The following is a 52,053-nucleotide window of genomic DNA, read 5'->3' as shown; positions in this document are numbered from 1 at the left end:
GACCTCAAGGGCCGGGTCGCCGGGCACCGCCTCGACCTGGTCGTCACCAGCCGCGAGGCCTACCTCCGGCTGGCTGGCCGATCCGGAGCTGCGCGCCCGGCTCGGCGGGGCGGGCCGGGCGCGGGTGCTGGCCAACTTCACCTGGGCCCGGGCGGCCGCCGGAACGGCCGAGCTGTACCGTCAGGCGATCGCCGTCCGCGGAGCCCGCAGGTGACTGCGCCGTACCCGCAGGTGCACGTGACCGCGAATCCGCTTCTCTGAACCCGTACCTCCGACCTCGAAGGCAGGCCCTCGTGCTGACCGTCGACTTCACCCGCTTCCCGCTCGCCGCAGGCGACCGAGTGCTCGACCTGGGCTGCGGTGCCGGCCGGCATGCCTTCGAGTGCTACCGGCGCGGCGCACAGGTGGTGGCCCTCGACCAGAACGGCGAGGAGATCCGCGAGGTCGCCAAGTGGTTCGCCGCGATGAAGGAGGCCGGGGAGGCCCCCGAGGGCGCCACCGCCACCGCGATGGAGGGCGACGCCCTCAACCTGCCCTTCCCCGACGACTCCTTCGACGTCGTGATCATCTCCGAGGTCATGGAGCACATCCCGGACGACAAGGGCGTCCTCGCCGAGATGGTCCGGGTCCTCAAGCCGGGTGGCCGCATCGCCATCACCGTCCCGCGCTACGGCCCCGAGAAGATCTGCTGGACCCTCTCCGACGCCTACCACGAGGTCGAGGGCGGCCACATCCGCATCTACAAGGCCGACCAGCTCCTCGCCCGCATCCGCGAGGCCGGACTCAAGCCGTACGGCACCCACCACGCCCACGCCCTGCACTCGCCGTACTGGTGGCTCAAGTGCGCCTTCGGCGTCGACAACGACAAGGCGCTGCCCGTGCGGGCGTACCACAAGCTGCTGGTCTGGGACATCATGAAGAAGCCGCTCGCCACCCGGGTCGCCGAGCAGCTGCTCAACCCGGTCGTCGGCAAGAGCTTCGTCGCGTACGCCACCAAGCCGCACCTTCCGAAGGCGCAGGCGTGAGCACTCCCGAACAGACCGAGCACCTGGTCCTTCCCGGGGTCCTGACCGCCGCCGAGGCCGCCGAGACCGTCGCCGCACTCGCCGCCGTACAGCGCGAGGACGGGGCGCTGCCCTGGTTCCGGGGCCACCACCTCGACCCGTGGGACCACACCGAGGCAGCGATGGCGCTGGACGCGGCCGGCGAGCACGAGGCGGCGGAGCGCGCCTACGAGTGGCTGGCCCGCCACCAGAACCCGGACGGCTCCTGGTACGCCGCCTACCACGACGGGGATCCGCAGCGGCCGACCGACCGCAGCCGCGAGACCAACTTCTGTGCGTACGTGGCCGTCGGAGTCTGGCACCACTACCTGGCCACCGGGGACGACGCGTTCGTCGACCGGATGTGGCCCACGGTCTTCGCGGCGATCGAGTTCGTCCTCCAACTCCAGCAGCCCGGCGGGCAGATCGGGTGGAAGCGGGAGGCCGACGGGACGCCGGTGAACGACGCGCTGCTGACCGGGTCGTCCTCCGTCCACCAGGCGCTGCGCTGTGCGCTCGCCATCGCCGAGCGGCGCGAAGAGCCGCAGCCCGACTGGGAGTTGGCGACCGGGGCGCTCGCCCACGCGATCCGCAACCACCCCGAGCGCTTCCTCGACAAGAACCGCTACTCGATGGACTGGTACTACCCGGTGCTCGGCGGCGCCGTCAGCGGGGCCGAGGCCACCGCCCGCATCCAGCAGGGCTGGGACCGCTTCGTCGTTCCCGGCCTCGGGGTGCGCTGCGTGCTGCCCAACCCCTGGGTGACCGGCGGCGAGAGCTGCGAACTCGCCCTCGCCCTCTGGGTGACGGGGGAGTCGGACCGGGCCCTGGAGGTCCTCCAGTCGATCCAGCACCTGCGGGCCGAGGGCGGGCTGTACTGGACGGGGTACGTCTTCGAGGGCAACAAGGCCTTCTGGCCCGAGGAGCTCACCACCTGGACGGCGGGCTCCCTGCTGCTGGCGGTGGCCGCACTCGGGGGGGACGAGGCGACCACCGCGGTCTTCTCCGGCGAACGGCTGCCGGTCGGCCTGGAGCCGGACTGCTGCCGCTGAGCGTGGTCCCGGTGCGGCCGGCCCGTCGTCAGCGGCGGATCCGGCCCGCCACCGCGTGCCCGATGAACAGGTAGACCACGGCCGCGAGACCGTAACCGGCCACGACCCGCGCCCACGCCGCGTCGAACGTGAACAGGTCGTACGACCAGCCGGCCAGCCAGGTGGCGGCGTCGTGCACCCACTGCACGAAGTCGTTGCTCCGGTTGGCGTCCAGCAGGTACATCAGGATCCAGAGAATGATGATGAAGGCCAGGATGTCGGCCACGGCGGCGATGATCCGGGCGGCTGGACTGCTGCCTGTACGGGTTCTGGGAGACATGGAATCCTCGTTACCGCTTTACCCAGCGTGAAACCCGAATGGCGGTACCGGGTGGCGGGCCCTGCGGGGCCGGGGGAGCCCGGCCGGGAGTGCCGAGGTTCGTCACTCACCGTGAGGCGCACAGCCCGGGAGGCCGCCGTGACCCGTTCCGCACCGCTCCGCCGGCTGCTGATCACACGCGGTCGGATATCCAGATGATCAACTTCCGCGGCGCGGCTAGGGTCCCCGGCATGACACTTCTTTCTTACGACCGTTACTGCGGCGAGATCCTTGCTCAGACCGACGCCCTGCGTGCGACGCTCCAGGGCGCGGACCTGACCGAGAACGTCCCCTCCTGCCCCGACTGGAACCTGCGGCAGCTCGCCGTGCATGTCGGCGGCGCCCACCGCTGGGTCGGGGCGATCGTGCGAGGGCGGGCCACCGAGGACGTGCCGGAGGAGAAGGTGCCGGGCGCCGCGGGGCCCGGGAGCGACGACCCGGCCGCGCTGGACGCCTGGCTGGCCGAGGGGGCGGCCGCCACCGTCGCCGCGCTGCGGGAGGCGGGACCGGACGCCGAGGTGTGGACCTGGGCGTGGGAGCGGCGTCCGGCGTTCTGGGCGCGGCGCATGACGCACGAGACGGTGGTGCACCGGGCGGACGCGGCGCTCGCCGCGCGGGTCCCGTACACGGTCGACCCCGAGGTGGCCGCCGACACCATCGAGGAGTGGCTGCGGATCGTCTCCTTCGCCCAGGAGGGCGGTGACCCGGAGGCGGACGAACTGCGTGGCGGCGGGCGCTCGTTGCACCTGCACGCCACCGACGTACCCGGGGCGGAGTGGCTGATCGAGTTCGGCGAGGACCGCTTCACCTGGCGGCACGACCACGGGAAGGCGACGGTAGCCCTGCGCGGTCCGCTCACCGATCTGATGCTCGTCTTCAACCGCCGCCTGGAGCCGACGAGCGAGCGGGTCGAGGTGCTCGGCGACGCGGAGCTGCTGGACTTCTGGCTGGACCGGTCGTCGTTCGGGTGAGCGGCCAGCGGTCGCTCAAGCGCTGAGCTCCGCCATGACCCGCAGCGTGTGCGCGTCCGGGGCGGTGACCAGCAGGTCGGTCACGGGGCCCTTGCGCCACTCCGCGAGCTTCTCCGCGATCCGGGCGCGCGGGCCCACCAGGGAGACCTCGTCGGCGAAGGCGTCCGGGACCGCGTGTACCGCCTCCTCCCTGCGGCCCTGGAGGAACAGGTCCTGGATCCGCCGCGCCTCCTCCTCGAACCCCATCCGCGCCAGCAGATCCGCGTGGAAGTTGCGGGCCGCGTGCCCCATCCCGCCGATGTAGAAGCCGAGCATCGCCTTCACCGGCAGCAGCCCCTCCGCCACGTCGTCGCAGACGTGCGCGCGGGCCATCGGCGCGATCATGAAGCCCTCACGGAGTCCGGTGAGCGAGGCCGCGTACACGTGCGTGCGGTGCGGTGACCAGTAGAGGGGGAGCCAGCCGTCGGCGATCGCCACCGTCTGGGCGATGTTCTTCGGGCCCTCCGCGCCCAGCAGGACGGGGAGCGACGAGCGCAGCGGGTGCGTGATGGCTTTGAGCGGTCTGCCGAGGCCGGTGCCGTCCGGGCCGGTGTACGGGTGGGAGTGGAAGCGGCCCGCCATCTCCACCGGAGCCTGCCGGGCCAGCACCTGGCGGATCACCTCGACGTATTCGCGGGTCGCGGTCAGCGGGCTCTTCGGGAACGGCCGCCCGTACCACCCCTCCACCACCTGCGGCCCGGACAGACCGAGGCCGAGCAGCAGCCGGCCGCCCGAGAGGTGGTCCAGGGTCAGTGCGTGCATGGCCGTCGAGGTCGGTGTGCGGGCCGCCATCTGCGCGATGCCCGTCCCCAGCCGGATCCGCGAGGTGTGGGCGGCGATCCACGTCAGCGGCGTGAAGGCGTCCGAGCCCCACGCCTCCGCCGTCCACACCGAGTCGTAGCCGAGCCGCTCCGCCTCCTTCGCGAGGGCGAGATGGCCGGGGTCCGGGCCGCGGCCCCAGTATCCGAGTGCGAGTCCGAGCCGCATTCCGTTGCCTCCGGCCGTAAATGACGTTCCGTCAGGTGATGGCGGTGCGGGACGGACTGTACGACAGCGGCCCCCCGCCCGGAAGGGCAGGGGGCCGCTGGCGTTAGGCGTACGGGATCAGCCGCGCTGGATGCCCGTCGTGTCCTGGAGCACACCGCGACGGCCGTCCTGGGTCTGGGCGATGAGGCCCTGACCGCGCTGCTCGACCGCGAGGTACCAGGTGCCCGGCGCCAGCTCGGCGATAGGGTTCGGCGCGCCGTCCTCGCCGTACAGCGGGCGGGCCACCGGAACGGCGAACCAGAACGGGGTGAAGTCGCCCGCCGGAGCCGCGCCGCCCTGCGGGGCGGCCTGCTGGGCCTGGGCGGCCTGCGCCTGCGCCGGGTCGCCCTGACCCGGGTCGCCCTGACCCGGCTGACCCTGCTGGCCACCGGGCTGGGCGCCGGGGTAGCCGTACCCCTGGCTCGGCTGCGCGCCGTAAGGCTGCTGCTGGGCGCCCGGGTAGCCGTAGCCCTGGCCCGGCTGGCCACCGTACGGCGGCTGCACGGCCTGCGGCGGCTTCGGGGCGCCGACGATCGGCGCCTTGAGTGCGGGGACCAGCGGACCGGCGATCGCGCCCGCGGCGAGCACGATGGTCGCCAGCAGGCCGAGGATCAGGCCGGCGCCGGCGTCGCTGACGTCGATGGTCGTCCAGAAGGCGGTCCACAGTGCGAAGACGGTGAACGCGGCCCCGAACTGGCCGAGGTCGAACCCCACGACCTTGCGGCCGGGCGTCAGGCGGCCCACCACCACCAGTGCCGCGCCGATGATGCCGGCGAGGAAGACGCTCATCAGGAGCCCGAGCGAGTCCCAGGCGTTCGGGCTGCTGAAGCGGGAGCAGTCCACGCCTGTGGGGCAGTCGTAGCCGGAGAGGTCGAGGAAGGAGGCGATGAACAGCACGACCGCTGCTCCGATCACCACGCCGTCGCCTCGAGTGAGGGAGCGGATATTCACGTGAAGGTCCTTAGTCGGTCGTCTCGTCGGGGCGGTCGTCGCTGCCGCCTCTGCGGCGGGCACGGCATGAAGCTCGGGGGTGGCTCCCCATCGTACGGATGAATCTATCGTCTGACCGGGCGGGTTGCGCCCGTGCCCGCTTCTTGAACCGTTATCCCCCCAATATCCCCGCAGACCCACCCCTTGCCGGCTGGGCCGACCCACCCCCTCAGGTGGTCAGGGCCTACCCCTTCAGGTGGGCGGCGATGCCGTCCGCCATTCCCTGGGCCGCCTTCTGGCGCCAACTGGCGTCGGTGAGCAGGGCCGCGTCCTTCGGGTCACGCATGTTGCCGCATTCCACGAAGACTTTGGGCACGGTCGACAGATTCAGTCCGCCGAGATCGTCACGGGTGTCCAGTCCGGTACCCCCGCCGATGTAATTGGAAGGTGCGCTTCCGGTCGTGCGGACGAAATGGCCGGCGATACGGGCCCCGAGATCGGCCGAACTCTGCACGATCTTCGAGGTGTCCGCCCCGCCGCCCTTCACCGCGGCCGGCAGGATCACATGGAAGCCCCGGTTGCCCACCGCCGAGCCGTCCGCGTGCACCGAGACCACCGCGTCGGCCTTCGCCTCGTTGCCGATCCTGGCCCGTTCGTCGATGCAGGGCCCGAACGGCCGGTCGTCGTCGTGCGTCAGCAGGACCCTGGCCCCCTGCGCCTGGAGCAACTCCCGCAGCCGGTGCGACACATCGAGGGTGAACCGGGCCTCCGCGTAACCGGCGTCCGTGGACGTGCCGGTCGTATCGCACTCCTTGCGCCCGGTGCCGATGTCGACCTGCTCGTTGATCTCCCTGGTGTGCTCGCGGTTACGGGGGTTGTGGCCCGGGTCGATCACCACGGTCCGGCCGGTCAGGGGGCCCTGGGGCAGTGGCTCGGTGGGAGAGGCCTTCGTGGTGGGCGTCGCGTCGGGTTCCCCGGTGGCGGAAGGGGAAGCGGCCGCTCCCGTCCCGTCCGCCGTGTCCGGGGAGCCGCCGCATCCGGCGACGGTCGTCAGGCACAGCGCGGCCAGCGCGGCGGCCACGAGGAGCGGGCGGGTGCGGCGGGTGGGGGGAACACTGTCGTCGTACGGCACGCGGCGATGCTATCCGTACGGGGTTGACACGCCCGGGTACTCCTCAGGTCCCCGGGCACGCGCGGTTGCAGCACGCCCCCCGGGGCGCTCTCAGACCCCCGCGCCCGTGCGCCGCAGCACGCGCAGCGAGTCCGTCGCCGACACCTCGGTGAACGCCCCCGAGGCCAGCGCCCGCCGGTACACCCGGTACGGGGCCTGCCCGCCGTCGGCCGGGTCGGGGAACACGTCGTGGATCACCAGGAACCCGCCCTCGGCGACGTGCGGGGCCCAGCCCTCGTAGTCGCCGTTCGCGTGCTCGTCGGTGTGCCCGCCGTCGATGAAGACCAGGCCGAGCGGCCCGGCCCATACTGCGGCGACCTGCGGGGACCGGCCGACGAGCGCCACCACGTGCTCCTCCAGACCGGCCCGGTGCAGGGTGCGGCGGAACGCCGGCAGGGTGTCCATCAGCCCGACCTCGGGGTCCACCACACTCGGGTCGTGGTACTCCCAGCCCGGCTGCTGCTCCTCGCTGCCCCGGTGGTGGTCCACGGTGAGGGCGCCCACCCCGGCCGTCCGGGCCGCGTCGGCCAGCAGGATCGTGGAGCGCCCGCAGTACGTGCCCACCTCCAGCAGGGGCAGCCCCAGCGCCCCGGCCTCGGTGGCGGCCGCGTACAGGGCGAGCCCCTCGTGGACCGGCATGAAGCCCTTGGCGGCCTCGAACGCGGCGAGCACGTCCGGGGAGGGAGCGGCGGCGGTCACGGGTTCCTCCAGGTGGGGCGGGTCTGCTTACGACGGCGCTCCATCGTGCCGTACGGTCCGACCGGCCGTCGCGGCGGGGGCGGGGGCCGGAGTGGGGGCGGGCCCGGGCCCGGTGTCCGTGCTGCTCGCCAGCAGCACCGGGTGCGCCGACGGGCGCTGCGCGGGCAGGAACGCCGCCAGCACCAGGCCGATCAGCACCGCCCCCGTGGCGATCAGGAACGAGATCCGGAACCCCTCCATCGACGGCACCCGCACCGAGCCCATCGTCACCGAGGTGTTGGCCAGCACCATGCCGATGACCGCGCTCGACACCGACGTACCGATGGACCGCATCAGGGTGTTGAGCCCGTTGGCCGCGCCGGTATCCGACGGGTCGACGGCGCCGATGATCAGGGCGGGCAGCGAGGAGTAGGCGAGACCGATCCCGGCGCCGAGCACGACCGCGATCAGCACGGTCTGCCAGGCGGCGCTGAGCAGCCCGAGCCCGGCCCCGTAACCGATCGCGATGATCAGCATCCCGAGCATGAGCGTGGACTTGGGGCCCCGTCGGGCCGAGATCCGGGCGTAGAGCGGGGCGACGAACATCATCGTCACGCCCAGCGGGGCCACGCAGAGCCCGGCGACCACCATCGACTGCCCGAGGCCGTAACCGGTGGACGTGGGGAGCTGGAGCAGTTGCGGCAGGACCAGGGAGACCGCGTAGAAGGCGACGCCGACCATGATCGAGGCGAGGTTGGTGAGCAGTACCTCGCGGCGGGCGGAGGTCCGCAGGTCGACCAGGGGCGCCGGGGTCCGCAGTTCGAACAGGCCCCACAGCACCAGGACCGTGACGGACGCGGCGAGCAGGCCGAGGGTGGGGGCCGAGGCCCAGCCCCAGTCGCCGCCCTTGGTGACCGGCAGGAGAAGAAGGACCAGGCCGAGCGAGAGGCCGAAGGCGCCGATGAGGTCGAAGGTGCCGGGGGCGCGCAGCGGGGGTTCGGGGACGAGCGTGTACGTGAGCCCCATCGCGAGCACGCCGAGCCCGGCCGAGCCGAGGAAGAGCGCGTGCCAGTCGGCGTGCTGGGCGACCAGTGCGGCGGCGGGCAGCGCGAGCCCGCCGCCCACTCCGATCGACGAGCTCATCAGGGCCATCGCCGAGCCGAGTTTCTCGCGCGGCAGCTCGTCGCGCATGATCCCGATGCCGAGAGGGATGGCGCCCATGGCGAAGCCCTGGAGCGCGCGGCCCGTGACCATCACGACCAGGTCGTCGGTGGACGCGCAGATCAGCGAGCCGACCACCATGACGGCGAGTGAGGCGAGCAGCATCCGGCGCTTGCCGTGGAGATCGCCCAGCCGGCCCATGATCGGGGTCGAGACGGCACCCGCCAGCAGGGTCGCCGTCATCACCCACGTGGCGTTGGCCGGGTCGGTGTTCAGCAGGACCGGCAGGTCCTTGATGACCGGGACGAGCAGGGTCTGCATGACCGCGACGGTGATCCCCGCGAAGGCGAGGACGGGCACGACGGGGCCGGAGCGTGCCTTCGGCGGCTCGGGGAGGTCCCCTGTGTGCCGTATCTGTTTCGTCCGTCGCATCCGTGGGGCCTCCGGGCAGCCTTGACCACCCGGGCTCCCCCCAAGTGTGTGCATGGTGAACGCTTCCCGGGTCCGCCCCTATTCCGGCTCGGAGCCGCCGACTGTCTGACTTCCCGTCAGGTCTTCCGTAGGACTGTAACGTGTTCTACTCTTGCGCCGTTCCAGTGGCTGCGACCGGCGAGGATTCGCATGGGCATCGGCACAGGTATCGGTACCGGCACAGGGATCACCGAGGAGCACCGCGCGCTGGCGCACTCCGTACGGGGGTGGCTCGCGCGGGCCGCACCGCCCGGCGAGGTGCGCAAGCTCCTCGACGCCGGAGGCCCGGCAGCCCCCGGGGTGCGCCCCGCGTACTGGGAGGCGCTCGCCGGGCAGGGGCTGACCGGGATCCATCTGCCCGAGGAGTACGGGGGCGGGGGCGGCGGTCTCCTGGACCTCGCCGTGGTCCTGGAGGAGGCGGCTTACGGGTCGCTGCCGGGGCCGTACCTCGCGACCGCGCTGGTGGGGGCGGTGCTCGGCCGGGTGACCGGGACCGGGGACCTGCTCCGGGGCCTCGCCGCCGGGGAGCGTACCGCCGCCCTCGCCCTCACCCCCGGCACCCTCGCCGCCACCCCGGCCGAGGGCGGCCACCGCCTCGACGGGGCCGCCCCGCCCGTCCTCTCCGCCGAGGCGGCCGACCTGCTGCTCCTGCCCGCCGGCACGCCCACCGGTGAGCGCTGGTTCCTCGTGGACGCCGGGGCCGAGGGGCTCGCCGTGCGCCCGCACCGCAGCGTCGACCCGACCCGGCCGACAGCGGAGGTGCGGGCCGACGCCGTCCTCGTACCGGCCCATCGGGCCCTGCCCCTCGACTCCGCGCTCGTCCGCGACCTGGCCACCGTCCTTCTCGCCGCCGACGCCTGCGGGACCGCCGCCCGGAGCCTGGACACGGCCGTCGAGCACGCTCGCGTACGCGAGCAGTTCGGGCGGCCCATCGGGGCGTTCCAGGCCGTCAAGCACCTCTGCGCCGACATGCTCGTCCGCCTCGAACAGGCCCGGGCCCTGACCTGGGACGCGGCCCGCGCCGCCGACGAGGCCGCCGATGTCCCAGGGACCCGCGCCGCCGACGAGGCGGCCCGGTCCGCCGACGAGGCAGCCCGCGCCGCTGAAGAACACCCCGGGGTGCGGGGGCTCACCGCCGCCCTCGCCGCCGCCACCGCGCCGGAGGCCGCGTACAGCTGCGCCAAGGACGCCATCCAGATCCTCGGCGGCATCGGCTTCACCTGGGAGCATGACGCCCACCTCCAGCTGCGCCGAGCCGTCCTCGCCCGCCAGCTCCTGGGCCCCGCCCACACCCACCGGCTGCGCGCCGTCCGCCTCGCCGAGGCCGGGGTCCGCCGCGAACTCACCCTGGAACTCCCCGCCGAGGCCGCCCGCCACCGAGCCGACGCCCGCCCCCACCTCGCCGCCGCCCGGGGCCTGCCGCCCCGCCAGGCCCGCCGCGCCCTCGCCGCCACCGGCTACGCCGCCCCGCACCTGCCCGCCCCGTACGGGCTGGACGCAGGTCCCGTACAACAGCTGGCCATCCAGCAGGAGTCGAGGCACCAGGGCATCCGGCTCAGCGACCTCTCCATCGCCACCTGGGTCGTGCCCTCGCTCATCGCGTACGGCACCGAGGCGCAGCGCGCGCGCTATCTGCCGGCCACCCTGCGCGGCGACCTCCAGTGGTGCCAGCTCTTCTCCGAGCCCGACGCCGGATCAGACCTCGCCGCCCTGCGCACCCGTGCCGTACGGACCGACGAGGGGTGGCGGATCACCGGCCGGAAGGTCTGGACGAGCGCCGCCCGCACCGCCGACCACGGCATCCTGCTCGCCCGCACGGACCCGGACGCGCCCAAGCACCGGGGGCTCACCTACTTCCTGGTCGACATGAAGAACGCCGAAGGCATCGACGTCCGCCCGCTGAAGGAGATCACCGGTGAGGCCCTCTTCAACGAGGTCTGCTTCGACGACGTGCTCCTCCCCGCCGACGCCGTCGTCGGCGAGGCCGGCGGCGGCTGGCGCGTCGCCCGCAACACGCTCGGCAACGAACGCGTCCACATGGCCGACCAGATGACCTTCGACAGCGGTCTCGAGGTTCTGATCGCGCGCTCCGCCGGGCTCGACGACACCACCCGGGCGCGTATCGGCGCGCTCGCCGCCGAGGCGCACGCCCTCGCCTGCATCGGGCTGCGCACCACCCTCCAACAGGTCTCCGGCCTCGAACCGGGCGCCGGAGCCTCGGTGCGCAAGCTCGTCCAGACCGTCCACCAGCAGAAGGTCGCCGAGCTGACCCTCGAACTCCTCGGTCCGGCAGGTGCGGTGGACGAACCGGACGCGGCGGCGCGGGCCCTGCACGGCTTCCTGATGTCCCGCTGCCTGACCATCGCGGGCGGCACCACCCAGATCCAGCTGAACGTCGTCGCCGAGCGGATTCTCGGCCTCCCCCGGGACTGAGCACGTGGACACGAGAGGACTCGGAACATGAAGGCCTACATCGTCGGCGTCGGCATGACGAAGTTCGAGAAGCCCGAGACCCGCGAGTGGAGTTACGGGGACATGGTCCGCGAGGCGGGCACCGCCGCGCTGGAGGACGCGGGGGTCCGGTACGACCAGGTCGAGCAGGTCCCCGTCGGCTACTGCTTCCAGCCCTCCACCGCCGGACAGCGGGCCGTCTACGAGCTGGGGCTCACCGGCATCCCCGTCTACAACGTCAACAACAACTGCGCCACCGGCTCCACGGCCCTGATGCTGGCCCGGCAGTTCGTCGAGGGCGGCGGCAGCGACTGCGTCCTGGCTGCCGGCTTCGAGAAGATGGCCCGAGGCTCACTGGGCGGTGGCACGGAAGGCGGCTCCGGCGGCGGGGACTTCGCCTCCTCGCCCGTCGCCCGGCACTACGGGATCATGGCGGCCGCCCACGGCTTCGCGACGTCCCCGCCCACCGCGCAGATCTTCGGCAACGCGGCCCGCGAGCACATGCAGCGGTACGGGACCACGCCCGCGCAGCTCGCGGCGGTCGGGGCCAAGAACCACCGGCACTCGGTGAACAACCCGTACGCCCAGTTCCAGGACCCGTACACGGTGGCGGAGATCCTCGCCGCCCGCACCGTCCACGACCCCCTCACCAAGCTCCAGTGCTCGCCCACCTCCGACGGCGCGGCGGCGGCCGTGGTCGTCTCCGAGCGGTTCGTCGAGCGGCACGGCCTGGGGGAGCGGGCCGTGGAGATCGCCGCCCAGGCCATGACCACCGACACCGAGGCCTCCTTCGCCTCCGGCACCTGCGTCGACGCGGTCGGCGCCCCGATGTCCCGGGCCGCCGCCCGGCAGGTCTACGCGGCCTCCGGCCTCGGCCCCGGGGATCTCGACGTGATCGAGCTGCACGACTGCTTCTCCATCAACGAGCTCCTCACCTACGAGGCGCTCGGCCTGTGCGGCGAGGGGGAGTCCGGCAGGCTCGTGGAGTCGGGGGCGACCACGTACGGCGGGCGGTGGGTGGTGAACCCGTCGGGCGGGCTGATCTCCAAGGGGCACCCGCTGGGGGCGACCGGGATCGCCCAGGTCGCCGAGCTGACCTGGCAGCTGCGCGGCGAGGCGGGCCCGCGCCAGGTCCCGGGCGCCCGCACCGCCCTCGCCCACAACATCGGGCTGGGCGGGGCGGCGGTGGTGACGCTGCTGCGGAGGTGAGAGGGGGCGGAGGGCGGACCGGGCCGGGGCCGGGGCTTGGGACCTAGGACGCCCCGGGCCCAGGATCTCCGACCGATACCCGATGTACGGGGCATCGAGTACCTGCGACCATGACCGGCATGGCAGACGTCCCCGCACCCGCGCCCACCCGTACCTCCCGCTCCCGCATACCCGCCGGCGCGTGGGCCGTCGTCCTCGCCGCCTGTACGGGACAGTTCCTCGTCGTCCTCGACGTGTCCGTGGTCAACGTGGCGCTGCCCTCCATGCGGGCCGATCTGGGGCTGAGCCACGGCGCGCTCCAGTGGGTCGTCAACGCCTACTCGATCGCGTTCGCCGGCTTCATGCTGCTGGGCGGGCGGGCCGCCGACATCTACGGGCGTAAGCGGATGTTCCTCGTCGGGCTGGGCGTCTTCACCGCCGCCTCCCTCGCGGGCGGCCTCGCCCAGGAGGGCTGGCAGCTCCTCGCGGCCCGGGCCGCGCAAGGCCTCGGGGCCGCCGTCCTGGCCCCCGCCACGCTGACCATCCTCACCGCCGCCGTGCCCGAGGGCCCCGCCCGGACCAAGGCGATAGCGACCTGGATGGCGGTCGGCGCGGGCGGCGGCGCGGCCGGCGGGCTCATCGGCGGGGTGCTCACGGATGTCTTCTCCTGGCGCTGGGTCCTCCTCATCAACGTCCCCGTCGGCGCCCTCGTCCTGGTCGCCGCCGCCCTGTGGATCACCGAGGGCCGGGCGGGCGACCGCCGCCGCATCGACCTGCTGGGCGCCGTCCTCGTCACCGCGGGCCTCGCCACCGTCGCGTACGGCGTCGTCCAGACCGAGGCCGCGGGCTGGTCGGCCGCCGTCACCCTCGTACCGCTGCTGGCGGGCGTGGTGCTGCTGGCCGCGTTCGTCCTGGTCGAGGCGCTGACGGCGGTTCCGCTGATCCCGCTGCGCGTCTTCGGCGTACGGGCGGTCTCGTCGGCCAACGTATCGATGTTCCTCATGGGGTCGGCGACCTTCTCCATGTGGTATTTCATGACCGTCTACGCCCAGAACGTGCTGGGTTACACGCCGTTGCAGGCCGGGCTCGCCCTGATGCCGACCTCGGCCGCCGTCATCATCGGCTCCAAGGCCGCGCCCCGCCTCATGGCGCGTACGGGGGCCAAGAGCCTCGCCGTCGCCGGGGTGCTGATCACCGCCGCGGGCTTCGGCTGGCAGTCCACCATGGGCGTCGACGGCTCCTACCTCACGGCGATCTGCCTGCCCGGCGTCCTGATGATGGCCGGTGCCGGACTCGCCTCCACCCCGCTGGCCACCCTCGCCACCTCCGGCGCGGCGGCCGGGGACGCCGGACTCGTCTCCGGCCTGGTCAACACCTCCCGCACCATGGGCGGTGCCATCGGGCTCGCGGTGCTGTCCACGGTCGCCGCCGCCCGTACGGCGGGCTCGGTCGACGCGGCCGAGGTCACCGCCGGGTACGCGACGGCGTTCCGTACGGCGTGCGGGGTGCTGCTGGTCGGGGTCGTGGTGATGCTGGCGTGGCTGCCGAACCACCGGACGCCCCGCGTACGGGAGGAGCAGGCGGCGAAGGGGAAGGCCCAGGAGCGGGTCTGAGCAACTCGCATCCGCAGCACGGCATCTGACGTGGCGTCAGCAGTCTTCCCAACTCCCGGGGGCTGCGTTATACATGGGCCATCGGCTAGAACGCGTTCTAGAACGGCGCGCTCTGCCGGTCCCCGCACGGCCTCGGTGCGGTCGGCGGTGCGGACAGCCGCACCGAGGTCTCCACCGTCGGTCTCCCCGTCAAGGAGCGGCTTCGCCATGCCCATCGATGCCCCAGCGGCCCTCGCCGCCGACCCCCGCCGAGCCGAGATCGCCTGGAACCACAAGGACGTCCAGCTCTATCACCTGGGCCTCGGCGCGGGGATTCCCGCCACCGACCCCGACGAGCTGCGCTACACGCTGGAGTCCCGGCTCCAGGTGCTGCCGAGCTTCGCCACCGTCGCCGGCGCGGGAACGGCCGCGTTCGGCGGGATGGGCGCGCCCGGCATCGACGTGGACCTCGCCGCTGTCCTCCACGGCGGCCAGTCGGTACGGGTCCACCGGCCGATCCCCGTGACCGGCCGCGCCGAGCAGACCTCGAAGGTCGCGGCGGTGTACGACAAGGGCAAGGCCGCCGTCATCGTGCTGCGCACCGAGGCGAGCGACGACGACGGTCCGCTCTGGACCAACGACGCCCAGATCTTCGTACGGGGAGAGGGCGGCTTCGGCGGCGAGCGCGGGCCGGCCGACCGCCTCACCCCGCCGGACCGCGACCCCGACCGCACGGTCGAGCGCCCGATCCGCGAGGACCAGGCGCTGCTCTACCGGCTCTCCGGGGACTGGAACCCGCTCCACGCGGACCCGGCCTTCGCCAAGCTGGCCGGCTTCGACCGGCCGATCCTGCACGGGCTGTGCACGTACGGCATGACCCTGAAGGCAGTCACCGACAGCCTGCTGGACGGCGACGTCTCCCGCGTCACCGCCTACCGCACCCGCTTCGCCGGAGTGGTCTTCCCCGGCGAGACCCTCCGCATCCGGATGTGGGAGGCCGGGGGCGGCCGCGTCCAGGTGACGGTCACTGCCGCCGAGCGGGACGACGCACCGGTCCTCGTCGACACGCTCGTCGACCACTCCTGACATCTCTGACACCTTCGAGGGAGCCGTACCCATGCGCGCAGCCGTACTGCACGAGACAGGCCAGGAGAAGCTGGAGGTCCTCGACGACGTCGAGGCGGTGGGGTTCGGCCCCGGAAAGGTCAAGCTCCGCATCCGGGCCACCGGGCTCTGCCACTCCGACGTCTCCGCGATGAGCGGCGTCCTCCCGCAGCCCGCCCCCTTCATCCCCGGCCACGAGGGCGCGGGCGAGGTGATCGACGTCGGTGACGGGGTGAGCGGCCTGAGCGCCGGCGACCGGGTCCTCGTCTGCTGGCTGCCCGCCTGCGGGGCCTGTCCGTCCTGCAAGCGCGGCCAGACCCAGCTCTGCCTCGCCGGCTTCATGAACGCGGGCACCCCCAACTTCAAGCGCCCCGGCGGCGACGTCTTCGGCTTCGCGGGCACCGGCACCTTCACCGAGGAGGTGGTCGTCGGCGCGGGCTGCGCGGTGCCGATCCCCGGCGACGTACCGTTCGAGATCGCCGCCCTGATCGGCTGCGGGGTCACCACCGGCCTCGGCGCGGCCATCAACACGGCGAAAGTGGAGGCGGGTTCGTCGGTCGCGGTGATCGGCTGCGGTGGCGTCGGCATCTCCACGATCCAGGGCGCCCGCGTCCAGGGCGCCGCCCAGATCGTCGCCGTCGACCCGGTCGCCTCCCGCCGCGAGGCCGCCCTCCGCTTCGGCGCCACCGAGGCCGTCGCCCCCGACGAACTGGCCGACGCCCGGCAGCGCATCACCGGCGGCGAGGGATTCGACTACGTCTTCGAGGTCGTCGGAAAGTCCGCCACCGCCCGCACCGCCTACGAGCACACCCGCCGCGGCGGCACCCTCTGCGTCGTCGGCGCCGGGGCGATGGACGACCACTTCCAGGTCAACATGTTCGAGCTGTTCTTCGACGAGAAGCGCATCCTCCCTTCCATGTACGGCGGCGGGGACGTGCTGCGCTCCTACGAGCGGGCCATCGCGCTCTGGCGGGCGGGTCGGATCGACCTGGAGTCGATGATCACCCACCGGGTCCGGCTGGAGGAGGTGAACGACGCGCTGGACCAGATGCGGACCGGGGAGTCGCTGCGTACCTGCATCGAACTCTGAACCCGGCCCCTGACCGACGACGTTGAGGAATGCCATGTCACTTCCCCTCCCGCTGGACGGGCTGTCCGCGATCGTCACCGGCGCCGGCCGGGGCCTCGGCCGCGCCGAGGCCCTCGAACTGGCCCGACTCGGCGCCGCCGTCGTCGTCAACGACTACGGGCAGCCCGGCCGCGACGGCACGGGCGAGGCGTCCGCCGCCCCCGCCGAGGAGGTCGCCGCCGAGATCCGCGCGGCGGGCGGCCGGGCGAGGGCCCACCTCGGAGACGTGTCCGACCACGACCAGGCCCGGGAGCTCGTCGAGTTGGCGGTCTCCACGTACGGAAAGCTCGACATCCTGGTCAACAACGCGGGCATCCTGCGCGACCGGATGATCTTCTCGATGAGTGAGGACGAGTGGGACGCGGTGATCCGCGTCCACCTCAAGGGCCACTTCAACACCACCCGCTTCGCCGCCGCCCACTGGCGCTCCCGCTCCAAGGAGTCCGGCGGTCCGGTCTACGGGCGGATCGTCAACACCTCGTCGGAGGCCTACCTCGCGGGCTCCGCCGGGCAGCCCAACTACGCGGCGGCCAAGGGCGGCATCGTCGGCCTCACCACCTCCACCGCGCTCGCCCTCGCCAAGTACGGCGTCACCGCCAACGCCATCTGCCCGCGCGCCCGGACCCGGATGACCGAGGAGGTGTTCGCGGGCTTCCCGGAACCGGCCGACGGCACGCTCGACGCGCTGGCCCCCGAGCATGTCTCCCCGCTGGTCGGCTATCTCGCCTCACCCGCCGCGGCCGGGGTCAACGGGCAGCTGCTCGTCGTCCACGGGGGCATGGTGGCGATCGTCGAACGGCCCAGGGTGGCGGCCAGGTTCGACGCGGCGAAGGAGACGTTCACCTTCGCCGAGCTGGACGGGCTGATCACCCCGTACTACGCGGAGCGGCCGCGGAACGAGACCTTCGCGGCCGCCGAAGTGCTGGGTCTCAAGCGGGAGTAGGGGAAAAGAGAAGGTGGGCCCGGGCACGGCTTTCGCCGAACCCGGGCCCACCTCGGACTGCTGCTGCGCTACGGCTCAGGCCACCCTGGATTCCTCCTGGGCGGGCCTGCGGTGGCGCCCGTGCGGCTGCACCGACGTGTTCTCCATCGACGCACCCCCTCGGTGCTTTCCGGAACCGCCGGTCCCGGCCCCCTCCGCGTCGCCCCCCGGCGTACGCGGCGTGGTCGTGTCGGTTCGGGCTTCGGACATGTGGGAAGTCACCCCGTTGTGATCGCTTACCTGTGTCGCACGTACGTATTCGTGTTCCGTATTCGTGTTCGCAAGCCCCGCCGCCGCCCTCCGGCGCGGTCACCGTCGGCGCCCGCCCGGTACGGCTGCGTAGCCCAGGCACCGAGTTTAGTCAGGTGATGCCGCCCGGTGCAGAGGCGCCTGCCCCAACGGAACCGGCTTACACACGACAGGAGGGGTGACGGCGGCGGACGGTTCCGTTCCGCTCGCGTGGCCGTCCCTCCCGGCGGCTCGCGGGAGCGGTTCGTCGTCGCCCGGGGCTTCGATCCGGGCCACGGCGCAGGGCGTCGCCGCGTTCGCGTACGGCAGGTGCAGCACCCCGTCCCGGCTCCAGTACCCGGCCCCTGCCGACCAGCCCTCCGGCGCCGCGAGCTGGTGCAGTCGCCGCCCCTGCGGACGCCACACCCCCACCCAGCTTCCCGCCGCCCCGTCGATGCGCAGGGCGACGGCACAGCTCTCCGGCATCAGCATCTGCCCCGGCTGCACCGCGAACGGGCTCACCGCCACGTCCGCCGGCCGCAGGCACTCCGGGAAGCGCACGGGCAGACAGCTGCCGAGGACACCCCAGCCGAGCCGGTCGTGGCCCGGCGCGTCCGAGCGGAGCAGCAGCAGCCCGCTGTCCGCGTCGGCCAGCAGCAGCCGGTCGTCGCTCGAAGGGGTGATCTGGAGCAGCGGGGTCACCTCACCGTTCCGCTCCAGGTCCACGGCGACCGCCTTCACCGGCCCGCCGCCCGGCAGCTGCCGGTCCAGGGCCAGCATCCGGCCCGCCCGGTCCAGCCAGACCCCGCCCGAGCAGTGCCCGGGGACCTCCGCGACCAGCTCCGGCCCGAAGGCGCCGCCGGCCACCAGCCACAGCAGCGAGGAGTGGTCGCCCGGCGAGAGGGCGTAGACGCTGGAGCCGTCCGGCGAGGGCGGCAGCAGCGTCATCCCGTCGCACTCGACCGCGCCGAGGGCCAGTTCGCCGGTGGCGGGCCCGGTCGGGTAGAGCAGCGAGAACGTCTGGCGGTCCGCCACCCGGCGCCGGATCAGCACCCGCCCGTCGGCGAGCGGCACCACCTGAGCGTCCGGCTCCTCGGGCTGGTGGAGGGGCAGCGGTACGGCGTAGGGCTCGGGCCCGTCCAGCGTCCAGCGCTCCGGGTACCAGGCCCGCTGCTCGCCCGGGGGGCCGGGCGCCGCCGTCAGCCGGGCCCCGTACGCACCGTCCGCGGTCAGCGTGAAGGTCCCGGGGGCGCGGGGCGTCCCGGCCCAGGGCGCGGCAGCCCTCTCCGGCTGGGCAGCCTCCTCCGCCCCGACGGGTTCCTCCGGCTCGCCGGACTCTTCAGGACCGGGATCCGCCGTCGTGGCGGCCCCGGCGGTTCCGCCCTCGATGGCACAGGCAGTCATGGACTCGTCACCTCCGGCTACGAAAACTAGTTTTCGCACTTCCAGCCGAACAACACGAGCCACCTCACTTCACACATAAGGGTGGTGATGCCCGGATTCTCCTGAGGGAGAGGGGGTGAGTGTGCTGGCAAGGTCGGCCACGCCTAGGGTTAGGCGACCCTCATCAACGGGCGTGCCCCGCGCACGTACGCACAGCAGCAGGAGCAAGCGATGTCCCTCCGGCCCCGCGGTACCGCCGCAGTCGCCCTGGCGGTTGCCGCCGCCCTCTCCCTCTCGGCCTGCGGGGGCGGAGACGGCGGGGACGCGGCGAAGGCGGACGCCGGCGGTGACAAGAAGGCGGCCGTCGCCACGGGCGGCAAGGACTTCGCGGACGCGGCGAAGAAGACGGCGGCGTACGGCACCGAGGCGGAGCCGGGTGAGTTCCCCCGTACCGTCACCCACGCCATGGGGAAGAGCGAGATCGAGGCAGCCCCGAAGCGCGTGGTCGTCCTCGACGTTGGCGAATTCGACAATGTTGTTTCGCTCGGCCTGGAGCCCGTCGGCTACGCGCCCAGCGAGGGCGACGCGGCCATCCCGTCGTACCTGAAGAAGGGCGCGGGGAACCCGAAGAGCGTCGGCACGATCAACAGCCTCAACCTCGAAGCGATCGCGGGCCTGAAGCCCGACCTGATCCTCGGCAGCCAGCTGCGCGCGGCCGACAAGTACGACGAGCTCTCCAAGATCGCCCCGACCGTGTTCTCCATCCGCCCGGGCTTCACCTGGAAGGAGAACTACCTCCTCAACGCCGCCGCCCTGGACCGCACCGAGCGGGCCCGTTCGGCGCTGGCCGCGTACCAGGCGAAGGCGGAGAAGCTCGGCGAGGACATCGGCGCCGACAAGCCGACCGTCTCCATGGTCCGCTACATGCCCGACCGCCTCCGGCTCTACGCCAAGGCGTCGTTCATCGGCACGATCCTCGAGGACGTCGGCCTGCCCCGCCCGGAGAACCAGCAGATCGACGACCTCGCCACCGAGATCAGCCCGGAGCGGATCGACGAGGCGGACGCCGACTGGATCTTCACCGGCGTCTACGGCGACGCGAAGGCGACCCAGCGCGACACCGCCCAGGCGAACCCGCTGTGGAAGAAGCTCGACGCGGTCAAGGAGGGCCGGGCCAAGGACGTCTCCGACGAGACCTGGTACCTGGGCCTCGGCGTCACGTCCGCCGGTCTGGTCCTCGACGACCTCCGCGCGGACCTGGTGAGGTAGCCGCCTCCGCGCCGGCCTTCCGCAGCAGGCCGCTCGGGGTCCGGCGGCCTGCTGAAGTAACGATTCGTGTCCGGCCGCCCGTCCTGGCGTACAGGTCCGGCGGCCAGGGGCGGCGGACCGCGCCGGACAGGTAGCCTTTCCCCCGTGCCCCGTCTGTCTGAAGTCATCGCCGTCCTCGACGCCCTCTGGCCCCCCGAGCGGGCCGAGGGATGGGACGCGGTCGGCACGGTCTGCGGCGACCCGGACGCCGAGGTCGACCGGGTGCTGTTCGCCGTCGACCCCGTCCACGCGATCGCCGACGAGGCCCTGAAGCTCGGCGCCCAGCTGGTCGTCACCCACCACCCGCTCTATCTGCGCGGGACGACGACGGTCGCCGCCGACACCTTCAAGGGCAAGGTCGTCCACACCCTCATCAAGCACGGCATCGCGCTCCACGTCGCGCACACCAACGCCGACACCGCCGACCCCGGCGTCTCCGACGCCCTCGCCGGCGCCCTGGACCTGCGCGTCACCGGCCCCCTCGTACCGGACCCCACCGACCCGCACGGGCGGCGCGGGCTCGGCCGTATCTGCGCACTGGACCACCCCGAGACCCTGGCCGCGTTCGCGGCCCGGGCCGCCGCCCGGCTCCCCGCCACCGCGCAGGGCATCCGCCTCGCCGGCGACCCGGAGGCGTGTCTGCGCACCGTCGCCGTCAGCGGCGGCTCCGGCGACAGCCTCTTCGAGGCGGTGCGCGCCGCGGGCGTCGACGCCTTCCTCACCGCCGACCTCCGCCACCACCCGGCGTCCGAGGCCGTGCAGCACTCGCCGCTCGGCCTGGTCGACGCCGCGCACTGGGCCACCGAGTGGCCCTGGTGCGAGCAGGCCGCCGCGCAGCTCGACGCGCTTTCCGACCGCCACGGATGGGACCTGCGGGTCCATGTCTCGACGCAGGTCACCGACCCCTGGACCACCCACCATTCCTCTGGAGCCCCCAACTGAACGCCGCGCCCGCCGACCAGATCCGACTCCTCGACGTCCAGGCCCTCGACGTACGTCTCGCCCAGCTCTCCCACAAGCGCACCTCGCTGCCGGAGCACGCCGAGATCGAGCAGCTCAGCAGCGACCTCGCCCAGCTGCGTGACCTGCTGGTCGCCTCCACCACCGAGGAGAGCGACACCACCCGCGAGCAGACCAAGGCCGAGCAGGACGTCGACCAGGTGCGCCAGCGCGCCGTGCGCGACCAGCAGCGCCTGGACTCCGGCGCGGTCTCCTCGCCCAAGGACCTGGAGAGCCTCCAGCGAGAGCTCACCTCGCTCGCCAAGCGCCAGGGAGACCTGGAGGACGTCGTCCTGGAGATCATGGAGCGCCGCGAGGCCGCCCAGGAGCGGGTCACCGAACTGACCCAGCGGGTCGCCGCCGTCCAGGCCAAGGTCGACGACGCCATCGCCCGCCGCGACGCCGCCACCGCCGAACTGGACGCCGAGGCCGCCACGGTGACCAAGGACCGCCAGGTCGTCGCCGAGGTCATCCCCGCCGACCTGATGAAGCTGTACGACAAGCTCCGCGCCCAGCAGGGCGGGGTCGGCGCCGCCCGGCTCTACCAGCGCCGCTGCGAGGGCTGCCGTCTGGAGCTGAACATCACCGAGGTCAACGACGTGAAGGCCGCGTCCCCCGACACGGTGCTGCGCTGCGAGAACTGCCACCGCATCCTGGTCCGCACCGCGGAGTCGGGCCTGTAATGAGTGCCGTTCGCCGGCTGGTGGTCGAGGCCGACGGCGGCTCCCGGGGCAACCCGGGGCCCGCCGGTTACGGCGCGGTCGTCCTGGACGCGGCCACCGGCGAGACCCTCGCCGAGGCCGCCGAGTACATCGGCGTCGCGACCAACAACGTCGCCGAGTACCGGGGCCTGATCGCCGGCCTGACGGCAGCGAAGGCGCTGTTCCCGGACGCGGGCGACTCCCTGCGGGTCCACGTCCGGATGGACTCCAAGCTGGTGGTCGAGCAGATGTCGGGGCGCTGGAAGATCAAGCACCCCGACATGAAGCCGCTGGCGGCCCGTGCCGCCGCTCTCCTGCCGCCGTCCTCCGTCACGTACGAGTGGATTCCGCGCGCGCGGAACAAGCACGCGGACCGGCTCGCCAACGAGGCGATGGACGCGGGCCGCGACGGCCGGCAGTGGGAGGCGTCCGCCTCGACGGCCGAGCTGGACGCGCCCGCCCGCACCCCGCTGCCCGACCGGGGGCCGCCCGGCGACGCGACGGCGGGCGCGGCGAAGGCCCGGGCCGCGCTGGCGGCCGCGCGGGGTGCGGCAGACGCCGGAACGCTGTTCCAGGTCGAGGCTCCGGAAGAACCCGAGCCCACGGACGTCACCGCCGCCCCCGTCTCCGCCCCGCAGGTCGGCTGGGCCGCCGCCCCTGACCTGGGCGCACCCGCGACCTTCGTGCTGCTCCGGCACGGCGAGACGCTGCTCACGCCCGAGAAGCGGTTCTCCGGCAGCGGCGGCACCGACCCCGAACTCTCGGCCATCGGCCGCGACCAGGCCGCCCGGGCGGCCGCCCACTTCGCCGCCCTGGGCACGGTCCAGGAGATCGTCAGCTCGCCGCTGCGCCGCTGCCGCGAGACCGCCGCGGCCGTCGCCGACCGCCTCGGCCTGGACGTCCGCATCGAGGACGGCCTGCGCGAGAGCGACTTCGGCGCGTGGGAGGGGCTGACCTTCGGTGAGGTGCGCGAGCGGTACGGGGACGACCTGGCCGCCTGGCTCGCCTCCCCGGAGGCCGCGCCGACGGGCGGCGGCGAGAGCTTCACGGAGGTCGCCGAGCGGGTCGCGGCCGCCCGGGACCGCCTGACCGCCCGGTACGCGGGCCGCACGGTCCTGGTCGTCACCCACGTGACCCCGATCAAGACGCTGGTCCGGCTGGCGCTGGAGGCCCCGGCGCGGTCGATGTTCCGGATGGAGCTGTCGGCGGCCTCGATCTCGACCGTCGCGTACTACGGGGACGGCAACGCCTCCGTACGCCTGCTCAACGACACCTCGCACCTGCGCCGGCGGGAACGAGGACCCGCATGAACCGGCCGACCGGCCTGCTCGGGTTCGCCGCCGGGCTGCTGGTCCCGGTGGCGACCGCCCCGGCCGGGGTGTCGGGGGCGGTGTTCCTGCCGCCCGCCTCGTGCGGTCAGGTTCCGAGCGTCGCGGCCTCCGCCGCCAGCCGGGCCACCCGGTCCCAGTCCTTCGCCGCGATCGCGTCGCCCGGGACCATCCAACTGCCGCCCACGCACGCAACGTTCGGCAGAGCGAGGTACGAGGGTGCGGAGGCGAGCGAGATGCCTCCGGTCGGGCAGAAGCGGGCCTGGGGGATCGGTGCGGAGAGCGCCTTCAGATAGGCAAGACCGCCTGCGGCCTCGGCCGGGAAGAACTTCATGTCGCTCACCCCGCGCTCCAGCAGGGCCACCACCTCGGAAGTGGTCGAGACGCCGGGCAGGAACGGGACCCCGGACTCCTTCATCGCCTCCAGCAGCGCGTCCGTCCACCCCGGGCTGACCAGGAACCTGGCACCCGCGTCGACGGTGTCCCGCACGTGCTGCGGCGAGATGACCGTCCCGGCCCCGACCACCGCACCCGGCACCTGGGCTGCGATGGCCCGGATGGACTCCGGCGCGGCGGTCGTCCGCAGGGTCACCTCGATCGCCGGCAGCCCGCCCGCCACCAGAGCCCGGGCCAGCGGCACGGCGTCGGCCACGTCGTGCAGGACGACGACGGGGATGACGGGGGCGAGATCCAGTACGGAGGTGCCGGAGGGGGCTGCGGGCGGCGGCGAGGAGGAGGTCATGGCCCCCATCCTGCCGCGCCGCCTGCGATACCTGCAACGCCCGTTGCGGAGGTTGCAACGCACTCAGTGGATCTCCGTCACCACCACATCGAGCGACCACGGCCGCCCGGCCCGCGCGGGGGCCTGGGCCTCCACCATGTACCCGAGATCCCGCAACGCATCCACCAACTGCTCCGGGTCCTTCGGCCGCGCCTCCGCCGTCAGCAGGTCGCGCACCATCCGCCCCTTGGTCGCCTTGTTGAAGTGGCTGACGACGGACCGCTTCTCCACCCCGTCGACCATCTGCGACTGGAGCACCCGCACGCTCGCCGTACGCGCGGCCACCTCGCCCCTCGGCTTCCACGCCGCGGCGTATGCCGAGGACCGCAGATCCAGGACCAGCCCGTCCCCGGCGGCCTCGGGCATGACGGCCGCCATGGGCGTACGCCAGTACGCGCCGAGCGCCCCGAGGGCCGGGAGCTTCACGCCCATCGAGCAGCGGTACGGCGGAAGGCGGTCGCCGATCCGGACCGCGCCCCACAGCCCGGAGAAGATCAGCAGCGACTTCGCCGCGCGCCGCCGGGCGTCCGTGTCCAGGGAGGCCAGGTCGAGGGCGTCGTACAGCACGCCTGTGTAGAGCTCCCCGGCCGGCCGGGTCCCGGCGGTCCGCAGCTCGGCGTTCTTCCCGACCTCGCCCCGGAGTCCCACGCTGAGCCCGAGCACCTCGCGGGCCTTCTCCCCGTCCGCCCGGCAGAGCTCGACCAGCTCCTCCAGGACCGTCGCCCGTGCCCCGGCGAGCCCCGGCAGCGACAGCGACTCCGGCTTCAGGGAAGCTCCGCGCCCCGAGGCGGCCTTTCCTTCGGAGGGCGGCAACAGCACGAGCACGGCAGTTCTCCTTCGTACGCACGACGAGCGGTCCCGGCGGGCGTGCGGGCACTCCGGGGTCCTCGGCAAGGGTACGGGGGCGGGGTGGGGCTTTTTGGACGGTGCCGGGTTCTGCCGGCTGTACCGGGCTCCGTGTACGGTGCCGGGTTCGCGCCCCCCGGTAGGGGCACGGCCCCCGGGTCCGCCACGGCCACCCACGGCCCCGGATGCCGCCCGCCCCCTCCCGGCCTACGCTCGGTCCATGCCCCGCCGCCATCTGCGTATGACCGGGTCGGCCGACTGCTCGCTCGGGGCCGAGAGGCCGAGCGCCGCTGCTACGCCCGCGGCGGCATCCTCATCGACCGCGACGCGGGCTCGGTGACGCTCTTCAGCGACCCGGAGGACGCCGACTACCGCCAGCACCTCACGATCCCGTAGGGCAAGCCGCTCCCGCTCCCCGAGCCCTTCGCCTTCGCCTTCGACCTGGAGACCGGGGACTTCGACTGAGCCGCCGATACGGCCCGGTAGGATGGCGGATACGGCAGACGAGCCGTGCGGACGGCCGCGTGAGGATCCTTCGGGACTCCTCCCGAGGAACGTCCGGGCTCCACAGGGCAGGGTGGTGGCTAACGGCCACCCGGGGTGACCCGCGGGACAGTGCCACAGAAAACAGACCGCCCGGGACTTCGGTCCCGGGTAAGGGTGAAACGGTGGTGTAAGAGACCACCAGCGCCTGAGGTGACTCAGGCGGCTAGGTAAACCCCACCCGGAGCAAGGTCAAGAGGGGGCGTTCCCGGCAAGGGGACGGCCCTGCGTGAACGTTCGAGGGCTGCTCGCCCGAGTTCACGGGTAGACCGCACGAGACCGGCAGCAATGCCGGTCCTAGATGGATGGCCGTCTCCCCGGCCGCCGCGAGGCGACCGGGAGACAGAACCCGGCGTACAGCACGACTCGTCTGCCGGTGAGCGGCAAGGGCCTCCGACCAGGTGTTTCACTTGGCCGGGGGCCCTTTCTCCTCCGTCGGCGGGTCCGTCGGCCAGCGGTCCGTCAGCTCTTCCGCGTACACCTGCGAGAGCGGCTGCGGGCCCACGTACTGCTGGCAGTTGCACTGCCCGGCCTCGTAGCGCAGCGGCTTCTTGTTCTCGTCCCACGCCGTCGGCACCTCGACCTGCTCATGGCACCGGCCCCGCCGGTCGTGCTTGGCCAGGTGGTGGGTGCACCCGCAGACCGGCTCCGGCGACTTGTGCGCGGCCTCCAGAGCGAGGCGTTCCTGCTTCGCCGCCTCCAGCAGTTCCAGTTTTCGTTCGTGCCGGTTGCGCAGTGCGGTGCGGGCGGTGTCGGCTGCCCAGGCGAAGCCCCCGGTCCAGAAAAGGATCAGAACCCACCAGATCCAGTGCATCGCGATCTTCCTCCCCCTGTGCCCCTGGGCTCTCGGCGCACGGTATTTGACCTGCCCCGGCCCCTTGGCCTGCTCTGCTGCCCGCGGCCATTGTTCCCCACCCGTACGGGCGAGGACAGAGCGGCCACGGGACCGGGAGTGATGCGAGTGAGGGAAAGCGTGTACGACGTACCGATACGCCCGGCCACGCCCCAGGACGCGGAGGCCGTCACCAGTGTCTTCCTGGCGTCCCGCGCCGCCGCCAGGCCCTATCTGCCCCGGGTCCACAGCGACGAGGACAGTCTCGCGTGGATCACCCGCGTCGTGCTGCCCACCAGCACCACGGTCCGGGTCGCCGAGCAGGAGGAGGCGAGCTGTCCGGGTTCGCCGCGCTCGCGGGGGGCGACGAGCTGGACCATCTCTACCTGCGGCCCGACGTGCTGCGGCGCGGGATCAGAAGCCGGTTGCCGGCCGAGGCGCGGGAGGCCGCGGGCGGGCCGCTGCAGCTGTACGTGTTCCAGCGCAACGCGCCCGCCCGCGCCTTCTGCGAGCGGCAAGGCTTCGTCGCCGGCGCGTTCGACGACGGGAGCCGCGACGAGGAGGGTGAGCCGGACGTCCTCTACTGCTGGAGGCCGGCATAGCGGCAGGTCAGATGACTGGGGGGCGGCCCAGCCTCGTCATCCGCCACACCGTCGACCAGCGCATCGGGCGCCGCTCGCCGCACGGGGTGCGGACGCCCTCCGCGAAGCCGCCCGCCCAGGCGCGCAGGCCCTGGGCGTCGCGGGTGCGGGCCAGGGTGAGCAGGGTCCAGGTGGAGAGGTAGGCGGGGACCAGGGGGAGGGGCAGGTTGCGGCGGGCGAGCCAGACGCGGTTGCGGGCCGTCATCCGGTAGTAGACCGCGTGGCGGGCCGGGGACGTCTTCGGGTGCTGGAGCAGCAGCTCCGGGTCGTAGACGACCTTCCAGCCGGCGTCCAGCGCGCGCCAGGCGAGGTCCGTCTCCTCGTGGGTGAAGAAGAACTCCGCGGGCCACAGGCCCGTCTCCTCCAGCATCTTCATGGAGAACGCGTGGCCGCCGCCGAGGAAGGCCGTCACCTGCCCGCCCCGCATCGGGTCGCCCGCCCGCAGCCGGGGCACGTGGCGGCGCTGGGTCTCGCCGTGTTCGTCGGCGATCCGGAAGCCGACGATGCCGAGCCGGTCGTCGGCTGCGAAGTGGTCCCGGACCCGGCGGAAGACGTCCTTGTCGATCAGGAGGCCGTCGTCGTCCAGCTCGACGACCACGTCCACGTCACCGACCTCGGCGAGCCTGCGCAGCCCCTCGTTCCGGCCGCCCGGGCAGCCCAGGTTCTCCGGCAGCTCGATGGTGGTCACCCCGCCGTCGAGGTCCGCCAGCCCGGGGGTGGAGGTGTAGTCCGGGAGCTCCGTCCCGTTGCCGATGATCACGAGCCGGGTGGGCCGGACGTCCTGCATCGCGACCGACGCCAGCAGCGCCTCGACCGCCTGCGGGCGGTCCCCCATGGTCACGATGGATACGCCGATGCGTGGTGCGGACAAGTTCGGTACTCCTGGAGCTCGGCTGCCGTGCGGCTGCTGGTCGGCAGCGGTGCCCGCGATCGTAACGCCTCGGTGTTCAGTCCGCCGTTGCCGCCCGGCCATCCACCGGCCCGTCGCTGTTCAGCAGCCCGTACACGGCCATGTCGCGGCGCTCGTCGCCCACCTGCTGCCAGCCGCGCAGCACTCCCTCGTGCCGGTAGCCGACGTCCTCGGCGATCCGGGCGGACGCGGTGTTCCAGGGCTCGATGAAGAGCTGGAGGCGGGGGACGCCGAGGTCGCGCAGGGCCCAGCCCGTCACCGTACGCAGCGCGGCGCGGGTGACCCCCTGGCCACGGCCGGAGGCCACCATCCAGTACCCGATCGACGCCCGGCCCTCCGGCAGGTCCCGCAGCCAGAGCCCGATGGACCCCACCGGGCGCCGGTCCCGGGAGCGGACGATGGCGAACGGGTACCCGGCGCCGGTGGCCGCCCGGTCCCACTGCCTGCGGACGAACGCCTCGGCGGCCTCCTCCGAGTAGCGGGGCGGGATCGTGGTGATGAGGGGGATGTACCGGTCCTGCGCGGCCTCGCGCACCAGGGACAGGTCGCTCATCTCCCAGGGGCGCAGGACGAAGTCCGGGCCCGCGGACATGCTCGGGACGGTCAGTGGATCGGGGCCGGGCCGGGCGGCGCCGTCCGTGCCGGCGCCGGGGCCGGCACGCGATCCGGTCGCGCTGTCGGACCGGGGGCCGGGGGCGGGGTTGCGCGGGGCGTCAGGCTTGCGGTCAGCCATGCCCGTATCCTCCCGCGATCGGCGCGGTTGCGCCCCTCGGCCCGCCGGACCTCGACCGGCTTCACGGTGCCCGACGGCACGCCGATAAAGTGCTGGAATGATATTCAGCAAGGCCGGGTTCGGGGGAGCGGTCGCGGATTTCGAGGCCGCGGTGGTGGCCCAGGACGCGAAACGGTCCGGCAAGGCGTTCGTCCGGCTGCAGGAGACCTTCGGGCAGGCCAAGGAGGCGGAGCTGCTGGACGGCGGGCCGCGCCTCGCCGCCGTACTGGAGAAGGTCCCGCCCGGCCCTCGTGCCGTCGTCGCCGTCCTCGTCGGGGCCTGTGTGGAGCGCGGCGCGGACGCCGAGCGCTGCGCCCCGGGCGTACGGGCCGGGCTGCGGGCGGCACTTGGGGGAGCCGCGGCCTTCGCCGAGGCGTGGGCGGCGACCGGCGGCGGCCCGTTCCCCGTACCGGGTGACGGAGAGCCGGGTGAGGAGGCCGTCGAACGGGCGGGGGCCGACGCGGCGGCCGGCTGGTGGACGTTGCCCCAGTGGGAGAGGGCGGCCGTCGCCCTGCTGAACCACCGGGCGGTACGCGCCGGAGCCGGTGGCGGCCGGGCCGAGCTGCTGCGGTTGCTCACCGCTGTGGAACAGGCGTCCGGCCGGCAGTTCACCTCCCTCGGGCACGTCCTCCAGGTGCTGGACGACGAACCGCTCGTCGCCCTCCACCGGACCAGCGGCACCGGCTACGCCCTGCGGTTCTTCGGCGTCGGCGACAACTTCCAGCTGCACACCCTGCTCGCCGACGCGCTCATAGGCGGCGGCCATGTGGAGGGTCACGCCCCCTCGCCGCAGGAGGTCGCCGTCTGCCGGGAGACCCCGGGGCAGGTGGACACCGTGGGCTCCTTCGACCTGACCGCCCCGGACGGCGGCCGGCTCTGGAACGAGGGGGCTCCGGCGGACATCCCGGTGGTCGACGGAGTACGCCTGCTGGTGCTGGACGAGCCGTCCTACCGGCGGTCCTGGCCCGCAGGGCGCTTCTTCCCGGGCATGCGCGGTGACGTCATCCTGGAACGCGCCCTCGAACCGGAGGAGACGGCCCGCTGGTTCGCCCACGTCTCCCCGGCCAAGGAGCTGACCGGCTGACATCCTCCCCCGGATGTTCAGCCGATCCGCGTCCCAGTCCCGCCGACCCTGACCCGGTCGTCCCCGGCGCGCAGCTCCACCGTGAGGGTGCCCGGGCGGCCCATGTCCGCGCCCTGGTGGAGGGTCAGGACGGCCGCCTCCGGGACGAGCCCCAGCTCGCGTACGTACGCGCCGAACGCGGCCGCGGCCGCCCCGGTCGCCGGGTCCTCGACCACCCCGCCCACCGGGAACGGGTCCCGGACGTGGAAGACCTCCGGCGCCTCACGCCAGACCAGTTGCAGCGTCGTCAGGTCCAGCCGGCGCATCAGCGCTTCCAGCCGTGCGAAGTCGTACTCCAGGTCCGCGAGCCGCTCACGGGTCGCGGCGGCCAGCACCAGGTGGCGGGCGCCCGCGTAGGCGATCCGGGGCGGCAGGGCGCGGTCGAGAGCGGCGGCCGGCCAGTCCAGGGACGCCAGCGCCTCCGTGAGGTCCGCCGCGCCGATCCCCGTGACGTGCGGGACCACGCTGGTCAGGGTGGCCCGCAGCTCGCCGCCCTCCCGGACGACGGTGACCGGGACCTGACCCGCGGCCGTGGCGAACTCCAGCGTGCCCGGTCCGTCCCGCTCGGCCAGCGCGACGGCGGTGGCGACCGTGGCGTGGCCGCAGAACGGCACCTCGGCCCTGGGGCTGAAGTAGCGGACGGTGTAAGCGCCTTCGCCGGTCCGCTCCGTGAGGAACGCCGTCTCGCTGTAGCCCAGCTCCGCCGCGACCGCGAGCATCCGCTCCTCGTCCAGCCCCGACGCGTCCAGGACGACGCCCGCGGGGTTTCCGCCCTCGGGGTCGGCGGAGAAGGCGGTGTAGCGCAGGACGTCGGGGCGGTGGCCGTGATCACGTGTCATGGCACAGCCCAACCCTGCCGCCGCTCAGGGCATTCCCGCCCGGCTCTTCGCCGTACGGCTGCCGCAGCCCCCGGGCCGCGGCAGCCCCATCCAGCACGGTGACCGTCAGTGGCAGTTCTTGACGCCCTTGTTCGCCGCGGTCGACTTCCCCCAGGAGCAGGAGTCCTGGAGCTTGCCGTTCGGCTTGATCAGCCGGGCCTTGTCGCCGGTGTTGTTCCAGACGTACGAGCCCCGGTTCCAGTGCACGGTGCCCGCGACGTCCTTGCCCTTGCCGGTGCGGAGCTTGACGGTCTTGCCCGCACCGATCGTGTAGCTGCCGAAGGTGTAGGTGTAGCCGGTGTTGTCCTTCACCTTGTAGCCCTTGAGCTGGACCTTCTTCTTGCCGTTGTTGTGGATGTTGACCCACTCGGCGTTCAGGGACTTCTTCGACCGGTCGTCCTTGCCGGGACCGTCGTACTGGATGGTGCCGAAGTGCAGCCCGCCCTGGTGGGCGGCCGCCGAGGCCGGTGCCGCCGTGGCGAGGAGCGAGCCGGCCAGGGCGGTGGCGGCGGCCAGGGCGATCGGCGCAGCGGTGCGTATGCGCATGTGGTGTTCCTTCTGTGGTTTTCTGGTGAAGGCGTAACGAGATGCGATCATACGGTCAGCACGCGCTTGCTCGTTCAGGAGTGGGGAAATCCGCAACTTCTGTCATCTGGCGGCTAGTTCGGTCAGAAGTGGTCGCACCTGAAACGCGCCCCGGCCCCCGACGCTCCGGCCCCCTCAGCCCCGTCCGACGTACGGCATGTTCGTCGCCATCACCGTCAGGAACGGGATGTTCGCCTCCAGCGGCAGCTCCGCCATGTGCACCACGGTCCGCGCGACGTCGGTCGCCGCCATCACCGGCTCCACCGCCAGCTCCCCGTTCGCCTGGAGAACGCCGGTCTGCATCCGCTCGGTCATCTCGGTCGCCGCGTTGCCGATGTCGATCTGGCCGCAGGCGATCCGGTACGGGCGCCCGTCCAGCGACAGCGACTTCGTCAGCCCGGTGATCGCGTGCTTGGTCGCCGTGTAGGCCACCGAGTCCGGGCGCGGCGCGTGGGCGGAGATCGAGCCGTTGTTGATGATCCGGCCGCCCTGCGGGTCCTGCTCCTTCATCAGCCGGTACGCCGCCTGCGCGCAGAGGAACGCCCCCGTCAGGTTCACGTCCACCACCGCCCGCCAGTCCGCCGCCGCGAGCTCCTCCACCGGCACGCCCCCGGGGCCGAACGTGCCCGCGTTGTTGAACAGCAGGTCCAGCCGGCCGAACCGCTCCCCTACGGCGGCGAAGAGCGCGCCCACCTCGTCCTCGTCGGTCACGTCCGTGGTGACGCACAGCGCGTCCGGGGCTCCGGCCGCGGCCGCCGTCTCCGCCAGCGGTTCCGCCCGCCGCCCCGCCAGCGCGAGCGACCACCCCGCCCTCGCGAGGGAGAGCGCGACGGCCCGCCCGATTCCCGAACCGGCACCCGTGACAACAGCGACTCGTCGATCAGTGTTCATGGCCCGGCAGCGTACGGGAGAGGTCGGTGCACAGGGCACGCGGTGCTCATCGACCCGCCATGCGGAAGTTGTGCACGCGACAACGGCGCGTCGCGCGCCGGCGGTGCGCTGAGTTCCGACAGCATCCGGCAGCATCCGGCAAGCGAGGGGCATATGACAGCCGCACCGACCTCCACGGCGCCCGGCCAGGGTGTCCGATCCACGCAGAACGTTCGATCAGCCGAGGGTGTCCGACCCGTCGGACCCTCCACCGCCGCCACCCGGTTATCCCGGCCGGGCGGCCTGGGCCGCCGCCGTCTGCTCACCGGGGCGGGAGCCGTCGCCGCGCTCGCCTTCACGATGAACCTGCCCGCGGCCGGCACGGCGAGCGCCGCCGAGCTGGACGCCCGCAGGATCACCGAGAACCCCTTCACCCTCGGCGTCGCCTCCGGCGATCCGCTCCCCGGCTCCGTCCTCATCTGGACCCGCCTCGCGCCCCGCCCCTACGAGCCCGCAGGCGGCCTCCCCGCCGGCCGCGTCCAGGTGAGCTGGGAGCTGGCCCACGACGAGGGCTTCCGCCGCATCGTGCGGCGCGGATCGGTCACCGCCCACGCGGAGTTCGCCCACAGCGTCCGGGCCGACGTCCAGGGCCTGGACTCCGGCCGCGTCTACTACTACCGCTTCCGCACCGGCAGCTGGACCAGCCCGGCCGGCCGCACCCGCACAGCGCCCGCCGCCGGGACCCGTAACAGCTCCCTCACCCTGGCCGCCGTCTCCTGCCAGGCGTACCACGACGGGTACTTCACCGCCCACCGCCACCTGGCCGCCGAGGACGTCGACGTGGTCTTCCACCTCGGGGACTACCTCTACGAGTACGCCGTCACCGCCACCGGCGGCGCCCGCAACTACACCGACCGCCGCCTGCCCGCCCACTACAACCGCGAGACGGTCACGCTGGAGGACTACCGGCTGCGCTACGCCCTCTACAAGTCCGACCCCGACCTGCGCGCCGCCCACGCCGCCCACCCCTTCGTCGTCACCTGGGACGACCACGAGACCGAGAACAACTACGCGGGCGACATCCCCGAGAACGACGTCGCCCCCGAGGAGTTCCTGCTGCGCCGGGCCTCCGCGTACCGCGCGTACTGGGAGAACCAGCCCCTGCGCGCCCCGCAGCGCCCCACCGGCCCCGACATGCGGCTCCACCGCCGTCTCACCTTCGGCCGACTCGCCCAGTTCGACATCCTCGACACCCGCCAGTACCGCAGCGACCAGGCGTACGGGGATGGCTGGCGCACCCCGGGCCCGGAGTCCGAGGACCCCGCGCGCACGATGACCGGGGCCGCCCAGGAACGCTGGCTGATCGACGGCTGGCGCGTCTCGGACGCCACCTGGAACGTCGTGCCCCAGCAGGTCACGTTCGCCCGGCGGCGGGACGTGCCCACCGCCGCCTACAAGCTCTCCATGGACGCCTGGGACGGCTACCCGGCCTCCCGGCAGCGGGTGCTGGCCTGGGCCGAGGCCGCCGGGGTGGAGAACCTGATGGTCCTCACCGGCGACGTCCACGTCAGTTACGCCTTCGACCTGAAGAAGGACTTCGACGACCCGGCCTCCCGGACCGTCGGCACGGAGATCGTCACCACGTCCGTCTCCAGCGGCAAGGACGGCGCGGAGCGGCCCGCCAACTGGGAGAACCAGACCCGCGCCAACCCGCACATGAAGCATTACGACGGGCGGCGCGGCTACGCGGTCGTCACCCTCACCCCGAAGGAGGCCCGCGCCGACTTCCGTACGGTGTCGGCCGTCACGACCCCCGGGGCGCCGGTCTCCACGGCGGCCTCCTTCGTCACCGAGGCGGGGAATCCGGGGCTGACACCGGCCTAGAGGAGCTCAGTGGTCCGCCGGGTAGTGGACGCCGATGCGGTCCCGTACCGCGTCGAGCGTCCGCATCACCGCGAGCGATCCCTCCAGCGGTACGAGGGGGGACTCGCTCTCGCCCGCCCGGACCGCGCGCATCACCTCGGCGGCCTCGTACTGCATGCCCGACAGGCCCTCCGGCCCGGGCCCCGAGGTGACCGTCTCCGGTTCCCTGCCGGGCCGGTGCAGCACGAAGTGGTCCGGGTGGAAGAAGTCGCGCGGGAGGTCGATCCGCCCGGCCGTGCCGATGACGGTGGCCGCCGTCGGGTGGTGGCCGACGATCGAGCAGGAGAGCAGCGCGGTGGCGCCCGACTCCCAGCCCAGCAGCATCCCCGTGTTCAGGTCGACGCCCTCGGGAGAGAGGAGCGCGTCGGCCTGGATCCGGTCCGGCTCACCCAGCAGCAGGTGGGCGAAGGAGACCGGGTAGACACCCAGGTCCAGCAGCGCCCCGCCGCCCAGGTCCGGGTCGCGCAGCCGGTGACCGGGGGCGAAGTCGCCCGCGAAGCCGAAGTCCGCCTGCACGGTACGGATCTCGCCGATCGCCCCGTCCCGCACCAGCTCGGTCAGCCGCCGGACCACCGGGTTGAGGTAGGTCCACATGGCCTCCATGAGGAAGAGGCCGCGGTCCCGGGCGAGCGCCACCAGCTCCTTCGCCTCCCGGCTGTTGAGCGTGAACGCCTTCTCGCACAGCACGTGCTTTCCGGCCCTCAGCGCGAGCGCCGTCGCCGCGTGGTGCGCCGAGTGCGGGGTGGCCACGTACACCACGTCCACCGCGTCGTCGGCGACCAGCTCCGCCCAGCTCCCGTAGGCCCGCGCGATGCCGTGGCGCTCGGCGAAGGCCCGCGCCGAGGCCTCCGTACGCGAGGCGACGGCCACCACCTCGGCGCCCGGCAGCGCCTGTACGTCCGCCGTGAAGGTCGCGGCTATGCCGCCCGTCGCCAGAACACCCCAGCGCACCGTCCCGCTCATGCCCGCCACCCCATCCAGCCCGAAAAAGGTATCGACCACTCCGGCCGAGCTGAGAGCATAGATGCGGATTCAACGATGTGGAGACGAGAATGCCGGACAGCGGCGGCAGCCGGGCCCAGCGAGAACACATACCCACCTCCGGGACCGGTCCCGGAGCCGACAGTGCGCCGCTCACCCCGCACGGGGACGCCGGTGCCCTCTCCGTCGACCCGGGCGCCCCGCAGGTCACCGCCCCCGCCGGCCTTCCGGTGGTCCCGGAGGCAGGCGGGCTCACCGCCCCCGCGGCGAAGGCGGCACGACGCGCCGGGTTCCTGGTCACCATGGTCCTCGGCGGTCTCACCGCCCTGCCGCCGCTCTCCATGGACATGTACCTCCCGGCGCTCCCCGCGGTCACCGACTCCCTGAGCGCCCCCGCCGCCACCATCCAGCTCACGCTGACCGCGTGCCTGGCCGGGATGGCGCTCGGCCAGCTCGTCGTCGGACCGATGAGCGACCGCTGGGGCCGCCGCAGGCCGCTGCTCCTCGGCATGGTCGTCTACGTCATCGCCACCGCGATCTGCGCCCTGGCCCCCTCCGCCGGACTCCTCATCGGCTTCCGCCTCCTCCAGGGGCTCGCGGGCGCCGCGGGCATCGTGATCGCCCGGGCGGTGGTGCGCGACCTCTACGACGGCGTGGAGATGGCCCGGTTCTTCTCCACCCTGATGCTGATCTCCGGCGTCGCCCCGATCATCGCCCCGCTGATCGGCGGGCAGGTGATGCGCTTCACCGACTGGCGCGGCATCTTCGTCGTGCTGACCGGCGTGGGCATCGTGCTCACCCTCGTCGTCTGGAAGTGGCTGCACGAGACCCTGCCCCCCGGCAGCCGCCACACCGGCGGGGTCGGCGAGGCCCTGCGCACCATGCGCGGGCTGCTCGCGGACCGGGTCTTCACCGGCTACATGATCACCGGCGGGCTCGCCTTCGCCGTCCTGTTCGCCTACATCGCCGCGTCCCCCTTCGTCGTGCAGGAGATCTACGGGGCCTCCCCGCAGACCTTCAGCCTGCTGTTCGGCCTCAACTCGATCGGGCTGATCGCCGTCGGGCAGATCAACGGCAAGCTGCTGGTGGGCCGGATCAGCCTGGACAAGGTGCTCGGCTTCGGCCTGACCGTCATCGTGCTCGCGGCCGTGGCGCTGCTGCTCATGACCACGGGCGTGTTCGGCGAGGTGGGCCTGGTCCCCGTGGCGGCCGGACTCTTCGTGCTGATGTCGGCGATGGGTGTGGCGATGCCCAACACCAACGCCCAGGCCCTGATGCGCACCAAGCACGCGGCGGGCTCGGCCTCCGCGCTGCTCGGCACGTCCTCGTTCCTGATCGGCGCGATCGCCTCGCCGCTGGTCGGGATCGCGGGAGAGGACACGGCCGTCCCGATGGCGGTCGTGCAGGTGGTGTGCGCGGTGGCGGCGGTGGGCTGCTTCCTGGGGCTGTGCCGCCCGTGGCAGCGGGCGGGGAAGGGCGCCCTCTAGCCGGTTTCCGGGGGCTCAGTCGGTACGCGGGTACCCGATCAGATGCGTCCGCTCCTGCCGGTCCGTCCAGCGGAACACCCCGACGCCGGTCGCCTCCATCCCCGGCAGCCGGGCGTTGCGCGACAACTGCTCGGTCGTCCAGTCCGCGAAGTCGACCGCGACCGGCAGCCCGCCCCCGGAGAGCGCCTCCGAGGCGTCGCGCGCGTTCTCGGCCCCGTACGCGATGCCGTCGTCCGTCACCGTGGCCAGCACCAGATGGCTGGAGCCGTCCTCCTTCTCGAAGCAGTGGCCCTGGCCCGCCTCCAGGTCGAAGGCCAGGTTCCCGGCGATCAGGTGGTCGCCCGAGGGGGAGAGGACCGCCTGCGGGTAGCGCCCCGGCTTTATGGCGGGCCGGTGGCACTCCACCGATACCAGCGGCTCGCCGGTCGCCGTGTCGTGCACCGTCCACAGCTCGTGGGTGGCCGCCCGCTTCGCCTTCTTCGCCAGCGCCCACTTCGCCAGCACCCGGTCCGCGGCCACCGACGTCACCACGCCGCTGCTCCGGTCGACGCCCTTGGGCGCCACGTTCCGGCTGAACCAGCCGCCGCGCACCCAGAACTCCCGTGCCCCGCCGACGAGCAGCCCCGCGGCGGTCTGTCCGTACACCTCGGTGAGCTGCTTGCAGGCCGGGCAGCCCTTGGGGTACTTCAGCTCGTCCGCGCTCAGTTCCGAGACCGTGCCGGTGACCGGGTCGACCAGCGTGCTGTTGGCCTTGCCGTCGCTGATCACGATCTCCGGGCCGTTCGTGTCGACGTTCGGGGCGCCTGACCACGGCACCTCGACGCGCTGCCGCGCGCCGTCCGTCACGTCGTACACGTCGAGGGAGACGAAGGTGGACGCCGGTGTCAGCCCGTCGCCGACCTTCCCGTACGACCAGGTCACGAAGTACTGCCGGCCGCCCGCGGTGACCGTGGCGAGCCTGGGGTGGTGCAGCGGGTCCGGTGGCCGCCAGGCCTGGCCCTGCCAGCCCAGCTTCCCGGTGGCGGTGTCGACGGTGCGCAGCCGGTAGCGGTTGCCGTTCGACCGCTCCACATAGGCGAGCCGGCCCGTCGCGTGGGAGACGGCGACCTCGGGGGAGGAGCCGATGATCTCCCAGCCCCGGTCGGTGGCGTACTGCGGCGGGACAGTGAGCCGGGTGACCGGCCCCGCGCTCGGCATGACCCGTTTCGCGGGGGTGGTGGAGGCCCCTTTGCCGCCCTGGCTGTCCGGGCTGCCGCCGCAGGTCGCCAGGAGGAGGAGCAGGGCGAGGAAGACCACCCCGCCTGCCAGGGCCAGCCGCACGACCTTCTGTCTCATGGCTCCCCCGGTGGACCGAACCTGGTCTCGTGCTGTGCGCTGCGTGCCTCGTGCCTTGTGCTTCACGCCGTGCGCTTCACGCCTCGCGCTTTGCGTCTCGTGCCGATCTCGCGCGGGCCAGCGTAGCAACGACCCTCTGACCGCGTGGAGTTCGCCGAGAACCTGTTCCGGACCGGTTACGCGGGCTCCGCCGCCGGATCCCGTACCCTCGCCGGCCCGGGCCGAGCGGAATGCGCCCGAGGGTTCCCCCTCCGCCTACAATTCGGCGGTGAACGTCACCCTCCCCACCGCCCAGTCCCTGCGCGCGGCCCTGGCCGGGCTGCTCGACGGGCTGCCGCCCAAGCAGGCCGCGCAGGCCGTCGACCGGCTGATCGCCAGCTACCGCGGGGAGACGCCGACCAACGCCCCGGTCCTGCGGGACCGCTCCGACGTCGTCGCGTACGCCGCGTACCGGATGCCCGCCACCTTCGAAGCCGTACGGTCCGCCCTCGGCGCCCTGGTGGAGGCCGCGCCGGACTGGGCGCCCGCCACCCACACCGACGTCGGCGGCGGCACGGGAGCGGCGAGCTGGGCGGTGGCCGGGGCCTGGGAGGGGGCGGCGACCACCGTCCTGGACTGGGCCGAGCCCGCCCTCGCCCTCGGCCGGGAACTGGCCGAGGCGTCCGGGGTGCCGTCCCTGCGGGAGGCCCGCTGGGAGCGGGCCCGGATCGGCACGGCGCTGGAGCTGGCACCGGCGGACCTGGTCACCGTCAGCTACGTACTCAAGGAGCTGACCGCGCAGGCCAGGACCGAGCTGGTCGACGCGGCCGCCGCGGCCGGGCAGGCCGTGGTGATCGTGGAGCCCGGCACCCCCGACGGATACGGGCGGATCATCGAGGCCCGGGACGGGCTGATCGCCGCCGGACTGCGGATCGCCGCACCCTGCCCGCACAACGATGCCTGCCCGATCGAACCGGGCACCGACTGGTGCCACTTCTCGGCCCGGGTCAGCCGCTCCTCGCTCCACCGGCAGGTCAAGGGGGGCTCGCTCAGCCACGAGGACGAGAAGTTCGCCTACGTCGTCGCCACCCGCTTCCCCGCCACCCCGGCGCCCGCCCGGATCACCCGCAAGCCGCAGCTCCGCAAGGGCCAGGTCCTGCTGGAGCTCTGCACCCGGGACGAGGGCCTGTCCCGCTCCACGGTCACCAAGCGCCACGGCGAGCTGTACCGGGCGGCCAGGGACATCACCTGGGGTGACGCCTGGCCGCCGGACACCCCGGACACCCCCTGATCCCCGACGAAGTCGGCGTAGGAAGGCGACTCGAGGGCGCTTCCCCCGGTCGGGGCGCTCGCGCCTACCCCCGTAGCTCCTGCGTGCAGCACTTCACGCTGCCGCCGCCCTTGAGCAGCTCACCCAGGTCCATCGGGACCGGGTCGAAGCCCCGGTCCCGCAGCGGGTCGAGCAGCCCCGTCGCGGCCTGCGGCAGCAGGACGTGGCGGCCGTCGCTGACCGAGTTGAGACCGAACGCCGCCGCGTCCGCCTCCCGGGCGAGCAGCGCGTCCGGGAAGAGCCGGCGCAGCACGGCCCGGCTGCCGGGGGAGAAGGCGTCCGGGTAGTACATGATCTCGTCGGCCGCCGCGTCCAGCACGCACAGTGCGGTGTCCAGGTGGTAGTAGCGCGCGTCGACCAGGTCGAGGCCGATGACCGGCAACCCGAAGAACTCCTGGGCCTCGTCGTGCGAGAGCGGGCTGGAGCGGAAGCCGCGCCCGGCCAGGAGGTAGGAGGCGGTGACCGCGAAGTCCCCTTCGCCCTCGTTGACGTGGTCGGGCTCCCGGATCTCGGTGAAACCGTGTCCCCGGAACCACTCACGGTGGGCCTCGGCCTCCTCGAACCGCTCCCGGTAGGCGAACAGGGCGCCGAGCACCCGCCCGTCGATCACCGTGGCGCCGTTGGCCGCGAAGACCATGTCCGGCAGCTCCGGGCGGGGGGTGAGCAGTTCGACGGTGTGGCCGAGGGCGCGGTAACGGTCGCGCAGATCCTCCCACTGGGTCTGGGCCAGCGGCAGGTCGACGGGTTTGGACGGGTCCATCCACGGGTTGATGGAGTAGGTGACCCGGAAGTGCGTCGGGGCGCACATCAGGTAGCGACGAGGGGTGGCGTCACGGTTCAACTGGGGCTCCTCGCGAACGGCGGCCGGGCCGCGGAACGGTGGGATGCGCACGGTCTGTGCGTGAGCCCATGGTGCGCCGTGCGGGCGAGATCCGCAGTGGACCGATCGGGTGGTTCACCGGATCGTCCTACCGCGGCCACCTTTCGGCCGCCCGGTCACGGGATACGGGCTGCGGGACACGGGCTAGACGAAACGTATCGGCTTGCCCGACGCTAGATTGGCCGCATGGCACCCCACAAGGCACCCGACTCCAGCCGCCGCAGCGACCGCTCCCGCCGGGCCATCTACGACGCCGCCCTCGCCCTCGTCGGCGAGAGCGGCTACCGGCGCACGACGATCGAGGGTATTGCCGCCCGCGCCGGGGTCGGCAAGCAGACGATCTACCGCTGGTGGCCCTCCAAGGCGGCCGTCCTGATGGAGGCCTTCCTGGACCTGGCCGCCCGGGCCGCCGAGCAGGCGGGCCCGCAGGCGGGCGGCGCCGAGCGCGGCATCCCCGACACCGGCGATCTGGGCGCCGACCTCAAGCTCGTCCTGCGGGCCACCGTCGACGAGCTGAACGACCCGGTGATGGAGGCCCCCACCCGGGCACTGACCGCCGAGGGCATCGTCGACGCGAAACTGGGCGCCGAATTCGTCGAGAAGCTGCTCGACCCGCAGCTCGCGTTGTATGTCACACGGCTGCGGGCCGCACAGGAGGCCGGACAGCTCCGCCCCGACGCCGATCCGCGGATCGCCCTGGAGCTCCTGATCGCGCCACTGACCCACCGCTGGCTCCTCAGGACCCTCCCGCTCACCCATGCGTACGCCGACCGAATCGTCGACTACGCCCTCGGCGGGCTGGCCTCTCGCTCTTGATCCTTATCCGTTATGTGGTGACATCAGGCGTGATGGTGCTCACTCGGTGCAGTGGTGCACGGCCCCGCTGGTGAACTCTGGCCACCCCCGCCGCCAGATGGTGCGACGATGGAGAGGCAACGCTGAGGTGAAATGCTGAGGTGAGGGGATAGATGGGCGCCGATTCCGGCCGTTTCCGCGGCACAGAGAGCAGGATCTCCCAGTGGCTGCGGCGACGTCCCAAAGCACCAGGGGCCGAAGCCGAGGAGACGGCCCGGGTGGCGCTGCTCCTGGCGGTCGCCGAGGGGGGCATGCCCATCGCCCCCGCCGCCCACCCCCTCGGATACCGGTGTTCGTGCGAACGCATCGGCTGTCCCACCCCGGCCCGGCACCCCATCTCCTTCGCCTGGCAGACGCAGTCGACCACCGACCGCGCCCAGATCGAGCGCTGGGCCCGCAGCCAGCCGCTGGCCAACTTCATCACCGCGACCGGCATGATCCACGACGTGCTGGACGTCCCGCTCACCGCCGGCCGCAGCGCCTTGGAGCGTCTCCTCGCGGCGGGCATCGACGTCGGCCCGGTCGCCCAGTCCGGTGAGGACCGGATGCTCTTCTTCACCGCCACCCGCGGCACCCCCGAGGACGAGGACGAGTGGTGGCCCTGCGAGCTGGACTGCCACCCCGAGACCATGGACGCCCACCCGGGTCTGCGCTGGCACTGCCGCGGCAGCTACGTCCTCCTGCCGCCCGCCCGGCTCCCCGGTGAGCTCGAGGTCCACTGGGTGCGCGGCCCCGAGCACGAGCTGCCCGACCCGCTGACCCTGCTGGAGACGCTCACCGACGCCTGCGCGCGGTATGCGGGCAGCGCCGAGCAGAGCGAGCTGGATCACGACTCGATCGCCTGGCCGTTGAGCCGCTGAGCCGTTGAGCTGTTGGCGACCAGGCGTGTGGAGCTGCTGAGTCGCTGAGGACCGAAAAGGATGAGGGCGGTGTCCGGATCCCGGACCCCGCCCTCCCGCCTGCCCGCCCTCTACTCACCCTTCGCCGCGACCAGACCCGGCAGCCGGTTCAGCAGCCGCACCCGGCCGCCGGAGTCGGAGCTCTGACCGCGCGCGGGCACATGGACCAGCTGGCTGGAGATCCGCTCCTTGGTGAGGCTGTTGGTGACCTCGCCGGTCATCAGGGCCTTCACATCCGCGTTGACCTCCGGCTTCAGCCCCTTCGCCGTGACCTGTCGCTCGAAGTGCTTGCTGCTGAAGAAGACCAGCGCCCCGCCGTCCTCGGTGCGCAGCCCGAGCGGCCCGAACGTGCCGCCGGAGAGCGGCTGGTCGATGTACTGGTACGAGAACCCGGCCCGCCGGGTCGTGCGGCGCGTCTCGCGCCACTGCGAGGTCGCCGTGCTCGGGGCGAAGACGTCCGGGGTGCCCTTCTGCAGATACTCGGTGTACGCGATGCTCAAGTCGGCCGGAGACACGGTCAGTTCACCGCTCTGCGGCTCCACCGGTGTGGCGAGCCCGTCCTTGTCGCGGGCGAACTCCGGTACCTGGGACGGGGCGACGACCCCGAGATAGGACGCCTTCCACAGCGCGGCGGGGCCACTCCGTACGAACACGACCAGCCAGCGGGTGTCCCGCTTCCCGCCGTCCTCGTCCCGGTTGGAGTCGGTGTCCGCGAGGAACCAGCGCGGCCAGCCCGCCTTCTTCGGGATGATGTAGGTGGCGTCCGTCAACTCCAGCGGCTTGTGCGCCTTGTTGCCCCCGGGGCTGTACGTCTGCCGCGCCTTCAGCCCGGCCTGGTTGATCGCCCCCAGCGACCCCGTCACCCGGTCCGCGTCCAGCGCCGGATCGTACGCCTTGTCCGCCGCGTTGTAGGCGGTGACGAAGTCCGTCAGGGCCTGCGCGGCCTCGGACTCCGTCGCCCCCGGCAGCACTTCCAGCTCACCGTGCACCGTCACACAGCCACTCGCGGTCACGCACAGCACCGTCGCCGCGGCGAGCGCCGCCGTCAGCCGACTCACCCTAGGGCCTCTCGTCATCCGTTGCTTCTGCGCCTTCTGCATCCGTCGCCCGCACTGACCGTCGAAACCCTACCGGGGCGGCGAACGGCGCGCGGGCGCGGTCCGGACACAGCGTCCACACCGTGATCTGGCGCCCCACCGGGGCGGGGTCGGGGCTCCAGGGGCGTACGCGAGGTACCGACGGGCTCTCAGGAGCGTACGGGAACGACCAGCGGGGCCCCCGTACGCGGATGCGGGAACACCTCCACCGGCTGCCGATACACCTCACCGAGCAGCTCTCCGTCGAAGATCTCCCGCGGCGGGCCCACCACCGCGATCCGCCCCTCGTGCAGCACGGCCACCCGGTCCGCGTACGCCGCTGCCAGCCCCAGATCGTGCAGGACCACCACCACCGCGTCCCCGGCGGCGGCCCGCTCCCGGCAGATCCGCAGCACCAGCTCCTGGTGGCGGAGGTCCAGGGCGGCCGTCGGCTCGTCCAGCAGCATCAGCGGGGCCCGCTGCGCCAGCACCCGGGCCAGCGCCACCCGGGCCCGCTCGCCGCCCGACAGCTCGGAGAACGGCCGGGCGGCGAACCGGGTCACCTCGGTGGCCGTCATCGCCGCCGCCACCGCCGTGTCGTCCTCGCCCTCCCGCTCCGTACCGGCCCAGGGCGCCCGCCCCATCCGTACGACGTCCTCCACCGGGAACGGGAAGGAGAGCGCGGCGGACTGCGGCAGCACCGAGCGGCGCAGGGCCAGTTCCGGCGCGGTCCAGGCCGCCGCCGGACGGCCGCCGATCAGCACCTCTCCGCTGCCGGGGGCCAGGTCGGCGGCGAGCGCGGCCAGGAGCGTCGACTTGCCGGCCCCGTTCGGACCGACCAGCGCCACCACCTCGCCCGCGTGCGCGGTCAGGTCGACGGAGTCCAGCACCTGCCGCTGCCCCAGCCGGACCGAGAGCCCGGCGGCCTCGACGGCGGGTGAGCCGGGGGCGACGGGCGAGGGCAGCTCCCGGGTGCGAACCGCGAACAGGTCTCTCAGCGTCCTCATGCCCAACCACCTTGCTTGCGACGGGTCCTGCGCAGCAGCCAGAAGAAGAACGGGCTGCCGAAGAGCGCGGTGAGCACCCCGAGCGGCAGCTCGGCGGGGGCGGCCACGGTCCGGGCCGCGAGGTCGCCCGCCACCAGCACCAAGGCGCCGCCGAGCGCGCTGCCCGGGATGAGGAAGCGGTGGCCGGGGCCGTTCGCCATCCGCAGGAGGTGCGGCACGAGCAGCCCGACGAACGAGATGATCCCGGCGACGGCGACGGCGGCGGCCGTCAGCAGCGCCACGACCAGCACCAGAAGGATCCGCAGCCGCTCCACGTCCACGCCCAGGTGGCGGGCGGGCCGTTCACCGAGAGCGAGCAGGTCCAGCCTGCGGGCGTAGAAGGGGGCGATGAGCAGTCCGGCCAGCGCGCAGGGCAGCACAGCCAGCACCTTGGGCCAGGTCGCCTGGGAGAGCGAACCGAGCTGCCAGAAGGTGATCTGGGTGATCTGCGCGTTGTCCGCGAAGAAGATGAAAAGCCCGATCAGCGCGCCCGCGAAAGCGTTGACGGCGATACCGGTGAGGATCAGCGTCACGACCTCGGTCCGGCCGCCGGAGCGCGAGAGCGTGTAGACGAGCAGCACGGTGGCGAGGCCGGCGATGAACGCGAAGACGGTGATCGTCCAGTTGCCGAAGAAGGTCAGCCCCAGCGCGATCGAGGCGACCGCGCCGACCGCCGCGCCCGCCGAGATCCCGATGACGCCGGGCTCGGCCAGCGGGTTGCCGAACACGCCCTGCATCAGGGCGCCCGCGCAGCCGAGGGAGGCACCGACGAGAAGGGCGAGGACGACGCGGGGGAGCCGGACGTTCCACAGGACGCTCTCCCCGACCCGGTCCAGCGGCCGGCCGCCGAGCCCGATCCGGTGCTGGACGGAGGACAGGACGTCCCCGATGGGGATGGAGTACGCGCCGATGGCGGCGGAGAGCAGACACCCGGCGAGCAGGGCGAGCGAGAGCCCGACGGTGAGCACGAACGCGTTGCTGCGGCGGGACCTGGGGGCCGTTTTCGGGTCGGCAGCCGCGCCGGGGTCCTCCTTGGCGAGCGGCTCCCCGGTGCGTTCCCCGTACGAGGTGGTCACTGGCCCCTGCCGCCCTTCGGGTACAGCTGCTCGACGATCTCGGCGAGCACCCGGTCGGTGCGGGGGCCGTAGTTCAGCAGCACGCCGTCGTCGATCGAGACGACCCGGCGGTCCATCCCGGCGGGCGTCTCCGCGATGCCGGGGATCTTCACCAGACCGTCCATGCCGCCCACCGATTCGAGCCCCTTGCTCATGAGCAGGATCGCGTCGGGCGCGGCCTTGGCGAGCGCCTCGCTGGTGATGGCGGTGAAGTCCTTGTCGAGGCCGGACGTCTTGCCGACGTCGACCGCGCCCGCCGCCTCCAGCAGCGAACTCGCCCCCGACTCCGCGCCGCCCAGCAGATAGACGGAGGCCGAGCCGCGCAGATAGAGGAAGGCCACCCGGGGCTTCTCGCCGTCCGCGTGGTCCGGGATGGTCTTCTGTACAGCCGCGATACGGGACTCCGTGCGGGCCTTCAGCTCGCTCCCGGCGGCCGGTACGCCGAGCGCCTCGGCGACCGTGTCGATCCGGCGGCCGACGTCGGCGAGCTCCCTGGGGGGCTCGACGACGACCAGCGGGATGCCCGCGTCGCGGATCTGGTCGATCGCCTCACTCGGTCCGGTCGTGGTGTCCGCGAGGACGACGGTCGGCTTCAGCGAGAGCACGCTCTCCGCCGAGACGTCGTGGGCGCGGGTCACCACGGGGAGCTTCTCCGCCTGTTCGAAGGTGGCGGTGATGTCCCGGGCGACGACCTGCTTGCCGAAGCCGAGCGTGAAGACGATCTCGCTCAGTGAACCGGTGAGCGGCACGATCCGGTCGGTGGAGTCGACGGTCACCCCCGTGCCGTCAGCCGAGTCCACCGTCACCGGCAGCTTCGGTGCGGGTGCGGCGGCCAGCGGCTCGACCCGGTCCGCGTCGGCGGAGCTCTTGGCGGCCTTCGCCCCCGTCGATGCGGAATCGCTTCCTCCGCCGCAGCCCGTCAGAAGCAGGGTGAGGGCCATCGCGGCGGTGAGGGCGGCGCCCGCCCGGCCGCGGGCCGGCCGACCGCCGAAGGCCCGCCCGGAGCCCGGGGCCTGAGGGCCTTTCGGGGCGAAGTCCTGCGTGATGCGCACTGGGCACCGTCCTGTCGTTCTGCGGCGTGCGGTGGGTGATGGGGGGCGGGCGGTTCGGATGTGAGGGATGTGTCAGTTGTGTGGAGGTGGCGGAGGGGTTCCGGCACGGGCTGCGAGTACCTTAGGTTAGCCTTACCTTCACTGCCAGCCCTCGGAGGGGTCCCTCATGCTGCCGTCCAGATCCGTCCGCGCGCTCGCCGTCGCGCTCCTCGCAGTGCTGCTGGGAGCCATGCTCCCCGCCGCCACCGCGCAAGCGGCCGGCCGCACGGTGCAGGGCGGACGGCTGGACTGGGGCATCAAGTCCTCCTTCCAGAGCTACGTCACCGGCCCCATCGCCCAGGGCGGTTGGAGCCTGACCGGCGGCGCCGCCACGGTCGGCGGCAGCCAGTTCCGCTTCCACTCCGCCAGCGGTTCCTACGACCCGGTGACCGGCGCCTTCAGCTCCGGCTTCTCCGGCGGGGTGCGCTTCACCGGCCACAAGAAGGCCGACGGAACCAACGAGCTGGACCTCGTCATCAGCCGCCCCACCGTCCGGATCAGCGGCGGCAGCGGCACGCTCTTCGCCGACATGGTCAGCAAGGAGCGGGGGACCGGCAAGGTCAGCAACCGCTCCCAGGTGCCGCTCGCCGCGCTCGGCCTCGGCGGCATCGACATGAAGGGCGGTTCCACCCCCATCGCCCTCAGCAACGTCCCCGCGACGCTGACCGCGCAGGGTGCCGCCGCCTTCGCCGGCTACTACACCGCCGGTACGCCGCTCGACCCGATCAGCCTCTCCGTGGACACCAAGGCTCCGGCCGAGCCGAAGCCGGCCCCGTCCGGGAAGAAGGACGAAGCCGCGAAGGACGAGGATGCGAAGAAGGACGCCGGGAAGGACAGGGCCGAGAAGAAGGCCGAGAAGGAGAAGGCGGGCCGCTTCGAGGACGCCGCCGTCGACTGGGGCGTCCGCCGCACGTTCCGCGAGTACGTCACCGGCTCCATCGGCCAGGGCAAGTGGACGCTCGCCGACGGCGCCCAGGACGGCGGGGCACTCTTCCGCTTCCCGCAGGGCAAGGGCACGTACGACACGAAGAAGCAGACGCTCGACGCGGACTTCGGCGGCAGCATCCACTTCACGGGCGCCCACGACCTCGACCTGAAGTTCGCCGGTGTCACGGTCGCCGTGACGAAGGGCGAGGGCACCCTGTCGGCCGACGTCACCAGCGCGGGCGCCACTCGCAAGGACGTCCCTCTGATCACCTTCGCCGCCAGGGACTTCGCGCCCGAGGAGGGCCTCGCCGTCCTCACCGAGGCGCCCGCCACCCTCACCGAGGACGGGGCCGAGGCGTTCGGCTCCATGTACAAGGCGGGCACGGAGATGGACCCGGTCTCGCTCGCCGTCGCCGTCGACGACAAGGCCCAGCTGCCCCCGCTGCCCGACCTCGGCAGTGAGCCGACGGCCGCCGCCGAGCCCACCGCGAAGGCCTCGGCCGAGCCCTCCGCCGCACCGGCCGCCGCCGCATCCGACTCGGGCCCGGGCGCCGGTACGTACGCTGCGATCGGCGGCGGTGTGCTGCTGCTCGCCGCGGCCGGGACGTTCTTCGCGCTGCGCCGCCGTGGTGCCGCACCGACCCCCGACGCCGACGCCTCCCCGGGCTCCGACGCCGCCTCCCCGGACGCTGACGCCGCCTCCCCGGGCTCCGACGCCCCCCAGACCTCCTGACACCCATGAGCGCCTTGTGGTCGCTCATCCCCTCCTCCACGCCTCCCTTCCTCCCCCGTTGCCCTAGGAGACCCACCGACATGGCAGCCACTCGCCGCCCCATAGCCCTTGCAGCAGCCGTCGCCACGGCTGCCGCCCTGGGCGCGACCTTCGCCCTCCCGGCCTTCGCAGCCGACGGCGCCCCCGCCGATGCCGCGGCCGACGCCCCCGCCGCGCCGATCTTCCAGCTGGAGTCGGGCGCGCTGGACTGGGGGGTCTACTACGGCTGGCGCGACATGATCGGCAAGGTCAAGGGCACCGCCACCCTGGCCGACGGCGTCACCCAGAACGCGGACGGCACGTACAAGTTCCCCTTGGACAAGGGGGAGTACAACCTCGGCAACCACGGTGTGACGTCCTCCTTCAAGGGCAGCGTGCATTACGAGGCGCACAGCGGGGCCCTGGACATCAAGCTGTCCGACTTCAAGGTCGTCACGGTCGGCAAGAGCGGGAAGATCACCGTCGACGTCACCGTCAAGTCCCCGGGCAAGGACACCGTGGTCAGCGACGACCTGGCGATGGTCACGCTCGACCTCAACGGTGTCGATCCCTCCAACGGTGCCGAGGGCATGAAGTACGCGGACATCCCGACCGCCTTCACCAAGGAGGGCGGCGCGGTCTTCGCCCGCTACACCGCGGGCATGCCCGCCGACCCGGCCACGCTGGCCGTCAAGCAGGCCACACCTCCGGTCGGCCCGCCCGTGGACCCCCCGGTCGACCCGCCCGTGGACCCCCCGGTCGACCCGCCGGTCGAGCCCCCCGTGAAGCCTCCGGTCGAGCCCCCCGTGAAGCCCCCTGTCGACCCGCCGGTGAAGCCCCCCGTCACGCCGACTCCCACCGAGACCGCCAGGCCGGTCAGCGGCCCGGTCGTCGACGGCACCCTGGACTGGGGCCTCAAGAAGTCCTTCCGCTCGTACGTCGTCGGCCCGATCGCGCACGGCAAGATCGAGACGAGCGACGGCGCCACCGCCGGCGACGACGGCTACCGCTTCACCAAGGCCACCGGCCACCTCGACGCCGAGAAGAACAGCCTCAACGCCCAGTTCAAGGGCAAGGTGCGCTTCCTCGGCCACGAGACCGCCGGTGACTACAAGCTCGACCTCTCCCTCAGCAACCTGAAGGTCGACGTCCAGGGCACCACGGGCAGGATCGTCGCCGACGTCTCCACCAAGGACATGGCTTCCGGCAAGGTCGACACCTTCACCGGCCTGGCCTTCGCCGACCTGAAGGTGCCCGCCGGCGCGCTCGCCGCCAAGGACGGCATCGTCAACCTCAAGGACATCCCGGCGACGCTCACCGAGGACGGCTCCAAGGCCTTCAGCGACATGTACAAGAAGGGCGATGAGCTGGACGCCCTGAACGCCGCCGTCTCGCTCGACAAGGACGCCACGCTGCCCCCGGGCGGTTCGTCGGGCGGCTCCACCGGCGGCTCGGGCTCCACCGGCGGTTCGGGCTCCACCGGCGGTTCCACCCCGGGCGGCTCCACCACCGGCGGTGGCACGGTCGGCGGTTCGACCACCGGCGGCTCCACCACCGGTGGTTCGGTCGGCGGCTCCGGCGCCCTGGCCGCCACCGGCTCCGATGTCCCGACCGGCGCCCTGATCGGCGCTTCCGGCCTCGTCGCGGCGGCCGGTGCCGGCCTCGTGGTCGCGGCGCGCCGCCGTCGTAACGCCACCGCCTGATCAACTCCGCACCACCCGCGGGGCCGTGCCGGCAGGTACGGCCCCGCGGCCGTTCCCGCGTGATGCTTGAATGCGCACGTGAACCACTACGACGTACCCCGGGGCATCGACGTCCTGCGGGTGTTCTGCGGACCCGATGGACGCCACGGCAACGCCCTCGGCGTCGTACGCGACGGAAGCAGCCACCCGGACGAGGCCTCCAGGCAACAGCTGGCCCGGCAACTGGGCTTCAGCGAGACCGTGTTCGTCGACGACCCGGAGCGCGGCCGGGTGGACATCCACGCCCCCGGGCTGCGGTTGCCGTTCGCCGGGCACCCGCTGGTCGGCGCGGCCTGGCTGCTGGACCTGGAGGTCCTGGAACTGCCCGTGGGGGACGTGTTCGCCCGCCAGGACGGGGAGTTCACCTGGATCACCGCCCGCCCCGAGTGGGCACCGCCGCGCACGCTCCAGCAGTACGCGACGGCGGACGAGGTGGAGGAGCTGCCGGGACCGCCGCCCGGGGAGGGCTGGCTCTACGCCTGGGCCTGGGAGGACGAGGCCGCCGGGCGGGTCCGCGCGCGGGCCTTCCCGAGGCGCGGCGAGGGCGTCGTCGAGGACGAGGCGACGGGCGCGGCGGCCATGCTGCTGAGCGCGCGGCTCGGCCGGGCCCTGAACATCACACAAGGACGCGGCTCCCAGATCCTCACAGCACCCGCGCCGGACGGAGCGGTGGAGGTAGGGGGCCGCGTCCTGATGGCCGCCCGGGCTGAACCCCGGACGGCCGCAAGCCGTACGACGGCGGCTAGGCGCTGAGCGGGAACGCCTCGCCCAGCTCCCGGAACACCGCGGTGTTCAGCGCGAAGGCGCGCTTGCACTCCTCGACGATCCGCTGCTTCTCCAGGTCGTCCGCGTTCACCGCGTCCAGCAGCTCGCGGTAACCCCGCTTGAAGGCGGCCGGGTTGGTGATCTCCTCGAAGACGTAGAACCGCACGCCGTCGCCCTTGCGCTCGAAGCCCCAGGTCCTCTCCGCCTTGCCGCGGATGATCTGGCCGCCCGACAGGTCGCCGAGGTAACGGGTGTAGTGGTGCGCGATGTAACCGGCGGGCCAGGTGCGCGCGCACTCGGTGACCCGGGCGGCGTACGCGGCGGTCGCCGGCAGCGGCTCGAGACCCTCGCGCCAGCTCTCCCCGCGCAGGTGCGCCAGGTCGCGCTCCAGCTCGGTGGAGCGCATCAGCTCGGTCTGTATGAAGGGCCCGGCGACCGGGTCGTTCCGCAGGGCCTCCGCGCCCTCCTCCAGTGCCCGGTAGACGAACCACAGCTGCTCGGTGTAGCGCGTGTAGGCGTCGACACCCAGCCGCCCGCCGAGCAGGTCACTCATGAAGGTCGAGGTCTCGGCCTCGGTGTGCTGTTCGTGCGACGCGGTGCGGATGAGCGTCGAGAAGGGAGTGACGGTGGCGGTTGCGTCCAAGGCGGGCCTCCGGGGACCGAGGGGGACGGGAAGTCCAGAAACAGACGGAAACACCGGCAGGCGACCGCCGCAACGCCGCGGCGGCGCGTGCCGGTACGCCGATCTTCCTACTTAGGTTTACCTAAGTCAACTGGTTCCCGACTGCTTGTCGGTAAAAAGTGCGCCCCGAAGGCCCGGAGTGGCCGCTTTCGACTATTTCGCGGAGACGGCGGGTGGCTGGGCGGCCGGCTACGGCAGGGTGAGGATCTCCGCCCCGGTCTCCGTGACCACCAGCGTGTGCTCGAACTGCGCGGTCCGCTTGCGGTCCTTCGTCACCACGGTCCAGCCGTCCTCCCACATGTCGTACTCGTGGGTGCCCAGCGTCAGCATCGGCTCGATGGTGAACGTCATCCCGGGCTGCATCACGGTGGTCGCGTGCGGGCTGTCGTAGTGCGGGACGATCAGACCGGAGTGGAACGAGGAGTTGATCCCGTGCCCGGTGAAGTCGCGCACGACCCCGTACCCGAACCGCTTCGCGTACGACTCGATGACCCGGCCGATCACGTTGATCTGCCGTCCCGGCCGGACCGCCTTGATGGCCCGGTTCAGCGACTCCCGGGTGCGCTCGACGAGCAGCCGCGACTCCTCGTCCACCTCACCGCAGAGGTAGGTGGCGTTGTTGTCGCCGTGCACCCCGTTGATGTACGCGGTGACATCCAGGTTCACGATGTCCCCGTCGCGCAGCACGGTGGAGTCGGGGATGCCGTGGCAGATGACCTCGTTGAGCGAGCTGCACAGCGACTTCGGGAAGCCCCGGTAGCCGAGGGTGGAGGGGTACGCGCCGTGGTCGATCATGAACTCGTGCGCGACCCGGTCGAGCTCGTCCGTGGTGACGCCCGGGGCGATGTGCTTGGCGGCCTCCTCCATCGCCCGCGCGGCGATGCGGCCCGCGATCCGCATCCGCTCCACGGTGTCGGCGTCCTGGATCTCCGGGCCGGTGTACGGCGTCGGGGCCGGCTTCCCCACGTACTCGGGGCGCCGGATGTTTCCGGGTACGGAACGGACGGGAGTGATCTCCCCTGGTACGAGAAGCGACTGGCCAGACATGCCAGCGAGTCTAACCAGCGCCCCCGGGGCACCATGGCAGGGAGGAAAGGAGCCGTCGATGGCCCTGT

The 52,053-nt window shown here is 72.8% G+C and carries 48 protein-coding genes, 1 other RNA gene and 4 pseudogenes (1 of these 53 running past the window's edge); 28 read left to right on the top strand and 25 right to left on the bottom strand.

Annotated elements, in window-relative coordinates:
* From ABZ154_RS09005 to ABZ154_RS08995, 3 genes and pseudogenes are all read left to right on the top strand, one after another.
* A pseudogene (locus ABZ154_RS09005) lies at positions 1–214 on the top strand (glycosyltransferase family 1 protein); the annotation flags it as partial.
* A gap of 79 nt (positions 215–293) precedes the next feature.
* On the top strand, positions 294–1,025 hold the full coding sequence (locus ABZ154_RS09000) for a class I SAM-dependent methyltransferase (RefSeq protein WP_073873973.1): 732 nt from the start codon (positions 294–296) through the stop codon (positions 1,023–1,025).
* Positions 1,022–2,095 carry a prenyltransferase gene (locus tag ABZ154_RS08995; RefSeq protein ID WP_356830467.1) on the top strand — a complete coding sequence of 358 codons (1,074 nt, stop codon included), beginning with the start codon at positions 1,022–1,024 and terminating at the stop codon, positions 2,093–2,095. Before ABZ154_RS09000 ends, ABZ154_RS08995 begins: the two co-directional genes overlap by 4 nt.
* 28 nt (positions 2,096–2,123) lie before the next feature.
* Here ABZ154_RS08995 and ABZ154_RS08990 read toward each other — a convergent pair whose 3' ends face one another.
* Positions 2,124–2,414, bottom strand: coding sequence for a hypothetical protein (locus tag ABZ154_RS08990; RefSeq protein WP_356830465.1), 291 nt, complete (start codon positions 2,412–2,414; stop codon positions 2,124–2,126).
* 230 nt (positions 2,415–2,644) lie between these two features.
* Between ABZ154_RS08990 and ABZ154_RS08985 the strand changes: the two genes are divergently transcribed.
* On the top strand, positions 2,645–3,424 hold the full coding sequence (locus ABZ154_RS08985; RefSeq protein WP_356830463.1) for a maleylpyruvate isomerase family mycothiol-dependent enzyme: 780 nt from the start codon (positions 2,645–2,647) through the stop codon (positions 3,422–3,424).
* A 15-nt stretch (positions 3,425–3,439) separates the two neighbouring features.
* On the opposite strand, the gene ABZ154_RS08980 is transcribed toward ABZ154_RS08985, so the two are convergent.
* From ABZ154_RS08980 to ABZ154_RS08960, 5 genes are all read right to left on the bottom strand, one after another.
* The gene (locus tag ABZ154_RS08980; RefSeq protein WP_356830461.1) at positions 3,440–4,450 is read right to left on the bottom strand and encodes an LLM class F420-dependent oxidoreductase; all 1,011 of its coding nucleotides are present in this window, start codon (positions 4,448–4,450) and stop codon (positions 3,440–3,442) included.
* Between the two features lie 117 nt (positions 4,451–4,567).
* A complete protein-coding gene (locus ABZ154_RS08975; RefSeq protein ID WP_356830460.1) occupies positions 4,568–5,440 on the bottom strand; it encodes a DUF5336 domain-containing protein in 873 nt (290 codons plus the stop codon).
* A gap of 223 nt (positions 5,441–5,663) precedes the next feature.
* Complete coding sequence (locus tag ABZ154_RS08970; protein ID WP_356830458.1) at positions 5,664–6,551, bottom strand: N-acetylmuramoyl-L-alanine amidase; 888 nt, start codon at positions 6,549–6,551, stop codon at positions 5,664–5,666.
* A gap of 90 nt (positions 6,552–6,641) precedes the next feature.
* Positions 6,642–7,289, bottom strand: coding sequence for a class I SAM-dependent methyltransferase (locus ABZ154_RS08965; protein ID WP_356830456.1), 648 nt, complete (start codon positions 7,287–7,289; stop codon positions 6,642–6,644).
* Positions 7,290–7,316: 27 nt separating this feature from the next.
* The gene (locus ABZ154_RS08960) at positions 7,317–8,861 is read right to left on the bottom strand and encodes an MFS transporter (protein WP_356830454.1); all 1,545 of its coding nucleotides are present in this window, start codon (positions 8,859–8,861) and stop codon (positions 7,317–7,319) included.
* A 189-nt stretch (positions 8,862–9,050) separates the two neighbouring features.
* On the opposite strand from ABZ154_RS08960, the gene ABZ154_RS08955 reads away from it, so the two are divergent.
* The 6 genes from ABZ154_RS08955 (at position 9,051) to ABZ154_RS08930 (ending at position 17,307) form a co-directional block, all read left to right on the top strand.
* Entirely contained in the window at positions 9,051–11,333 is a 2,283-nt protein-coding gene (locus ABZ154_RS08955) for an acyl-CoA dehydrogenase (protein WP_356830452.1), read from the top strand.
* Positions 11,334–11,360: 27 nt separating this feature from the next.
* Positions 11,361–12,560: a lipid-transfer protein gene (locus ABZ154_RS08950; protein WP_356830450.1), complete on the top strand. Its 1,200-nt coding sequence runs from the start codon at positions 11,361–11,363 to the stop codon at positions 12,558–12,560.
* A 110-nt stretch (positions 12,561–12,670) separates the two neighbouring features.
* Positions 12,671–14,152 (top strand): MFS transporter, encoded by a 1,482-nt coding sequence (locus ABZ154_RS08945; protein ID WP_356830448.1) that lies wholly within the window; start codon positions 12,671–12,673, stop codon positions 14,150–14,152.
* A gap of 207 nt (positions 14,153–14,359) precedes the next feature.
* Positions 14,360–15,217 (top strand): MaoC/PaaZ C-terminal domain-containing protein, encoded by an 858-nt coding sequence (locus ABZ154_RS08940; protein ID WP_356830446.1) that lies wholly within the window; start codon positions 14,360–14,362, stop codon positions 15,215–15,217.
* Positions 15,218–15,248: 31 nt separating this feature from the next.
* The gene (locus ABZ154_RS08935; RefSeq protein ID WP_356830444.1) at positions 15,249–16,325 is read left to right on the top strand and encodes a Zn-dependent alcohol dehydrogenase; all 1,077 of its coding nucleotides are present in this window, start codon (positions 15,249–15,251) and stop codon (positions 16,323–16,325) included.
* A gap of 34 nt (positions 16,326–16,359) precedes the next feature.
* Complete coding sequence (locus ABZ154_RS08930; protein WP_356830443.1) at positions 16,360–17,307, top strand: 3-oxoacyl-ACP reductase; 948 nt, start codon at positions 16,360–16,362, stop codon at positions 17,305–17,307.
* 75 nt (positions 17,308–17,382) lie between these two features.
* On the opposite strand, the gene ABZ154_RS08925 is transcribed toward ABZ154_RS08930, so the two are convergent.
* Together ABZ154_RS08925 and ABZ154_RS08920 are read right to left on the bottom strand one after the other, a co-directional pair.
* Complete coding sequence (locus ABZ154_RS08925; RefSeq protein WP_356830441.1) at positions 17,383–17,556, bottom strand: hypothetical protein; 174 nt, start codon at positions 17,554–17,556, stop codon at positions 17,383–17,385.
* Between the two features lie 147 nt (positions 17,557–17,703).
* Entirely contained in the window at positions 17,704–18,978 is a 1,275-nt protein-coding gene (locus tag ABZ154_RS08920) for a hypothetical protein (protein WP_356830439.1), read from the bottom strand.
* A 210-nt stretch (positions 18,979–19,188) separates the two neighbouring features.
* Between ABZ154_RS08920 and ABZ154_RS08915 the strand changes: the two genes are divergently transcribed.
* The 5 genes and pseudogenes from ABZ154_RS08915 to ABZ154_RS08895 all read left to right on the top strand — a co-directional run.
* Positions 19,189–20,226 (top strand): iron-siderophore ABC transporter substrate-binding protein, encoded by a 1,038-nt coding sequence (locus tag ABZ154_RS08915; protein ID WP_356830437.1) that lies wholly within the window; start codon positions 19,189–19,191, stop codon positions 20,224–20,226.
* A 144-nt stretch (positions 20,227–20,370) separates the two neighbouring features.
* Positions 20,371–21,207: a Nif3-like dinuclear metal center hexameric protein gene (locus tag ABZ154_RS08910; RefSeq protein ID WP_356830435.1), complete on the top strand. Its 837-nt coding sequence runs from the start codon at positions 20,371–20,373 to the stop codon at positions 21,205–21,207.
* Positions 21,204–21,947: a C4-type zinc ribbon domain-containing protein gene (locus tag ABZ154_RS08905; protein ID WP_356830480.1), complete on the top strand. Its 744-nt coding sequence runs from the start codon at positions 21,204–21,206 to the stop codon at positions 21,945–21,947. Before ABZ154_RS08910 ends, ABZ154_RS08905 begins: the two co-directional genes overlap by 4 nt.
* The gene (locus ABZ154_RS08900) at positions 21,947–23,275 is read left to right on the top strand and encodes a bifunctional RNase H/acid phosphatase (protein WP_356830433.1); all 1,329 of its coding nucleotides are present in this window, start codon (positions 21,947–21,949) and stop codon (positions 23,273–23,275) included. Before ABZ154_RS08905 ends, ABZ154_RS08900 begins: the two co-directional genes overlap by 1 nt.
* Positions 23,272–23,370 (top strand): annotated as a pseudogene (locus ABZ154_RS08895) (sulfite exporter TauE/SafE family protein); the annotation flags it as partial. The gene ABZ154_RS08900 and the pseudogene ABZ154_RS08895, both read left to right, overlap by 4 nt.
* A gap of 11 nt (positions 23,371–23,381) precedes the next feature.
* Here ABZ154_RS08895 and ABZ154_RS08890 read toward each other — a convergent pair.
* Together ABZ154_RS08890 and yaaA are read right to left on the bottom strand one after the other, a co-directional pair.
* Positions 23,382–24,035, bottom strand: coding sequence for a bifunctional 4-hydroxy-2-oxoglutarate aldolase/2-dehydro-3-deoxy-phosphogluconate aldolase (locus tag ABZ154_RS08890; RefSeq protein WP_356830431.1), 654 nt, complete (start codon positions 24,033–24,035; stop codon positions 23,382–23,384).
* A 63-nt stretch (positions 24,036–24,098) separates the two neighbouring features.
* The gene (gene yaaA, locus ABZ154_RS08885; RefSeq protein WP_356830429.1) at positions 24,099–24,899 is read right to left on the bottom strand and encodes a peroxide stress protein YaaA; all 801 of its coding nucleotides are present in this window, start codon (positions 24,897–24,899) and stop codon (positions 24,099–24,101) included.
* Between the two features lie 294 nt (positions 24,900–25,193).
* On the opposite strand from yaaA, the pseudogene ABZ154_RS08880 reads away from it, so the two are divergent.
* Both ABZ154_RS08880 and rnpB read left to right on the top strand, forming a co-directional pair.
* Positions 25,194–25,385: pseudogene (locus tag ABZ154_RS08880) on the top strand (Uma2 family endonuclease); the annotation flags it as partial.
* Positions 25,386–25,424: 39 nt separating this feature from the next.
* Positions 25,425–25,836, top strand: an RNA gene (rnpB, locus tag ABZ154_RS08875) — RNase P RNA component class A.
* Positions 25,837–25,869: 33 nt separating this feature from the next.
* Here rnpB and ABZ154_RS08870 read toward each other — a convergent pair.
* Positions 25,870–26,277, bottom strand: a complete 408-nt coding sequence (locus tag ABZ154_RS08870; protein WP_356830427.1) for a hypothetical protein — start codon at positions 26,275–26,277, stop codon at positions 25,870–25,872.
* A 141-nt stretch (positions 26,278–26,418) separates the two neighbouring features.
* On the opposite strand from ABZ154_RS08870, the pseudogene ABZ154_RS08865 reads away from it, so the two are divergent.
* A pseudogene (locus ABZ154_RS08865) lies at positions 26,419–26,897 on the top strand (GNAT family N-acetyltransferase).
* Positions 26,898–26,904: 7 nt separating this feature from the next.
* On the opposite strand, the gene ABZ154_RS08860 reads toward ABZ154_RS08865, so the two are convergent.
* Entirely contained in the window at positions 26,905–27,807 is a 903-nt protein-coding gene (locus ABZ154_RS08860) for a glycosyltransferase (protein ID WP_356830425.1), read from the bottom strand.
* Positions 27,808–27,883: 76 nt separating this feature from the next.
* Positions 27,884–28,579, bottom strand: coding sequence for a GNAT family protein (locus ABZ154_RS08855; protein WP_356830423.1), 696 nt, complete (start codon positions 28,577–28,579; stop codon positions 27,884–27,886).
* A 97-nt stretch (positions 28,580–28,676) separates the two neighbouring features.
* Between ABZ154_RS08855 and ABZ154_RS08850 the strand changes: the two genes are divergently transcribed.
* On the top strand, positions 28,677–29,702 hold the full coding sequence (locus ABZ154_RS08850; protein ID WP_356830421.1) for a hypothetical protein: 1,026 nt from the start codon (positions 28,677–28,679) through the stop codon (positions 29,700–29,702).
* 17 nt (positions 29,703–29,719) lie between these two features.
* Here ABZ154_RS08850 and ABZ154_RS08845 read toward each other — a convergent pair whose 3' ends face one another.
* From ABZ154_RS08845 to ABZ154_RS08835, 3 genes are all read right to left on the bottom strand, one after another.
* A complete protein-coding gene (locus ABZ154_RS08845; protein WP_356830419.1) occupies positions 29,720–30,580 on the bottom strand; it encodes a PhzF family phenazine biosynthesis isomerase in 861 nt (286 codons plus the stop codon).
* Between the two features lie 105 nt (positions 30,581–30,685).
* A complete protein-coding gene (locus ABZ154_RS08840) occupies positions 30,686–31,165 on the bottom strand; it encodes a lamin tail domain-containing protein (protein WP_356830417.1) in 480 nt (159 codons plus the stop codon).
* A gap of 174 nt (positions 31,166–31,339) precedes the next feature.
* Positions 31,340–32,095 carry an SDR family oxidoreductase gene (locus ABZ154_RS08835; protein ID WP_356830415.1) on the bottom strand — a complete coding sequence of 252 codons (756 nt, stop codon included), beginning with the start codon at positions 32,093–32,095 and terminating at the stop codon, positions 31,340–31,342.
* A 153-nt stretch (positions 32,096–32,248) separates the two neighbouring features.
* Between ABZ154_RS08835 and ABZ154_RS08830 the strand changes: the two genes are divergently transcribed.
* A complete protein-coding gene (locus tag ABZ154_RS08830; RefSeq protein ID WP_356830414.1) occupies positions 32,249–33,958 on the top strand; it encodes an alkaline phosphatase D family protein in 1,710 nt (569 codons plus the stop codon).
* Between the two features lie 6 nt (positions 33,959–33,964).
* Here the strand turns inward: ABZ154_RS08830 and ABZ154_RS08825 are convergent, their stop codons facing one another.
* Complete coding sequence (locus ABZ154_RS08825; RefSeq protein ID WP_356830412.1) at positions 33,965–34,960, bottom strand: Gfo/Idh/MocA family oxidoreductase; 996 nt, start codon at positions 34,958–34,960, stop codon at positions 33,965–33,967.
* A gap of 89 nt (positions 34,961–35,049) precedes the next feature.
* Here ABZ154_RS08825 and ABZ154_RS08820 point away from each other — a divergent pair, with 89 nt between their 5' ends.
* Entirely contained in the window at positions 35,050–36,465 is a 1,416-nt protein-coding gene (locus tag ABZ154_RS08820) for a multidrug effflux MFS transporter (protein WP_356830411.1), read from the top strand.
* Positions 36,466–36,480: 15 nt separating this feature from the next.
* Here the strand turns inward: ABZ154_RS08820 and ABZ154_RS08815 are convergent, their stop codons facing one another.
* Complete coding sequence (locus ABZ154_RS08815) at positions 36,481–37,800, bottom strand: hypothetical protein (RefSeq protein WP_356830410.1); 1,320 nt, start codon at positions 37,798–37,800, stop codon at positions 36,481–36,483.
* 268 nt (positions 37,801–38,068) lie between these two features.
* Here ABZ154_RS08815 and ABZ154_RS08810 point away from each other — a divergent pair, with 268 nt between their 5' ends.
* Positions 38,069–39,070: a small ribosomal subunit Rsm22 family protein gene (locus ABZ154_RS08810; RefSeq protein ID WP_356830408.1), complete on the top strand. Its 1,002-nt coding sequence runs from the start codon at positions 38,069–38,071 to the stop codon at positions 39,068–39,070.
* A gap of 64 nt (positions 39,071–39,134) precedes the next feature.
* On the opposite strand, the gene ddaH is transcribed toward ABZ154_RS08810, so the two are convergent.
* A complete protein-coding gene (gene ddaH / locus ABZ154_RS08805) occupies positions 39,135–39,995 on the bottom strand; it encodes a dimethylargininase (protein ID WP_356830478.1) in 861 nt (286 codons plus the stop codon).
* Between the two features lie 180 nt (positions 39,996–40,175).
* Here ddaH and ABZ154_RS08800 point away from each other — a divergent pair, with 180 nt between their 5' ends.
* Positions 40,176–40,805 carry a TetR/AcrR family transcriptional regulator gene (locus ABZ154_RS08800; protein WP_356830406.1) on the top strand — a complete coding sequence of 210 codons (630 nt, stop codon included), beginning with the start codon at positions 40,176–40,178 and terminating at the stop codon, positions 40,803–40,805.
* Between the two features lie 152 nt (positions 40,806–40,957).
* A complete protein-coding gene (locus ABZ154_RS08795; RefSeq protein WP_356830404.1) occupies positions 40,958–41,704 on the top strand; it encodes a bifunctional DNA primase/polymerase in 747 nt (248 codons plus the stop codon).
* A gap of 110 nt (positions 41,705–41,814) precedes the next feature.
* Here ABZ154_RS08795 and ABZ154_RS08790 read toward each other — a convergent pair whose 3' ends face one another.
* From ABZ154_RS08790 to ABZ154_RS08775, 4 genes are all read right to left on the bottom strand, one after another.
* A complete protein-coding gene (locus ABZ154_RS08790; RefSeq protein WP_356830402.1) occupies positions 41,815–42,819 on the bottom strand; it encodes a hypothetical protein in 1,005 nt (334 codons plus the stop codon).
* A gap of 170 nt (positions 42,820–42,989) precedes the next feature.
* Positions 42,990–43,826 (bottom strand): heme ABC transporter ATP-binding protein, encoded by an 837-nt coding sequence (locus ABZ154_RS08785; RefSeq protein ID WP_356830400.1) that lies wholly within the window; start codon positions 43,824–43,826, stop codon positions 42,990–42,992.
* Positions 43,823–44,941, bottom strand: coding sequence for an iron ABC transporter permease (locus ABZ154_RS08780; RefSeq protein WP_356830398.1), 1,119 nt, complete (start codon positions 44,939–44,941; stop codon positions 43,823–43,825). The genes ABZ154_RS08785 and ABZ154_RS08780 overlap by 4 nt, the downstream gene beginning before the upstream one ends.
* The gene (locus tag ABZ154_RS08775; protein WP_356830396.1) at positions 44,938–46,032 is read right to left on the bottom strand and encodes an ABC transporter substrate-binding protein; all 1,095 of its coding nucleotides are present in this window, start codon (positions 46,030–46,032) and stop codon (positions 44,938–44,940) included. The genes ABZ154_RS08780 and ABZ154_RS08775 overlap by 4 nt, the downstream gene beginning before the upstream one ends.
* Positions 46,033–46,198: 166 nt before the next feature.
* Between ABZ154_RS08775 and ABZ154_RS08770 the strand changes: the two genes are divergently transcribed.
* The 3 genes from ABZ154_RS08770 (at position 46,199) to ABZ154_RS08760 (ending at position 50,244) form a co-directional block, all read left to right on the top strand.
* The gene (locus ABZ154_RS08770; RefSeq protein ID WP_356830394.1) at positions 46,199–47,731 is read left to right on the top strand and encodes an HtaA domain-containing protein; all 1,533 of its coding nucleotides are present in this window, start codon (positions 46,199–46,201) and stop codon (positions 47,729–47,731) included.
* Between the two features lie 80 nt (positions 47,732–47,811).
* Entirely contained in the window at positions 47,812–49,452 is a 1,641-nt protein-coding gene (locus ABZ154_RS08765) for an HtaA domain-containing protein (protein ID WP_356830392.1), read from the top strand.
* Positions 49,453–49,530: 78 nt separating this feature from the next.
* Positions 49,531–50,244 (top strand): PhzF family phenazine biosynthesis protein, encoded by a 714-nt coding sequence (locus ABZ154_RS08760; RefSeq protein ID WP_356830390.1) that lies wholly within the window; start codon positions 49,531–49,533, stop codon positions 50,242–50,244.
* On the opposite strand, the gene ABZ154_RS08755 is transcribed toward ABZ154_RS08760, so the two are convergent.
* Both ABZ154_RS08755 and map read right to left on the bottom strand, forming a co-directional pair.
* Positions 50,234–50,899 (bottom strand): biliverdin-producing heme oxygenase, encoded by a 666-nt coding sequence (locus ABZ154_RS08755; protein ID WP_356830389.1) that lies wholly within the window; start codon positions 50,897–50,899, stop codon positions 50,234–50,236. The two genes, ABZ154_RS08760 and ABZ154_RS08755, sit on opposite strands and share 11 nt — an antisense overlap.
* 228 nt (positions 50,900–51,127) lie before the next feature.
* Positions 51,128–51,985, bottom strand: a complete 858-nt coding sequence (gene map / locus ABZ154_RS08750) for a type I methionyl aminopeptidase (RefSeq protein ID WP_356830387.1) — start codon at positions 51,983–51,985, stop codon at positions 51,128–51,130.
* 58 nt (positions 51,986–52,043) lie between these two features.
* Between map and ABZ154_RS08745 the strand changes: the two genes are divergently transcribed.
* On the top strand, positions 52,044–52,053 hold the start of the coding sequence (locus ABZ154_RS08745) for a hypothetical protein (protein ID WP_356830385.1). The gene runs 227 nt beyond the window's last position; 10 of the gene's 237 nt are visible here — the first part of the coding sequence; the start codon lies at positions 52,044–52,046; the stop codon falls past the right edge of the window.

Origin of the sequence: Streptomyces sp. NPDC006261 (assembly GCF_040613515.1) — a bacterium.
In the GTDB taxonomy this organism is placed as follows: domain Bacteria; phylum Actinomycetota; class Actinomycetes; order Streptomycetales; family Streptomycetaceae; genus Streptomyces.
This window is presented reverse-complemented; position numbering and strand designations above follow the sequence as displayed.

What these genes read in the sequence shown, in the direction of transcription:
- ABZ154_RS08980 (WP_356830461.1), bottom strand. Translation starts at nt 4,450, where the DNA reads ATGCGGCTCGGACTCGCACTCGGATACTGGGGCCGCGGCCCGGACCCC.
- ABZ154_RS08845 (WP_356830419.1), bottom strand. Translation starts at nt 30,580, where the DNA reads ATGACACGTGATCACGGCCACCGCCCCGACGTCCTGCGCTACACCGCC.
- ABZ154_RS08835 (WP_356830415.1), bottom strand. Translation starts at nt 32,095, where the DNA reads ATGAACACTGATCGACGAGTCGCTGTTGTCACGGGTGCCGGTTCGGGA.
- ABZ154_RS08940 (WP_356830446.1), top strand. Translation starts at nt 14,360, where the DNA reads ATGCCCATCGATGCCCCAGCGGCCCTCGCCGCCGACCCCCGCCGAGCC.
- ABZ154_RS08820 (WP_356830411.1), top strand. Translation starts at nt 35,050, where the DNA reads ATGCCGGACAGCGGCGGCAGCCGGGCCCAGCGAGAACACATACCCACC.
- ABZ154_RS08765 (WP_356830392.1), top strand. Translation starts at nt 47,812, where the DNA reads ATGGCAGCCACTCGCCGCCCCATAGCCCTTGCAGCAGCCGTCGCCACG.
- ABZ154_RS08800 (WP_356830406.1), top strand. Translation starts at nt 40,176, where the DNA reads ATGGCACCCCACAAGGCACCCGACTCCAGCCGCCGCAGCGACCGCTCC.
- ABZ154_RS08785 (WP_356830400.1), bottom strand. Translation starts at nt 43,826, where the DNA reads ATGAGGACGCTGAGAGACCTGTTCGCGGTTCGCACCCGGGAGCTGCCC.
- ABZ154_RS08870 (WP_356830427.1), bottom strand. Translation starts at nt 26,277, where the DNA reads ATGCACTGGATCTGGTGGGTTCTGATCCTTTTCTGGACCGGGGGCTTC.
- ABZ154_RS08825 (WP_356830412.1), bottom strand. Translation starts at nt 34,960, where the DNA reads ATGAGCGGGACGGTGCGCTGGGGTGTTCTGGCGACGGGCGGCATAGCC.
- ABZ154_RS08920 (WP_356830439.1), bottom strand. Translation starts at nt 18,978, where the DNA reads ATGACTGCCTGTGCCATCGAGGGCGGAACCGCCGGGGCCGCCACGACG.
- ABZ154_RS08990 (WP_356830465.1), bottom strand. Translation starts at nt 2,414, where the DNA reads ATGTCTCCCAGAACCCGTACAGGCAGCAGTCCAGCCGCCCGGATCATC.
- ABZ154_RS08925 (WP_356830441.1), bottom strand. Translation starts at nt 17,556, where the DNA reads ATGTCCGAAGCCCGAACCGACACGACCACGCCGCGTACGCCGGGGGGC.
- ABZ154_RS08850 (WP_356830421.1), top strand. Translation starts at nt 28,677, where the DNA reads ATGATATTCAGCAAGGCCGGGTTCGGGGGAGCGGTCGCGGATTTCGAG.
- ABZ154_RS08985 (WP_356830463.1), top strand. Translation starts at nt 2,645, where the DNA reads ATGACACTTCTTTCTTACGACCGTTACTGCGGCGAGATCCTTGCTCAG.
- ABZ154_RS08770 (WP_356830394.1), top strand. Translation starts at nt 46,199, where the DNA reads ATGCTGCCGTCCAGATCCGTCCGCGCGCTCGCCGTCGCGCTCCTCGCA.
- ABZ154_RS08890 (WP_356830431.1), bottom strand. Translation starts at nt 24,035, where the DNA reads ATGACCTCCTCCTCGCCGCCGCCCGCAGCCCCCTCCGGCACCTCCGTA.
- ABZ154_RS08955 (WP_356830452.1), top strand. Translation starts at nt 9,051, where the DNA reads ATGGGCATCGGCACAGGTATCGGTACCGGCACAGGGATCACCGAGGAG.
- ABZ154_RS08830 (WP_356830414.1), top strand. Translation starts at nt 32,249, where the DNA reads ATGACAGCCGCACCGACCTCCACGGCGCCCGGCCAGGGTGTCCGATCC.
- ABZ154_RS08915 (WP_356830437.1), top strand. Translation starts at nt 19,189, where the DNA reads ATGTCCCTCCGGCCCCGCGGTACCGCCGCAGTCGCCCTGGCGGTTGCC.
- ABZ154_RS08815 (WP_356830410.1), bottom strand. Translation starts at nt 37,800, where the DNA reads ATGAGACAGAAGGTCGTGCGGCTGGCCCTGGCAGGCGGGGTGGTCTTC.
- ABZ154_RS08960 (WP_356830454.1), bottom strand. Translation starts at nt 8,861, where the DNA reads ATGCGACGGACGAAACAGATACGGCACACAGGGGACCTCCCCGAGCCG.
- ABZ154_RS08900 (WP_356830433.1), top strand. Translation starts at nt 21,947, where the DNA reads ATGAGTGCCGTTCGCCGGCTGGTGGTCGAGGCCGACGGCGGCTCCCGG.
- map (WP_356830387.1), bottom strand. Translation starts at nt 51,985, where the DNA reads ATGTCTGGCCAGTCGCTTCTCGTACCAGGGGAGATCACTCCCGTCCGT.
- ABZ154_RS08855 (WP_356830423.1), bottom strand. Translation starts at nt 28,579, where the DNA reads ATGGCTGACCGCAAGCCTGACGCCCCGCGCAACCCCGCCCCCGGCCCC.
- ABZ154_RS08945 (WP_356830448.1), top strand. Translation starts at nt 12,671, where the DNA reads ATGACCGGCATGGCAGACGTCCCCGCACCCGCGCCCACCCGTACCTCC.
- ABZ154_RS08795 (WP_356830404.1), top strand. Translation starts at nt 40,958, where the DNA reads ATGGGCGCCGATTCCGGCCGTTTCCGCGGCACAGAGAGCAGGATCTCC.
- ABZ154_RS08790 (WP_356830402.1), bottom strand. Translation starts at nt 42,819, where the DNA reads ATGACGAGAGGCCCTAGGGTGAGTCGGCTGACGGCGGCGCTCGCCGCG.
- ABZ154_RS08930 (WP_356830443.1), top strand. Translation starts at nt 16,360, where the DNA reads ATGTCACTTCCCCTCCCGCTGGACGGGCTGTCCGCGATCGTCACCGGC.
- ABZ154_RS08935 (WP_356830444.1), top strand. Translation starts at nt 15,249, where the DNA reads ATGCGCGCAGCCGTACTGCACGAGACAGGCCAGGAGAAGCTGGAGGTC.
- ABZ154_RS08950 (WP_356830450.1), top strand. Translation starts at nt 11,361, where the DNA reads ATGAAGGCCTACATCGTCGGCGTCGGCATGACGAAGTTCGAGAAGCCC.
- ABZ154_RS08840 (WP_356830417.1), bottom strand. Translation starts at nt 31,165, where the DNA reads ATGCGCATACGCACCGCTGCGCCGATCGCCCTGGCCGCCGCCACCGCC.